At 42.0% G+C, this 50,863-nt stretch carries 41 protein-coding genes, 2 tRNA genes, 5 rRNA genes, 3 pseudogenes and 3 riboswitches (2 of these 54 running past the window's edge); of the genes and pseudogenes, 46 read left to right on the top strand and 5 right to left on the bottom strand.

Annotation, left to right across the window (positions count from 1 at the left end; all coding sequences use genetic code 11):
- The 8 genes from ACXAEO_RS19655 to tsaD all read left to right on the top strand — a co-directional run.
- Positions 1 to 226, top strand: a 23S ribosomal RNA gene (locus ACXAEO_RS19655) (it extends 2,706 nt beyond the left edge of the window).
- Positions 227 to 292: 66 nt separating this feature from the next.
- Positions 293 to 408: ribosomal RNA gene (gene rrf / locus ACXAEO_RS19650) — 5S ribosomal RNA — on the top strand.
- A gap of 11 nt (positions 409 to 419) precedes the next feature.
- Positions 420 to 496, top strand: a tRNA-Met gene (locus ACXAEO_RS19645).
- A gap of 17 nt (positions 497 to 513) precedes the next feature.
- A tRNA-Asp gene (locus ACXAEO_RS19640) sits at positions 514 to 589 on the top strand.
- Between the two features lie 276 nt (positions 590 to 865).
- The gene (gene tsaE / locus ACXAEO_RS19635) at positions 866 to 1,351 is read left to right on the top strand and encodes a tRNA (adenosine(37)-N6)-threonylcarbamoyltransferase complex ATPase subunit type 1 TsaE (protein WP_474883885.1); all 486 of its coding nucleotides are present in this window, start codon (positions 866 to 868) and stop codon (positions 1,349 to 1,351) included.
- Positions 1,332 to 2,033, top strand: coding sequence for a tRNA (adenosine(37)-N6)-threonylcarbamoyltransferase complex dimerization subunit type 1 TsaB (gene tsaB, locus ACXAEO_RS19630; RefSeq protein ID WP_474883884.1), 702 nt, complete (start codon positions 1,332 to 1,334; stop codon positions 2,031 to 2,033). Before tsaE ends, tsaB begins: the two co-directional genes overlap by 20 nt.
- Before the next feature lie 14 nt (positions 2,034 to 2,047).
- Positions 2,048 to 2,497 (top strand): ribosomal protein S18-alanine N-acetyltransferase, encoded by a 450-nt coding sequence (gene rimI / locus ACXAEO_RS19625; RefSeq protein ID WP_474883883.1) that lies wholly within the window; start codon positions 2,048 to 2,050, stop codon positions 2,495 to 2,497.
- The gene (gene tsaD / locus ACXAEO_RS19620) at positions 2,497 to 3,513 is read left to right on the top strand and encodes a tRNA (adenosine(37)-N6)-threonylcarbamoyltransferase complex transferase subunit TsaD (RefSeq protein ID WP_474884303.1); all 1,017 of its coding nucleotides are present in this window, start codon (positions 2,497 to 2,499) and stop codon (positions 3,511 to 3,513) included. The genes rimI and tsaD overlap by 1 nt, the downstream gene beginning before the upstream one ends.
- Before the next feature lie 50 nt (positions 3,514 to 3,563).
- Here tsaD and ACXAEO_RS19615 read toward each other — a convergent pair whose 3' ends face one another.
- Complete coding sequence (locus ACXAEO_RS19615) at positions 3,564 to 5,513, bottom strand: ABC transporter ATP-binding protein (RefSeq protein WP_474883880.1); 1,950 nt, start codon at positions 5,511 to 5,513, stop codon at positions 3,564 to 3,566.
- A gap of 204 nt (positions 5,514 to 5,717) precedes the next feature.
- Between ACXAEO_RS19615 and moaC the strand changes: the two genes are divergently transcribed.
- Genes moaC through tatC form a run of 4 tightly spaced genes read left to right on the top strand, consistent with a single transcriptional unit; the run spans position 5,718 to position 7,842 of the window.
- Positions 5,718 to 6,203: a cyclic pyranopterin monophosphate synthase MoaC gene (gene moaC / locus ACXAEO_RS19610; protein WP_474883878.1), complete on the top strand. Its 486-nt coding sequence runs from the start codon at positions 5,718 to 5,720 to the stop codon at positions 6,201 to 6,203.
- A gap of 33 nt (positions 6,204 to 6,236) precedes the next feature.
- The gene (locus ACXAEO_RS19605) at positions 6,237 to 6,878 is read left to right on the top strand and encodes a redox-sensing transcriptional repressor Rex (protein WP_474883876.1); all 642 of its coding nucleotides are present in this window, start codon (positions 6,237 to 6,239) and stop codon (positions 6,876 to 6,878) included.
- Between the two features lie 34 nt (positions 6,879 to 6,912).
- Positions 6,913 to 7,083 carry a twin-arginine translocase TatA/TatE family subunit gene (gene tatA, locus ACXAEO_RS19600; protein WP_474883875.1) on the top strand — a complete coding sequence of 57 codons (171 nt, stop codon included), beginning with the start codon at positions 6,913 to 6,915 and terminating at the stop codon, positions 7,081 to 7,083.
- Between the two features lie 12 nt (positions 7,084 to 7,095).
- Positions 7,096 to 7,842, top strand: coding sequence for a twin-arginine translocase subunit TatC (gene tatC / locus ACXAEO_RS19595; RefSeq protein ID WP_474883874.1), 747 nt, complete (start codon positions 7,096 to 7,098; stop codon positions 7,840 to 7,842).
- A gap of 61 nt (positions 7,843 to 7,903) precedes the next feature.
- Here the strand turns inward: tatC and ACXAEO_RS19590 are convergent, their stop codons facing one another.
- Both ACXAEO_RS19590 and ACXAEO_RS19585 read right to left on the bottom strand, forming a co-directional pair.
- On the bottom strand, positions 7,904 to 8,110 hold the full coding sequence (locus ACXAEO_RS19590) for a YdiK family protein (protein WP_474883872.1): 207 nt from the start codon (positions 8,108 to 8,110) through the stop codon (positions 7,904 to 7,906).
- Positions 8,104 to 8,832 (bottom strand): lysostaphin resistance A-like protein, encoded by a 729-nt coding sequence (locus ACXAEO_RS19585; RefSeq protein WP_474883871.1) that lies wholly within the window; start codon positions 8,830 to 8,832, stop codon positions 8,104 to 8,106. The genes ACXAEO_RS19590 and ACXAEO_RS19585 overlap by 7 nt, the downstream gene beginning before the upstream one ends.
- 306 nt (positions 8,833 to 9,138) lie before the next feature.
- On the opposite strand from ACXAEO_RS19585, the gene groES reads away from it, so the two are divergent.
- The 24 genes from groES to purD all read left to right on the top strand — a co-directional run bounded on the left by groES (position 9,139) and on the right by purD (position 39,437).
- Positions 9,139 to 9,423 carry a co-chaperone GroES gene (groES, locus tag ACXAEO_RS19580; RefSeq protein ID WP_474884302.1) on the top strand — a complete coding sequence of 95 codons (285 nt, stop codon included), beginning with the start codon at positions 9,139 to 9,141 and terminating at the stop codon, positions 9,421 to 9,423.
- A gap of 82 nt (positions 9,424 to 9,505) precedes the next feature.
- Positions 9,506 to 11,137 (top strand): chaperonin GroEL, encoded by a 1,632-nt coding sequence (groL, locus tag ACXAEO_RS19575; protein WP_474883870.1) that lies wholly within the window; start codon positions 9,506 to 9,508, stop codon positions 11,135 to 11,137.
- A gap of 225 nt (positions 11,138 to 11,362) precedes the next feature.
- Positions 11,363 to 12,394: a two-component system sensor histidine kinase NtrB gene (locus tag ACXAEO_RS19570; RefSeq protein ID WP_474883868.1), complete on the top strand. Its 1,032-nt coding sequence runs from the start codon at positions 11,363 to 11,365 to the stop codon at positions 12,392 to 12,394.
- Positions 12,395 to 12,754: 360 nt separating this feature from the next.
- On the top strand, positions 12,755 to 13,705 hold the full coding sequence (locus ACXAEO_RS19565) for an AAA family ATPase (RefSeq protein WP_474883866.1): 951 nt from the start codon (positions 12,755 to 12,757) through the stop codon (positions 13,703 to 13,705).
- Between the two features lie 15 nt (positions 13,706 to 13,720).
- Positions 13,721 to 14,905 (top strand): DUF58 domain-containing protein, encoded by a 1,185-nt coding sequence (locus ACXAEO_RS19560; protein WP_474883864.1) that lies wholly within the window; start codon positions 13,721 to 13,723, stop codon positions 14,903 to 14,905.
- A 31-nt stretch (positions 14,906 to 14,936) separates the two neighbouring features.
- Positions 14,937 to 17,117 (top strand): DUF4129 domain-containing transglutaminase family protein, encoded by a 2,181-nt coding sequence (locus ACXAEO_RS19555; protein WP_474883861.1) that lies wholly within the window; start codon positions 14,937 to 14,939, stop codon positions 17,115 to 17,117.
- A gap of 34 nt (positions 17,118 to 17,151) precedes the next feature.
- A riboswitch (purine riboswitch) is annotated at positions 17,152 to 17,253 on the top strand.
- Between the two features lie 120 nt (positions 17,254 to 17,373).
- Positions 17,374 to 18,909, top strand: coding sequence for a glutamine-hydrolyzing GMP synthase (gene guaA / locus ACXAEO_RS19550; protein ID WP_474883859.1), 1,536 nt, complete (start codon positions 17,374 to 17,376; stop codon positions 18,907 to 18,909).
- A 91-nt stretch (positions 18,910 to 19,000) separates the two neighbouring features.
- Positions 19,001 to 19,102: riboswitch (purine riboswitch) on the top strand.
- A gap of 147 nt (positions 19,103 to 19,249) precedes the next feature.
- Positions 19,250 to 20,575, top strand: coding sequence for an NCS2 family permease (locus ACXAEO_RS19545; RefSeq protein WP_474883858.1), 1,326 nt, complete (start codon positions 19,250 to 19,252; stop codon positions 20,573 to 20,575).
- Positions 20,576 to 20,979: 404 nt separating this feature from the next.
- Positions 20,980 to 22,529: ribosomal RNA gene (locus tag ACXAEO_RS19540) — 16S ribosomal RNA — on the top strand.
- A gap of 209 nt (positions 22,530 to 22,738) precedes the next feature.
- Positions 22,739 to 25,670: ribosomal RNA gene (locus ACXAEO_RS19535) — 23S ribosomal RNA — on the top strand.
- A gap of 181 nt (positions 25,671 to 25,851) precedes the next feature.
- Positions 25,852 to 25,967, top strand: a 5S ribosomal RNA gene (gene rrf / locus ACXAEO_RS19530).
- The 16S, 23S and 5S rRNA genes sit together here, the layout of an rRNA operon.
- Before the next feature lie 113 nt (positions 25,968 to 26,080).
- A complete protein-coding gene (locus ACXAEO_RS19525; protein ID WP_474883856.1) occupies positions 26,081 to 26,281 on the top strand; it encodes an NETI motif-containing protein in 201 nt (66 codons plus the stop codon).
- A 78-nt stretch (positions 26,282 to 26,359) separates the two neighbouring features.
- Positions 26,360 to 26,461: riboswitch (purine riboswitch) on the top strand.
- A 133-nt stretch (positions 26,462 to 26,594) separates the two neighbouring features.
- Positions 26,595 to 27,086, top strand: coding sequence for a 5-(carboxyamino)imidazole ribonucleotide mutase (purE, locus tag ACXAEO_RS19520; RefSeq protein WP_474883855.1), 492 nt, complete (start codon positions 26,595 to 26,597; stop codon positions 27,084 to 27,086).
- Positions 27,076 to 28,218, top strand: coding sequence for a 5-(carboxyamino)imidazole ribonucleotide synthase (gene purK, locus ACXAEO_RS19515; RefSeq protein WP_474883852.1), 1,143 nt, complete (start codon positions 27,076 to 27,078; stop codon positions 28,216 to 28,218). The genes purE and purK overlap by 11 nt, the downstream gene beginning before the upstream one ends.
- Positions 28,215 to 29,507, top strand: coding sequence for an adenylosuccinate lyase (gene purB / locus ACXAEO_RS19510; RefSeq protein WP_474883850.1), 1,293 nt, complete (start codon positions 28,215 to 28,217; stop codon positions 29,505 to 29,507). The genes purK and purB overlap by 4 nt, the downstream gene beginning before the upstream one ends.
- A gap of 86 nt (positions 29,508 to 29,593) precedes the next feature.
- Positions 29,594 to 30,301, top strand: a complete 708-nt coding sequence (purC, locus tag ACXAEO_RS19505; protein WP_474883848.1) for a phosphoribosylaminoimidazolesuccinocarboxamide synthase — start codon at positions 29,594 to 29,596, stop codon at positions 30,299 to 30,301.
- Between the two features lie 2 nt (positions 30,302 to 30,303).
- On the top strand, positions 30,304 to 30,555 hold the full coding sequence (purS, locus tag ACXAEO_RS19500; protein WP_474883847.1) for a phosphoribosylformylglycinamidine synthase subunit PurS: 252 nt from the start codon (positions 30,304 to 30,306) through the stop codon (positions 30,553 to 30,555).
- A complete protein-coding gene (gene purQ / locus ACXAEO_RS19495; RefSeq protein WP_474883845.1) occupies positions 30,552 to 31,238 on the top strand; it encodes a phosphoribosylformylglycinamidine synthase subunit PurQ in 687 nt (228 codons plus the stop codon). Before purS ends, purQ begins: the two co-directional genes overlap by 4 nt.
- Complete coding sequence (gene purL, locus ACXAEO_RS19490; protein ID WP_474883843.1) at positions 31,222 to 33,450, top strand: phosphoribosylformylglycinamidine synthase subunit PurL; 2,229 nt, start codon at positions 31,222 to 31,224, stop codon at positions 33,448 to 33,450. Before purQ ends, purL begins: the two co-directional genes overlap by 17 nt.
- The gene (gene purF / locus ACXAEO_RS19485) at positions 33,426 to 34,844 is read left to right on the top strand and encodes an amidophosphoribosyltransferase (RefSeq protein WP_474883841.1); all 1,419 of its coding nucleotides are present in this window, start codon (positions 33,426 to 33,428) and stop codon (positions 34,842 to 34,844) included. The genes purL and purF overlap by 25 nt, the downstream gene beginning before the upstream one ends.
- Before the next feature lie 49 nt (positions 34,845 to 34,893).
- On the top strand, positions 34,894 to 35,934 hold the full coding sequence (purM, locus tag ACXAEO_RS19480) for a phosphoribosylformylglycinamidine cyclo-ligase (protein WP_474883839.1): 1,041 nt from the start codon (positions 34,894 to 34,896) through the stop codon (positions 35,932 to 35,934).
- Positions 35,931 to 36,527 carry a phosphoribosylglycinamide formyltransferase gene (gene purN / locus ACXAEO_RS19475; protein ID WP_474883836.1) on the top strand — a complete coding sequence of 199 codons (597 nt, stop codon included), beginning with the start codon at positions 35,931 to 35,933 and terminating at the stop codon, positions 36,525 to 36,527. Before purM ends, purN begins: the two co-directional genes overlap by 4 nt.
- A 53-nt stretch (positions 36,528 to 36,580) precedes the next feature.
- The gene (gene purH / locus ACXAEO_RS19470) at positions 36,581 to 38,119 is read left to right on the top strand and encodes a bifunctional phosphoribosylaminoimidazolecarboxamide formyltransferase/IMP cyclohydrolase (RefSeq protein ID WP_474883834.1); all 1,539 of its coding nucleotides are present in this window, start codon (positions 36,581 to 36,583) and stop codon (positions 38,117 to 38,119) included.
- A 49-nt stretch (positions 38,120 to 38,168) separates the two neighbouring features.
- Complete coding sequence (purD, locus tag ACXAEO_RS19465) at positions 38,169 to 39,437, top strand: phosphoribosylamine--glycine ligase (protein WP_474883832.1); 1,269 nt, start codon at positions 38,169 to 38,171, stop codon at positions 39,435 to 39,437.
- A 91-nt stretch (positions 39,438 to 39,528) separates the two neighbouring features.
- On the opposite strand, the gene ACXAEO_RS19460 is transcribed toward purD, so the two are convergent.
- Positions 39,529 to 39,777: a YgaP family membrane protein gene (locus ACXAEO_RS19460; protein ID WP_474883830.1), complete on the bottom strand. Its 249-nt coding sequence runs from the start codon at positions 39,775 to 39,777 to the stop codon at positions 39,529 to 39,531.
- Positions 39,778 to 39,898: 121 nt separating this feature from the next.
- On the opposite strand from ACXAEO_RS19460, the gene ACXAEO_RS19455 reads away from it, so the two are divergent.
- From ACXAEO_RS19455 to ACXAEO_RS19440, 4 genes are all read left to right on the top strand, one after another.
- Positions 39,899 to 41,641, top strand: a complete 1,743-nt coding sequence (locus tag ACXAEO_RS19455) for an adenine deaminase C-terminal domain-containing protein (protein WP_474883828.1) — start codon at positions 39,899 to 39,901, stop codon at positions 41,639 to 41,641.
- 38 nt (positions 41,642 to 41,679) lie between these two features.
- Complete coding sequence (locus ACXAEO_RS19450) at positions 41,680 to 42,732, top strand: DUF3048 domain-containing protein (RefSeq protein ID WP_474883826.1); 1,053 nt, start codon at positions 41,680 to 41,682, stop codon at positions 42,730 to 42,732.
- Positions 42,733 to 42,736: 4 nt separating this feature from the next.
- A complete protein-coding gene (locus tag ACXAEO_RS19445; RefSeq protein ID WP_474883824.1) occupies positions 42,737 to 43,045 on the top strand; it encodes a YerC/YecD family TrpR-related protein in 309 nt (102 codons plus the stop codon).
- 139 nt (positions 43,046 to 43,184) lie between these two features.
- Entirely contained in the window at positions 43,185 to 43,322 is a 138-nt protein-coding gene (locus tag ACXAEO_RS19440; RefSeq protein WP_474883823.1) for a hypothetical protein, read from the top strand.
- A gap of 169 nt (positions 43,323 to 43,491) precedes the next feature.
- On the opposite strand, the gene ACXAEO_RS19435 is transcribed toward ACXAEO_RS19440, so the two are convergent.
- Positions 43,492 to 44,874 carry a glycine--tRNA ligase gene (locus ACXAEO_RS19435; protein WP_474883822.1) on the bottom strand — a complete coding sequence of 461 codons (1,383 nt, stop codon included), beginning with the start codon at positions 44,872 to 44,874 and terminating at the stop codon, positions 43,492 to 43,494.
- 490 nt (positions 44,875 to 45,364) lie between these two features.
- Here ACXAEO_RS19435 and pcrB point away from each other — a divergent pair, with 490 nt between their 5' ends.
- The 6 genes and pseudogenes from pcrB to ligA form a co-directional block, all read left to right on the top strand.
- Entirely contained in the window at positions 45,365 to 46,060 is a 696-nt protein-coding gene (gene pcrB, locus ACXAEO_RS19430; protein WP_474883820.1) for a heptaprenylglyceryl phosphate synthase, read from the top strand.
- Between the two features lie 34 nt (positions 46,061 to 46,094).
- Positions 46,095 to 46,778, top strand: a pseudogene (locus ACXAEO_RS19425) (UvrD-helicase domain-containing protein); the annotation flags it as partial.
- Positions 46,779 to 47,553: 775 nt separating this feature from the next.
- Positions 47,554 to 48,678: pseudogene (locus ACXAEO_RS19420) on the top strand (3'-5' exonuclease); the annotation flags it as partial.
- Between the two features lie 652 nt (positions 48,679 to 49,330).
- Complete coding sequence (locus tag ACXAEO_RS19415) at positions 49,331 to 49,627, top strand: hypothetical protein (RefSeq protein ID WP_474883818.1); 297 nt, start codon at positions 49,331 to 49,333, stop codon at positions 49,625 to 49,627.
- A gap of 187 nt (positions 49,628 to 49,814) precedes the next feature.
- A pseudogene (locus ACXAEO_RS19410) lies at positions 49,815 to 50,258 on the top strand (ATP-dependent DNA helicase PcrA); the annotation flags it as partial.
- Positions 50,259 to 50,282: 24 nt separating this feature from the next.
- On the top strand, positions 50,283 to 50,863 hold the beginning of the coding sequence (ligA, locus tag ACXAEO_RS19405) for an NAD-dependent DNA ligase LigA (RefSeq protein ID WP_474883816.1). Its footprint extends 1,426 nt past the window's final position; the window shows 581 of its 2,007 coding nt (coding positions 1–581); it begins with the start codon at positions 50,283 to 50,285; the stop codon falls past the right edge of the window.

Below are 50,863 nucleotides of genomic sequence, written 5' to 3'. Positions count from 1 at the left end.
ACGCACCGCTGGTGTACCAGTTGTCTTGCCAAAGGCATCGCTGGGTAGCTATGTGCGGACGGGATAAGTGCTGAAAGCATCTAAGCATGAAGCCCCCCTCAAGATGAGATTTCCCATAGCGTCAAGCTAGTAAGATCCCTGAAAGATGATCAGGTTGATAGGTCAGAGGTGGAAGCACGGCGACGTGTGGAGCTGACTGATACTAATCGATCGAGGACTTAACCAATTTTAAAGCACAACGTGCTTTTCTCAGCTGCAGTTATCTAGTTTTGAAGGAATAACCTTCATATTGTCTGGTGATGATGGCGAAGAGGTCACACCCGTTCCCATGCCGAACACGGAAGTTAAGCTCTTCAGCGCCGATGGTAGTTGGGGGTCTCCCCCTGTGAGAGTAGGACATTGCCAGGCTTTTATATTATCGCGGGGTGGAGCAGTCTGGTAGCTCGTCGGGCTCATAACCCGAAGGTCGCAGGTTCAAATCCTGTCCCCGCAACCAAATTATTTCACATGTGTGGTCCCGTGGTGTAGTGGTTAACATGCCTGCCTGTCACGCAGGAGATCGCGGGTTCGAGTCCCGTCGGGACCGCCATATTTAGTATAGTAATAACGAAACAATAAGTTTCGTTTTTTTATTTGTTCATCATTTTTGTTAAATCACTTTAACCGTTTTGCATCCTTAGGATTACTTGTCCTAGGGACTTTTTTTTATGCTGAGCATGAAAATATGCATTCCTTTATCAAATTGTGCTGTCCTCTTTACTTATAAAGTTAAGGCTTGTTATATTTGGATAGGATGATAAAAGGGAGTTTACAATAAAGTAAAGTTGTCATTGATAAAAAAGAAGTTTGAAATGAGGCGTATTATATGGGAGCACAACAATCATTTGTACGGTTTACATACTCTCCAGAAGAAACTATGGCAATTGCATCGAAACTGGCTCATTTACTACAACCAGGAGATGTCTTATTATTAGAGGGAGATTTAGGGGCAGGAAAAACGACTTTTACAAAAGGACTGGCGAAAGGACTTGGAATTACGAGAAACGTTAATAGTCCGACTTTCACGATTATAAAAGAATATAAAGGAGGACGCTTGCCTTTATATCATATGGATGTTTACCGACTTGATGATAGCTTTGAAGACTTAGGGTTTGATGAGTATTTTGAGGGAGATGGCGTCACTGTAGTTGAATGGGCCCATCTCATTCAAGAACAACTTCCAGAGCAATTATTGGAAATCAATCTTCATCATGAAGCAGCAGAAGCAAGACGCTTAACCTTAAAGGCTCATGGCCAAAAATATATTGATATTTGTAAGGAGCTTTTAAAAGATGAAAACTCTGGCAATTGATACCTCTAATTATGTAATGGGTGTCTCTATTTTAGATAGAGAAGAAGTAATAGGGGAAATGATTACAAACATGAAAAAGAATCATTCTGTCCGACTGATGCCTGCGATTCAGTCTTTAATGGAAGAATGCGCAGTGAAACCTGCTCAATTAGAACGAATTGTGGTAGCGGAAGGTCCTGGTTCGTATACAGGCGTAAGAATTGGCGTGACCATTGCTAAAACGTTAGCATGGACTTTGAATATTCCATTAGTAGGTGTCTCGAGTTTAGAAGCGCTTGCGACAAATGGGCGTTACTTTCACGGGTATATTTCGCCAGTTTTTGATGCGAGAAGAGGACAAGTTTATACAGGACTTTATCAATATGAAAATGGCCAATTAACAAATGTGCTTGAAGACCGGCTTGTCATGAATGATAAATGGGCAAAGCAATTAAAAGCATATGAATGTCCAATTCTTTTTGTTGGCAATGATGTATCACTCCATGAACCAGTATTCTCTGCTGGGTTAGGCGAGCTTGCGGTCTTTTCACGTGTAACTCAACAAAATCCGCGTCCAAGTGAGCTAGGGTTGATTGGAATGGAGAAGCAACCTATCGATAATGTGCATGATTTTGTTCCAAACTACATTCGAATGGCTGAAGCAGAAGCGAATTGGTTAGCTGCTCAGAAAGATAAGGGTTAAGGAGAAGTACAGGAATGAAGTCATTGATTACTTTTCGATTCATGGAGATGAAAGATATTGATCAAATTCTTGTTATTGAAAGGTTATCCTTTAGCATTCCATGGAGCCGAGAAGCCTTTAATAACGAATTAACTCATAATCAATATGCGCGCTATTTAGTAATGGAAGAAGACGAAAAAATTATTGGCTATTGTGGATTATGGATTGTCTTAGACGAAGCACATGTCACTAATATAGCTCTATTACCGGAATATCGAGGTAAAGGATTAGGGACAGATTTGCTTAATCAAGCAATGATAGAGGCTAGAAATTTAGGAGCTTGTACGATGACTCTTGAGGTAAGGGTGTCAAACTATGTAGCTCAATCTCTCTACAGAAAATTAGGTTTTGAAAATGGTGGAATTCGAAAAAATTATTATACGGATAATCAAGAGGATGCTTTAGTGATGTGGGTGAAATTATGATGGATAAAAAACAATTAATTTTAGCAATTGAAACAAGTTGTGATGAAACAGCTGCAGCCGTTATTCGAAATGGAGTGGACATTGTATCAAATGTAGTTGCTTCACAAATTGATAGCCATAAAAGATTCGGCGGAGTTGTGCCGGAAATTGCGTCTCGGCATCATGTGGAACAAATTACACTTGTCGTGGAAGAGGCTTTAAAGCAGGCCAACATTTCATTTGAAGACATTGATGCAGTCGCGGTCACGGAAGGGCCGGGATTGGTTGGAGCGCTACTCATTGGTGTGAATGCAGCCAAAGCAATGGCATTTGCTCATGGAAAACCTGTAGTAGGGGTTCATCATATCGCTGGTCATATTTATGCGAACCGTTTAGTCAAAGAAATGGAATTTCCTTTGTTATCTTTAGTCGTATCGGGTGGCCATACGGAACTCGTATACATGCCAGAGCATGGTCAGTTTGAAGTTATAGGCGAGACACGAGATGATGCAGCAGGTGAGGCTTATGATAAAGTGGCGAGAACGTTGAATCTTCCTTATCCAGGAGGGCCCCATATCGACCGTTTAGCTCATGAGGGAGAACCTTCCTATTCATTGCCACGAGCATGGTTGGAAGAAGGATCATATGATTTCAGCTTTAGTGGATTGAAGTCAGCTGTCATTAATACCGTTCATAATGCAAATCAAAAAGGTGAGGAAATCAAGCCGACGGACTTGGCTGCAAGCTTTCAGCAAAGCGTCATTGATGTACTAGTGGGAAAAACGATACGCGCTGCAAAAGAGTACAATGTGAAGCAAGTGTTACTAGCTGGAGGAGTAGCGGCGAATAAAGGGTTAAGAAGTGAATTGGAGAAGGCTTTTTCTTCCTTAGATCATGTTGAGCTTGTCATTCCCCCATTGTCTTTGTGTACTGATAATGCAGCTATGATTGGAGCTGCGGGAAGTGTCTTGTTTGAACAAGGGCGCTTATCGACAATGGCATTAAACGCCAATCCTGGTCTTGACTTAGAGAACTAAAAAGAAGCTGCCTGAAAAGAGGGGATGTTCCCCTGTTTCAGGCAGCTTTTTTATTCTTCAAGAAGAAGCTGAAGCTGTTCCCATTCTTCCATTAGTTCCGTTAGTTGTTGTTCATCTTGTTCTTTTTCTTTATTAATCCTTTGAACTTCCTCATGATTTTGATAAACAAGGGGATCACATAATCGTTCCTCATGTTTAGCAATGGCCGCTTCTAGCTCTTGAATACGTTCTTCAATTTCTTCGAGGCGGCGTTTTCGCTGACGAGCGAGTTTTTTGGCTTCTTTGTCTTGCGCATATGAGTTTTTTTCAAGAGCTGCTTCCTTGTTAGCTTTCGCTCCATTTTGCATCTCCTGTTCTTCTAGCTGCTGAATCTCTAAAAGCTCGGCTTTTTTCTCGACATAATAATCATAATCGCCTAAATACTCGTCAGCCTGATGAGCAGACAATTCCACAATCTTTGTAGCGATACGATTAATGAAATAACGATCATGGGATACAAATAAAAGAGTCCCAGGATAGTCAATTAAGGCATTTTCTAATACTTGCTTGCTGTCTAAATCAAGATGGTTAGTAGGCTCATCTAAAATTAAGAAATTGGCTTTTTGCATCATTAATTTAGCAAGAGCAAGACGGGCTTTCTCACCGCCGCTTAAAGTAGAAACGGGTTTAAGCACGTCTTCACCTGAAAAGAGGAAGTTTCCAAGTACTGTACGGATTTCTTTTTCGTTTTTTGTTGGATAATCATCCCATAGTTCTTGCAGGACCGTTTTATTGGATATTAAATTTGCTTGCTCTTGATCGTAGTAGCCAACGGTGACATTTGAACCGAAGTGAATAGCTCCACGTTGTGTAGGAAGCTGTTCGGTGATGGCTTTCAATAACGTCGATTTTCCGACTCCGTTTGGTCCCACTAAAGCAATGCTTTCTCCTCTTGTCATGCGAAGGCTAATGCCATTAATGACCGGAGCCTCTTCCTGACGATACGAAACCGCTACATCCTCTAGCTTCAACACTTCATTTCCGCTTTGACGTTCAATGTCAAACAGGAAAGAGGCTGATTTTTCATCACCTTGAGGTTTGGACAGCATTTCCATGCGATTCAGCTGTTTTCTTCTGCTTTGTGCTCGCTTCGTTGTTGAGGCTCTAGCAAGGTTGCGTTGAATGAAATCATTTAATTTGGCGATTTCATCTTGCTGTTTTTCGTACTGCTTTAAGTCGCGCTCATACTGTTCTGCTTTTTGAATTAAGTAGTTCGAATAGTTGCCAATATATTTTGTTACCGTTGTCCGAGAAACTTCATAAATTTGCGAAACCACTTTATCTAAGAAATAGCGGTCATGCGAGACGATTAAAATTGCGCCTGCATAATTTTGTAAAAATTGTTCAAGCCAAGATAGTGTTTCAATATCTAAATGGTTGGTAGGCTCATCGAGAATGAGTAAATCCGGTTTCGTGAGCAACAGCTTTGCCAGCGCTAATCGTGTTTTTTGTCCCCCGCTTAAAGTAGAAATCGGTGTTTCATAATCATAGTCGGAAAAACGAAAGCCGTGAAGGATTGATCGGGTATCCGCTTCATATTGATAACCGCCTTGATCTTTAAACGAGATTTGTAATTGGTCGTATTCACGGAGAAGTCTTTCATACTGTGCTTCATCGTTTAATAGGTCTGGATCTCCCATTTTCTGTTCCAATGTGCGAAGTTGATGTTCTAATTGTCGTAAAGGCTGGAAGACAGTCATCATTTCGTCCCAAATGGATAATTCCGACTCCAAAATGGTGCTTTGCCCCATGTAATCAATGGTAATGCCTTTTGGTTTGATGATTTCGCCTTGGTCATGGGAATGAAGACCAGCAATAATCTTTAACAATGTCGATTTTCCCGCTCCATTGCGGCCGACAAGTCCCACTCGATCTTTGGATTGGATCTCCATTTTTATATTTGTTAAAACAGGTTCAGCACCAAAATACTTGGCGATGTTATTTAATTGTAAAAGAATCATATGGTTCACCTCTATTAGTATAGGTTTAGTGTATCGTAATGTATGAATCCCGAGCAACTGTCCAATATTATTTATGCTGATATAATGGGAGAAGTAAGTCCATTTTTATCCAGATTGCTACCTATTAGTGTGTATGAAATGCAGGGAGCATAAGAGACAGATGGATGAAAATAGTGTATAGTCATAAATAGAGGAGGAGAAGATGTGAGTTTGACGCATTTTAACGATCAAGGTAGAGCGAAGATGGTTGACATCTCGGAAAAGCTTGAAACGTTCCGCACAGCTGTTGCGGTTTCCAGTGTAGAAGTGAATGAAGAAATCTATCAAAAAATAGAGAAGCGAGAGATTGGAAAAGGAGATGTGTTAGCGGTTTCACAAGTCGCTGGAATTATGGCGGCTAAGAAAACGGCTGATGTCATACCGATGTGTCACCCTATTGCCTTAAAAGGGGTAGACATTTCTTTTTCATGGAGTCAAAAAGGAGCAAATTATTTACTAAATATTCAAGTAGAGGTCAAAACTAAAGGAAGTACAGGAGTCGAGATGGAAGCGTTAACTGCTGCTTCTATATGTGCGCTGACGGTTTACGATATGTGCAAAGCGATTGATAAAGCCATGGTAATCGGACCTACATATTTAGTAGAAAAAACAGGTGGGAAGAACGGAGATTTTAAGAGAGAGAATTTATAATATATACAGGCTTTTGGATTGTGGGAGGGAACCATGAATACTGAGCAATTAAAAATACCACAAGCAACTGCGAAGCGATTGCCTCTTTATTATCGCTTTTTGAAAAACTTGCATTCTTCAGGAAAACAACGTGTTTCTTCAGCTGAATTAAGCGAGGCTGTTAAAGTGGACTCAGCAACCATTCGTAGAGATTTTTCTTATTTTGGAGCACTTGGCAAAAAAGGTTATGGCTATAATGTCAATTATTTGCTATCCTTTTTTAGGAAAACGTTAGATCAAGACGAAGTCACGAAAGTAGCCCTCATTGGAGTGGGAAACTTAGGAACCGCCTTTTTAAATTATAATTTCATTAAGAACAATAATACGAAAATTGAATTTGCTTTTGATGTTGAAAAAAATAAAGTAGGCACAAATGTAGGTGGAGTACCCATTTATCATCTAGATGATTTAGAGGAGAAAATTACGGGAGAGATTTCAGTTGCAATTTTAACGGTGCCAGCAAGTGCAGCGCAACAAATTACAGACCGCTTAGTTAAAAGTGGAATTAAAGGAATCTTGAATTTTACGCCAGCTCGTATTAGTGTACCAGACTCTATTCGCATCCATCACATTGATTTGGCAGTGGAACTTCAATCACTTGTGTATTTCTTAAAGAACTATCCGCAGGATCTTTAAACAGGTTAATTAAGATGAGAGGAGACAGGTATTTATGGGTTTAGGATTTGGTAGCTTTTTATTAATTGCCCTTGTCGCATTGCTTATTTTTGGACCAAAGAAATTACCTGAGCTTGGAAAAGCAGCAGGTCATACGCTAAAAGAATTTAAAGATGCAACTAAGGGATTAGCAGATGATGATGACGATAAGCGCAGCGAAAAGTAAGGAATGAGTGTTATGACGGAACAAGAAATGTCTGTGTATGATCATATTGGAGAGCTGCGAAAGCGGGTAATCATTACGATTGTCTTTTTTTTAGCGGCTACCATTGGATCATTTTTCTTAGTAAAGCCGATTATTTTATATTTGCAACAGGCAGATGAAGCGAAGGAATTAACGATGAATGCCTTTCGGCTGACTGATCCAATTAAAATCTATATGCAGTTTGCTTTTATCATCGGATGTATTTTATCTTCGCCCATTGCTTTGTATCAACTATGGGCCTTTATCAGTCCAGGTCTTTATGAAAAAGAACGAAAAGTGACTTTAAGCTATATTCCCGCTTCATTGTTTTTGTTTTTAGGGGGCATTTCATTTGCTTATTTTATCTTGTTTCCATTTGTCGTTCATTTCATGACAGGGCTGGCGAATGATTTAAACATTCAACAAGTTATTGGCATTAATGAATATTTTCAGTTTTTGCTGAAGCTGGTTCTGCCGTTCGGTTTATTGTTTCAGCTTCCTGTTATTGTTATGTTTTTAACAAGGCTAGGGATTGTGACACCGATGTTTTTAGCGAATGTGAGAAGGTATGCCTACTTTTTCCTATTGGTCATTGCTGCGTTCATTACGCCGCCTGACATTATTTCTCATCTAATGGTCACAGTGCCGTTACTGCTTCTTTATGAAATTAGTATTATCATCTCAAAATCTGCTTACCGTAAAGTATTGAAAGCTGAGCAGGAAGCTCAAGCTAACATGTAACGAAGCAAAAGGGCCCTTCGCCAATGTTCAATTGGTAAAGGGCCCTTTTACATAGATATTTTTATTTCTGCTGTTGAAGCTTTTTAATTTGATAATGAAGGTTGAAAATACGTAGAGCTGTGCCGAAATCAAAAGCCGCGACTGCCATCAGCAAAATGGTACCGAAGTCAAAAAGCCCTTTTTCTGCACTTCCGACGGCAAGGTACGTAAATAATGCCCCCATTAACACATAAATAAGCCCCATAAAGAGGGACGGATTTCTCACCATAAAAAGCCTCCCAAAATAATTTGCATTTGCTCTGCGTTGCGTTGCATCTCTTCCAGTTGATCCGCAAAAATGGTTTGACCTAATACGACAATCGTATTCATCATAACATGCGCCACAATCGGAACAAGAATTTGCTTCGTTTTGGAATATAAATAGGCAAAAACTAATCCCATGGCCGTATAAATTAAAAGATGGCTAAAATCGAGATGAACGAATGCAAAGACGATGGCACTTATAAGAGCTGATAAGAAAAAGCCGAGTTTAGGAACAAGTGTGCCGAAAATGATTTTACGAAAAATGATTTCCTCCAAAATAGGTCCAATAACGGACGTCACAATAATGAGGAGAGGCGTCATTTTCACTAAATCTACGATGAACTCCGTGTTTTGAGAACCGGGTTCAATTCCTAATACATTCATTTCAATCATAGCTGCAATGGATTGCGCAGCCAAAGCAAGAAATACGCCGAAAATAGACCAAAGGAATGTTTTCGAGACGGAAGTAGGTTGTCGCATGTTCATGTCGTTTCTTAATAAAAAAAGAACAATGATAAGAGCGATAGAGAAGCTAATAATGGTCCAATAGCTTGCAGCTAATGGTTGGGCAATCGTAAGAGGCTGATCAGATGCTACACCTAGAGAAAGCAGCAAATCAATGCCAATAACTCCAGAGAGCTGCATTACGACATATGTCAAAATGATAAGCCAATATTGTTTCTTCAATCTGCATACTCCTTTTCAGCAATCGTTTATATACACTATATTGTAACATAGTACGATAAATAACAAATGAGGTCATGTTTAAAGTCGCAATCATTTATCAAGTAAGGCAGGTTTAGAATACATGGAAAGAGAAATAATCTAATATAGACCGATGAAAGCGAAAGTTTCACAATTGAAAAATTTTTATATTTTTACTTGCAAAAAAAAGTCAGTTTATTTAATATAATAATTGTGTTAGCACTCAAAGATGATGAGTGCTAATAAGAAACTAATACGATGGATATATATTTGAGGAGGTTGTTTCACTTGTTAAAGCCATTAGGTGATCGCGTAGTAATTGAGCTTGTACAATCTGAAGAAAAAACGGCAAGCGGTATTGTATTACCGGATACTGCGAAAGAAAAGCCTCAAGAAGGTAAAGTAGTAGCAGCGGGAACTGGTCGTGTACTAGACAGCGGTGAGCGCGTTGCTCTTGAAGTAGCTGAAGGTGATCGCATTATCTTCTCAAAATACGCTGGTACAGAAGTGAAATTCGAAGGCAAAGAATACTTGATTTTGCGTGAGAGCGATATTTTAGCTGTTATTGGCTAATTTCATATTTTTACTTAATTGAACGATCCAAATATCATATGATTGTTAAAATATATTACTATTTCTGAGGAGGTCTACAAACATGGCAAAAGAGATTATGTTCAGTGAAGAAGCTCGTCGTGCGATGCTTCGCGGTGTGGATCAATTAGCGAATGCGGTAAAAGTAACTCTTGGACCAAAAGGACGCAACGTGGTTTTAGAGAAAAAATTCGGTTCTCCATTAATCACCAATGATGGTGTGACAATTGCGAAAGAAATCGAATTAGAAGATGCATTCGAAAACATGGGTGCGAAATTAGTAGCAGAAGTTGCAAGCAAAACAAACGATGTTGCTGGTGACGGTACAACAACTGCAACAGTTTTAGCACAAGCGATGATTCGTGAAGGCCTTAAAAACGTAACAGCTGGCGCTAACCCAATGGGTGTTCGTAAAGGAATGGAAAAAGCAGTAGCTGTAGCTGTAGAAGAATTAAAAGCAATTTCTAAGCCAATCGAAGGCAAAGCTTCTATCGCTCAAGTTGCGGCCATTTCTGCAGCTGACGAAGAAGTAGGCCAATTAATCGCAGAAGCAATGGAGCGTGTAGGTAACGACGGTGTTATTACACTTGAAGAATCTAAAGGCTTCACAACAGAATTAGAAGTGGTTGAAGGGATGCAATTTGACCGCGGCTACGCTTCTCCATACATGGTAACAGATTCTGATAAAATGGAAGCAGTTCTTGAAAATCCATATATCTTAATCACAGATAAAAAGATTTCAAACATTCAAGAAATCTTACCAGTATTAGAGCAAGTTGTACAACAAGGCAAGCCATTATTATTAATTGCTGAAGATGTAGAAGGGGAAGCGTTAGCTACGTTAGTAGTGAACAAACTTCGCGGTACATTCACAGCAGTTGCAGTTAAAGCTCCTGGATTCGGTGACCGTCGTAAAGCGATGCTTCAAGATATCGCCATTTTAACAGGCGGTGAAGTAATCACAGAAGAGTTAGGCTTAGACCTTAAGTCTGCAAACATCAACCAATTAGGTCGTGCGGCTAAAGTGGTTGTGACAAAAGAAAACACAACAGTTGTTAACGGTGCTGGCGATACAGCTAACATCGAAGCTCGTGTGAACCAAATTAAAGCACAGCTTGAAGAAACAACTTCAGAGTTCGATAAAGAAAAATTACAAGAGCGCTTAGCAAAATTATCTGGTGGCGTAGCGGTAATCAAAGTTGGTGCTGCGACAGAGACAGAATTAAAAGAGCGCAAATTACGTATTGAAGACGCATTAAACTCTACTCGTGCTGCAGTGGAAGAAGGTATTGTAGCTGGTGGTGGTACAGCGTTAGTGAACATCTACAATAAAGTAGCAGACATTCAAGCAGAAGGTGATGAAGCAACAGGTATCAACATCGTATTACGTGCGATGGAAGAGCCAGTTCGTCAAATCGCTCACAATGCTGGTTTAGAAGGCTCAGTTATTGTAGAACGCTTAAAAGGTGTAGAAGTAGGCACAGGCTTCAATGCAGCTACTGGCGAGTGGGTTAACATGATCGAAACGGGTATCGTAGACCCAACAAAAGTAACTCGTTCTGCACTTCAAAACGCAGCATCTGTTGCGGCTATGTTCTTAACAACTGAAGCAGTTGTAGCTGATAAGCCAGAAGAAAACAAAATGCCTGCAATGCCTGACATGGGCGGAATGGGTGGAATGGGCGGCATGATGTAATTCATGCTCCCGAAAGCCTTTATATAAGGTTTTTAAAGAAGCTTCTCATAAGTTGAGTAAACTTGTGAGGAGCTTCTTTTTTGTTTTTCTCGACAATGGTAACCTCTTTACCATCGTTTCTCGTAATGTATGGTGAATTGTTTCTTTAAGAGGGGAAGGAGTTATATCCTATTTATAGAATATTCTTGATATTGATATGTAAAAATATTCTAGAATATAAGAAAAGTGGTGATTATTATTGACACGGAAATATTTCACTCAAATATAAGTATGTTAGAAATTTTGGATAATATAAAAGAAGGCTGTTATTTCTTGAACTCAAGAATGGAATTCGAATTTATTAATCGAGCGGCTGAAAAAATAATCGAGAAACCAAAAGAAGAGTTGTTAGGGAAGTGTCTTTGGGATGTGTTACCTAATTATGTAGGGACAAAACTTTATTATCTCTACAATAAAGCGTTTGAAGAGCAGGAACTGCAATCGTTTGAAGTAGTAACATTGTATTCAAATCGAATTGTTGAAGTAAAAGTCTTTCCTAATAAAGAGGGTTTGTTATGTGTTTTTAGCGATATAACAAAAATCAAGGAAAGAGAAAGAGAAGAAAGATATTATGATAAGTTAAAAATTATTGGTGAAATGGCGGCAGGAGTGGCGCATGAAGTTAGAAATCCGATGACTACTGTTAAAGGATTTTTACAGATTATGTCCAAGGACGAAGATTTGGAGAACTATGACAGTCATGTCAAATTGATGATTGATGAAATAGACCGTGTGAATAATATAATTGCTGAGTTCTTGAATTTAGCTAGAAATAAAGCAAGGAACGAGAAAAATTCTTCTTTGAACCAAATTATCACATCGTTATATCCTTTACTTGAAACAAGGGCCTTAAAGGAAGGAAAACTTGTAAAGTTAGGATTAGGAAACATCTCCAATATAATGGTAGATCAAGATGAGATACGACAACTTTTATTAAATATGATTAATAATTCTTTAGACGCCATGGAAGAAGGAAATACCGTTTCGATTATTACATATAAAGAAACCGGAGCTGTTATTCTATGTATTAAAGATGAAGGTAGTGGGATTCCTGAACGTTTAATAAATGACATCCCCACTCCTTTTTTGACTGGGAAAGAGAATGGAACGGGCTTAGGTTTATCTATTTGTTATTCAATTGCACAAAGAAATAATGCTAAAATTGATTTTAAGACAAATCATAATGGCACTACTTTTAACATTCGTTTTGTACATTGATAATAATGCTTTCATGACAAAAAGCGAAATTAATATAGCTTTATGGACACATCCTTATTAAATTATTACAATATATGCTAAGAAAAAGAGGGGTTTTATAAAGCTGAAAATCCAAAAAACATAATAATGATTGTTAAGAAAACGATAATGGATGTATATCTTTCTAGTGGTTCATTCAAAGAATTAAGCAGCGAGTTTGGCGTTTGGGATATTATGATTGATAAGGAGGTTGAACACTGCACGCCAAAAGGTTTATGCTCATTAAGGAGCATAGGCCTTTTTTGCTTTGAAAACAGGAGATTGAAAGAGCGGTGAAGAAGAGAGTAAAGATAAAATTTCAGCTTAGAGGAGGTCACTTGCTTGCAAAGTTTAACATCGGTACAAGAAAAATTGCATAAGGTGATTGAAAATGTTGAAAAAGTCATGGTCGGCAAGCAAGAAGTGGTCGTCTTAAGTTTACTTGCTTTAATTGCGGAAGGCCATGTGTTGCTGGAAGATGTTCCTGGTGTCGGCAAAACGATGATGGTTAAAGCGCTAGCCAAATCCATCAATACAGACTTTAAACGTATTCAATTTACTCCTGACTTACTGCCGTCTGATGTAGTGGGAGTTTCGATATATAATCCGAAAGAAGCGGAATTTGAGTATCGACCGGGTCCCATCATGAGTCATCTTGTATTAGGGGATGAAATTAATCGTACTTCTCCTAGAACACAGTCCGCTTTATTAGAAGGGATGGAAGAAGGGAAAGTAACGGTAGACGGTGTGACAAGAAAATTACCAACTCCGTTTTTTGTCATGGCGACACAAAATCCAACAAACTTTGAAGGGACCCACACCCTCCCAGAAGCACAGCTGGATCGCTTTTTAATGAAATTGAGCATGGGATACCCATCAATGGAAGAGGAAATCGAAATTTTAAACCGTTTAGGAATGGATGATCCACTTGAAGCATTGGAGCCTGTCATGACTATTGATGAATTGGTGGAGATTCAGCAACAAGCGAAGCAAGTATATGTAGATGAAACAGTTAAACAGTACATCGTACACATTGTGCATCAAACGAGGGAGCATCAGGCGATTCAATTAGGAGTCAGCCCCCGTGGTTCAATCGCTTTAATGAGGAGCGTGCAGGCGCTTGCGTTATTACAAGGAAGAGACTACTGCCTTCCAGATGATGTGCAAAAACTATCGCCTCACGTTTTACCTCATCGCCTTATGTTGAAAGCAGAAGCCCGTTTTAGTGGAATTAACGCAGGAGACGTCGTCACACAAATTGTTGAGCAAGTGCGTGTTCCGATTAAAAGGTAAAGGATAATGAAACGTTTGAAGCGATTATTCATGAGAGCTATTCCTGTTATGACCGTGCTGTTTTTCCTTTGTGTAACGTTTGTGTATGCGATGTTTCAAGGTGGTTTTGTTAGTTGGTTTTTATTTTATAGCTTTGCACCGTTTGGATGCTATTCGTTGGCCGTTATGCTCTATCCATTGCAGGGGATGAACATTCAGCGAGCATTAAATCAGTCGTCCTACCGAGCGGGAGATGAGCTAAAGGCAACCATTACGATTACACGTAAAAGTAGGTTTCCGTTGCTTTATCTCCTAATAGAAGATGAACTGCCCCATCATTTAGTACAGCATTACGGGGGAAATGTATCTAAAATCATAGTGTTTCCCTTCTTTCGCAAAGAAATAGAGATTCAATATTCGTTGTTTCAGCTTCCGAGAGGGGAGTACATCTTTAACAATATGAAAATTCGAACGGGTGATTTTTTTGGCCTTGTAACAAAAGAAGCTTTTTATGTACAAGAAGAACATTATGTGGTTTATCCGAAGATTGCGCTGATAAAACCTGACATAATACAGAGGTTGTCTGAGGGAGGAGCCGATGCTTCTCGGAATTTCTTTCATCAAGCGAGTGAAGTCATCACAGGCATCCGTGAATATCAGGCAGGTGACCGCTTTGCATGGGTCGATTGGAAAGCGTTCGCGAAGAAAAATCAACTGGTATCAAAGGAATTTGAGCCGCAAAAAACAAGTGGTTTCACAGTTGTGATGGATGGAAGTGCCCGATGCGGCTTAGAAGCAAGAATTGTGTTTACGGCTTCCATTTTATCAGCCTTTGAAAAAAGAGCGGAGGATCTTCATTTTATATCGCTAGGAGATATCGTCTTTACAAAAACATTGAAGAATTCTTCGGTTGCGCTAAAGGATGTTTTTCGTCATTTAGCGGTGGTACAAGGAGAGAAAGACAATCGGTTTCCGGATAGGCTTTATTCATACTCGCTCAAACAACCGCCCGAAACGAATCTCATTTTAGTTGTAACAGAGGTAAATAAAGAGTTGGAAGCAGTCATAGAAATGATGGTTAAGCGAGGTCATCATGTAATGAGTATTATTGTGATACCGGAGGAATACTCACTGACGGAACCACAGCTAAATCCAAAGATTCAATGGAGGATTGTGAAGGAACGTGAATTTCTTGATTCAATGACGGAACAAACGGACTAATTCCTCATGGTGAAACGATAGGGGGGGAATAGTGAACGTGCAGAGACAAATGAGTGAGCAGCCATTGATGCTCTTTTTTTATGGAGCTTCTTTTCTCTTACTATATGAGTGGTTGAACCCGTTGAAATATATTACTGACACCGAAAGAAATGGCGTGTTTGTCCTTTTTGTAGCATTGAGCTTAGGGATTTATACGTTGAGGATAAGAGTGGTTGCCAGCGCCTTATTGAAGTGGATGTATATCGCCTTTTCTATTCATCTTTTATATATCGATACTCCGCTTATAAGCGGGAAATGGCTGGCTATTTTACTAAGAAAAATGATAGAAGATATTCAGCTATTTTGGGCATTGGACGTTTATCAATTATCATCCGAGTTTAGAAGTTTATTATTTTTTATTCTTCTATGGCTTTTATGCTACCTTGTGTATCATTGGGTGTTTATTCAAAAAAGAATTCTCTTATTTTTTTTCATGACACTTTGTTACATTACAATCATTGATACTTTTTTGCCGTATGATGCAACGGTTTCAATAATACGTACTGTGATTGTGGGTTTTCTTTTGATCTTTTTTCTTTCAATGGAAAGGATGAGAGCAAAGGTGTTTTCAGTTCAGGTGAAATTATTGCCAAGAACATTCATTGTAACCCTTTTTACAATAGTATTAGGCGTTGTAGCAACAGCTTACATCCTTCCCAAACCTGACCCACAGTGGCCAGATCCGGTCCCATTTATAAAAGGGTACGCTAAGGGGGAGGATTGGAGAGACGGATCTTCCCGTACTCAAAAAGTAGGGTATGGAACGAATGATTCCCAATTAGGGGGCCCTTTTGTTGGAGATAGCACAGTGGTTTTTTATGCTGAATCAGCGGAAAAGCATTACTGGCGTATTGAAACCAAGGATTTTTATTCTGGCAAGGGGTGGGAAGTATCGGAAAGTATGAACGCTATTCCTATCGACGAGGAAGAGTTTCGAGTTTTTCGATATGATGAAAAAGTCGAGACAACCTCACTTTCATCAACAATTCAATTTGTTGAACCATCTCTTCATTTGATGTATCCGTTGTCTACGACATCCATCCGATTAAACGAAGAGTTAAATTTGAAGGTTAACCCAATGACCGAAAAGCTTTATCCATATCGTGGGGAAGGCTTGAGAGAGGTATCCGGCTATGAGACTGTCTATGAATATCCGTCCTTTCAAGTAGAGATGCTGACACAAGATGCTAAGGATGAAAGAGAAGATGAACCTCAGTTTAATGAGAAGTATACGCAGCTTCCGTCATCGTTACCTGATCGAGTGAAAGGTTTGGCAAAGGATATTACAGAAGGGCTTTCGAATCGTTATGAACAAGCGAAAGCGATTGAACGATATTTCCAAGTTAATTCGTATATATATGATACGAAAAATGTAGCCACTCCAAGTGAAAGTGAAGATTATGTGGATCAGTTTTTATTTGATACAAAAAGAGGGTATTGCGATAATTTTTCAACGTCTATGGTCGTACTGCTGCGAACGCTTGATATACCAGCAAGATGGGTGAAAGGATATACATACGGAAAAGCGGTTAGTTCCATTAACGATGAGTACACACGATATGAAATTACTCAAAATAATGCCCATTCATGGGTAGAGGTTTATTTCCCAGGTGTAGGGTGGGTCCCATTTGAGCCAACAAAGAGCTTCAGCAATCCGTATAGCTTTACGGCTGATGTGTCACCAACGGCCCCGTCTCCAAGCGTGCCAGAACAAGAAGAAGCAGCTGCTTTGGAAGAAAAACCGGAACCGGTACAACAACAGAATGAACAAGTAAACCCAAAAACACAAAGTAATCAAGGCATTGCGAGCCAGAAAGTAGTTTTTCTATTGTTTGTATGTTTGGCAGGAATTGCTGCTCTTATATATACCACTAAAACAAAATGGGTGCCCTATTGGCTCATTCTTTTGTATAGAAGAAGAAAAGATGAGCGTGTATTTGAAGATGCCTATTTAAGTTTGTTGAAGCAATTGGGGAAAAGGGGCATGAAAAAGAAAGAAGGACAAACACTAAGGGAATATGGCCAATTTGTTGATGGTTGCTTTCAAACAAAAGAGATGAGTATGTTAACGGAAAGGTATGAACGGACGCTGTACCGAAGGGATGATTCCTATAGTGAGTGGACTAAATCGGTGGAATTGTGGGAAAATTTAATCAAAAAGACAAGACCTTGACCTGTAAATAACAGATTGATAGAATGATTTCAATAAATAGTTGTTATGATTCCTTCGTATATCCTCGATAATATGGTTCGAGAGTCTCTACCGGGTTACCGTAAATTTCCTGACTATGAAGGCAGTATGTTCTATTTGTATATCATTATGTACGACTAGAATTCTGCCTTTGTTATGTATTAGGGCGAATTCTAGTTTTTTTATTTTTAGGACATAATACTGTTTAGTATGCAAAGTTGATGAAGAGGTGAACAGAATGGAAGGCATGATTGTTGTATTAGATTTTGGTAGTCAGTATAACCAGTTAATTACCCGTCGTATCCGTGAGTTTGGTGTATATAGCGAGTTGCACCCTCATACTATTACAGCGGCAGAGATTAAAGCAATGAATGCAACCGGGGTTATCTTCTCCGGCGGTCCGAATAGTGTTTATGGTGAAAATGCGTTTACGTGTGATCCAGATATTTTCAACCTTAACATTCCAATCCTAGGGATTTGTTATGGAATGCAACTGATGACGCACCATTTAGGCGGAAAAGTAGAAGCGGCGAATCATCGCGAATACGGAAAAGCATCAATTGCTGTACAAAATGATTCAAAAATCTATCATGACCTTCCAAAAGAACAAGTGGTGTGGATGAGTCACGGCGATCTCGTTACTGAAACACCAGAAGGTTTTGAGGTGGATGCGACAAGTCCGTCTTGTCCAATTGCTGCAATGAGCAATTCGGAAAAACGAATGTACGGCGTACAGTTCCACCCGGAAGTTCGTCATTCTGTATATGGAAATGACATTCTGAAGAACTTTGTATTTGAAATTTGCCAAAGTAAAGCGGATTGGTCTATGGAAAACTTCATTGAAATGGAAATGAAAAAAATCCGCCAAACAGTAGGCGATAAAAAAGTATTATGTGCACTTAGCGGCGGGGTAGATTCTTCGGTTGTTGCAGCTTTAATTCATAAAGCAGTTGGTGATCAATTAATCTGTATGTTTGTTGATCACGGATTGCTTCGTAAAGGTGAAGCAGAAAGCGTTATGGAGACTTTCTCTCAAGGGTTCAATATGAATGTCGTGAAAATCGATGCGAAAGAACGTTTCTTAAGCAAACTACAAGGTGTATCAGACCCAGAACAAAAACGTAAGATTATCGGTAATGAGTTCATCTATGTATTTGATGAAGAAGCTTCTAAGTTCCAAGAACAAGGGATTGAGTTTTTAGCTCAAGGAACACTTTATACGGATATTATTGAGAGTGGTACAGCAACAGCTCAAACAATTAAATCTCATCACAATGTAGGCGGACTGCCAGAAGATATGCAGTTTAAACTCATTGAACCGTTAAACACACTCTTTAAGGATGAAGTACGTGCACTTGGAAAAGAACTCGGTCTTCCAGATGAAATTGTTTGGCGACAACCTTTTCCAGGTCCAGGACTTGGTATTCGTGTTTTAGGTGAAGTATCAGAGGAGAAACTGGAAATTGTTCGTGAATCCGATGCTATTTTACGTGAAGAAATTAAGAAGGCAGGATTAGAGCGTGATATTTGGCAGTACTTCACGGTTCTACCTGATATTAGAAGTGTAGGGGTCATGGGAGATGCGCGCACATATGATTATACAATCGGTATCCGTGCGGTAACATCTATTGACGGAATGACGTCAGATTGGGCTCGTATTCCTTGGGAAGTACTTGAAGTTATCTCCACTCGTATTGTGAACGAAGTGAATCATATTAATCGAGTGGTTTATGATATTACGAGTAAGCCACCTGCAACAATCGAATGGGAATAAGTAGAAAATCCGAACAAAAACGAACATTCTTCTATGAATGTTCGTTTTTTTTATTGACTCCTTTTTGTAACGGTGATACAATCATGTTGAAAAATGAATACGGAAAATACATCGTATAATGTTGGGGATATGGCCCAAGAGTTTCTACCGAGCTACCGTAAATGGCTTGACTACGAGGTATGATGAAAAGTGGCTTTTTTTAATATTTATTTGGCTACTTTTGCCATTATCCCTTAAGTCAAGACTTCCATTACGTAGATGGAAGTCTTTTTGTTTTATTTCTTGTAAATTAAGGGAGCGTTAAAGATAAAGAAAAAGGAAGCATTGAGGGAGGAAGAAGATGAAAAAGTATTTTGAGTTTGAGAAGTTAGGCACAAATTATAAACGAGAGTTTTTGGCAGGGTTAACAACGTTCCTGGCCATGGCGTATATTTTATTTGTGAACCCAGCAACCCTTTCGTTAAGTGTTATTCCGGATTTGCCTGATAGCATGAGAATGGATCAAGGAGCTGTGTTTACAGCGACAGCTATTGCGGCAGCGGTTGGTTCGTTAATTATGGGAATTGTAGCTAAATATCCGGTAGCATTAGCTCCAGGTATGGGATTGAATGCGTTCTTTGCATTTACTGTTGTATTAACGATGGGAATTCCTTGGCAAACTGCTTTAGCGGGTGTAATGGTTTCGGGTCTTGTCTTTATTGTTCTTTCTTTATCTGGGATTCGTGAAACAGTCATTAATGCTATTCCTTCAGAATTAAAGCATGCAGTCGGTGCGGGTATTGGTTTGTTTATTACCTTTATCGGGCTGCAAAGTGCTCAGATTATTGTCAATAATGATGCGGTATTAGTTGGAATCGGAGATTTAACAAACGGAAATACATTATTAGCGATTTTTGGTGTGGTCGTCACAGTAATTTTAATGGTGCTTCGTATTAATGGCGGTGTATTCATCGGGATGGTGATTACAGCCATTGCTGGGATGTTAACAGGGTTAATTACTCCTCCTTCATCTCTTATCGCTCCAATTCCAAGTTTAGAACCGACATTCGGTGCGGCGCTTATGAACTTCGATCAAGTGTTCTCTGTTCAAATGCTTGTCGTCATCTTAACGTTTTTATTCGTTGATTTCTTTGATACAGCAGGAACGCTTGTAGCGGTAGCGAACCAAGCGGGTCTGATGAAAGATAACAAACTTCCTAGAGCAGGAAAAGCGCTAATGGCTGATTCTGTAGCAACTGTTATTGGGGCTATTTTAGGAACGTCAACAACTACATCATATGTAGAGTCTACTGCAGGAGTAGCGGCGGGTGGAAGAAGTGGTTTTACTTCTGTCGTAACAGCAGGTTTCTTCCTACTTGCTTTGTTCTTCTCTCCATTATTAGCGGTAGTGACAGCTCCAGTTACGGCACCGGCTCTTATTATCGTTGGGGCGTTAATGGTAGCAAGTCTTGGTCAGATTGATTGGCAACGTTTTGAAGTGGCGGTGCCGGCTTTCTTAACAATCATTATGATGCCTTTAACGTATAGTATTGCAACAGGGATTGCCATCGGATTTATTTTTTATCCCGTGACGATGATCTGTAAAGGGAAAGCGAAAGAAATACATCCAATTATGTACGCCTTGTTCTTTGTCTTTATCTTATACTTTGTGTTCTTAGCAGAGTAAATGGAATGAAAAGATAATATGTGACGCGTATTATCAAACTGAATAAAGACAAACGCCCTTTACCTAATTGAAATGAGGTGAAGGGTGTTTGTCTTTATTCTTATAGAAAGAAGTCTTTAACATAATAGAGGAGCGAACTTCTCAGGATTCAAAACCGTTATAATAAGTATAGAGAATTTTTTTTGAAGTAAAGTATTGCTTTTAAAAAAAAGAGCTGGTATAGTATTAAACATTGACGCCAACAACTTCAAAACGTTCAAAAAACGTTCGAAAAAAGTTGTTGACAAAATGATTCAATATGATATGATATAAAAGTTGCTTCACAGCGACGATGAACTTTGAAAACTGAACAAAACAACAAAACGTCAACGTTTAATTTTTATTTTATGAGCAAGTCAAACATTTCTTCGGAGAGTTTGATCCTGGCTCAGGACGAACGCTGGCGGCGTGCCTAATACATGCAAGTCGAGCGGACAGATGGGAGCTTGCTCCCTGAAGTCAGCGGCGGACGGGTGAGTAACACGTGGGCAACCTGCCTGTAAGACTGGGATAACTTCGGGAAACCGGAGCTAATACCGGATAACACCGAGGACCACATGGTCCTTGGTTGAAAGATGGTTTCGGCTATCACTTACAGATGGGCCCGCGGCGCATTAGCTAGTTGGTGAGGTAACGGCTCACCAAGGCGACGATGCGTAGCCGACCTGAGAGGGTGATCGGCCACACTGGGACTGAGACACGGCCCAGACTCCTACGGGAGGCAGCAGTAGGGAATCTTCCGCAATGGACGAAAGTCTGACGGAGCAACGCCGCGTGAGCGATGAAGGCCTTCGGGTCGTAAAGCTCTGTTGTTAGGGAAGAACAAGTACCAGAGTAACTGCTGGTACCTTGACGGTACCTAACCAGAAAGCCACGGCTAACTACGTGCCAGCAGCCGCGGTAATACGTAGGTGGCAAGCGTTGTCCGGAATTATTGGGCGTAAAGCGCGCGCAGGCGGTTCCTTAAGTCTGATGTGAAAGCCCACGGCTCAACCGTGGAGGGTCATTGGAAACTGGGGAACTTGAGTGCAGAAGAGGAAAGCGGAATTCCACGTGTAGCGGTGAAATGCGTAGAGATGTGGAGGAACACCAGTGGCGAAGGCGGCTTTCTGGTCTGTAACTGACGCTGAGGCGCGAAAGCGTGGGGAGCAAACAGGATTAGATACCCTGGTAGTCCACGCCGTAAACGATGAGTGCTAAGTGTTAGGGGGTTTCCGCCCCTTAGTGCTGCAGCTAACGCATTAAGCACTCCGCCTGGGGAGTACGGCCGCAAGGCTGAAACTCAAAGGAATTGACGGGGGCCCGCACAAGCGGTGGAGCATGTGGTTTAATTCGAAGCAACGCGAAGAACCTTACCAGGTCTTGACATCCTCTGACAACTCTAGAGATAGAGCGTTCCCCTTCGGGGGACAGAGTGACAGGTGGTGCATGGTTGTCGTCAGCTCGTGTCGTGAGATGTTGGGTTAAGTCCCGCAACGAGCGCAACCCTTGATCTTAGTTGCCAGCATTCAGTTGGGCACTCTAAGGTGACTGCCGGTGACAAACCGGAGGAAGGTGGGGATGACGTCAAATCATCATGCCCCTTATGACCTGGGCTACACACGTGCTACAATGGACGGTACAAAGAGTCGCGAGACCGCGAGGTGGAGCTAATCTCATAAAACCGTTCTCAGTTCGGATTGCAGGCTGCAACTCGCCTGCATGAAGCCGGAATCGCTAGTAATCGCGGATCAGCATGCCGCGGTGAATACGTTCCCGGGCCTTGTACACACCGCCCGTCACACCACGAGAGTTTGCAACACCCGAAGTCGGTGAGGTAACCGTAAGGAGCCAGCCGCCTAAGGTGGGGTAGATGATTGGGGTGAAGTCGTAACAAGGTAGCCGTATCGGAAGGTGCGGCTGGATCACCTCCTTTCTAAGGATTACTAAGAAAAGCGAAGGCGTATGCCGTAGCTAGACAGTAAGAATCGTTGACGAAAACGTTTTGTTCAGTTTTGAAGGTTCATCCTTCAATATCAAATGCACCAAGTGGTGCATGGTTGTTCTTTGAAAACTAGATAACAGTAATAGCTGAGGAAAGTGAAAGCTTTTCTAATGTAAGAAACATGTAGCCGTAAGGCGAATGGTTAAGTTAGAAAGGGCGCACGGTGAATGCCTTGGCACTAGGAGCCGATGAAGGACGGGACTAACACCGATATGCTTCGGGGAGCTGTAAGTGAGCTTTGATCCGGAGATTTCCGAATGGGGAAACCCACTGTTCGTAATGGAACAGTATCTTTACCTGAATACATAGGGTATGGAAGGCAGACCCGGGGAACTGAAACATCTAAGTACCCGGAGGAAGAGAAAGCAATTGCGATTTCCTGAGTAGCGGCGAGCGAAACGGAATTAGCCCAAACCAAGAGGCTTGCCTCTTGGGGTTGTAGGACACTCTATACGGAGTTACAAAGGAACGGAGTAGATGAAGAGGCCTGGAAAGGCCCGTCGAAGAAGGTAACAACCCTGTAGTTGAAACTTCGTTCCCTCTTGAGTGGATCCTGAGTACGGCGGGACACGAGAAATCCCGTCGGAAGCTGGGAGGACCATCTCCCAAGGCTAAATACTCCCTAGTGACCGATAGTGAACCAGTACCGTGAGGGAAAGGTGAAAAGCACCCCGGAAGGGGAGTGAAAGAGATCCTGAAACCGTGTGCCTACAAGTAGTCAGAGCCCGTTAACGGGTGATGGCGTGCCTTTTGTAGAATGAACCGGCGAGTTACGATCCCATGCAAGGTTAAGTTGAAGAGACGGAGCCGCAGCGAAAGCGAGTCTGAATAGGGCGAATGAGTATGTGGTCGTAGACCCGAAACCAGGTGATCTACCCATGTCCAGGGTGAAGTTCAGGTAACACTGAATGGAGGCCCGAACCCACGCACGTTGAAAAGTGCGGGGATGAGGTGTGGGTAGCGGAGAAATTCCAATCGAACCTGGAGATAGCTGGTTCTCTCCGAAATAGCTTTAGGGCTAGCCTCAAGATAAGAGTCTCGGAGGTAGAGCACTGATTGGACTAGGGGCCCCCAACGGGTTACCGAATTCAGTCAAACTCCGAATGCCGAAGACTTATTCTTGGGAGTCAGACTGCGAGTGATAAGATCCGTAGTCAAGAGGGAAACAGCCCAGACCACCAGCTAAGGTCCCAAAGTATACGTTAAGTGGAAAAGGATGTGGAGTTGCTTAGACAACCAGGATGTTGGCTTAGAAGCAGCCACCATTTAAAGAGTGCGTAATAGCTCACTGGTCGAGTGACTCTGCGCCGAAAATGTACCGGGGCTAAACGTATCACCGAAGCTGTGGATGGACATCTACGATGTCCGTGGTAGGAGAGCGTTCTAAGGGCGGTGAAGTCAGACCGGAAGGACTGGTGGAGCGCTTAGAAGTGAGAATGCCGGTATGAGTAGCGAAAGATGGGTGAGAATCCCATCCACCGTATGCCTAAGGTTTCCTGAGGAAGGCTCGTCCGCTCAGGGTTAGTCGGGACCTAAGCCGAGGCCGAAAGGCGTAGGCGATGGATAACAGGTTGATATTCCTGTACTACCTCCCCACCGTTTGAGCAATGGGGGGACGCAGAAGGATAGGGTAAGCGCGCTGTTGGATATGCGCGTCCAAGCAGTAAGGCTGAGAAGTAGGCAAATCCGCTTCTCGTAAGGTTGAGCTGTGATGGCGAGGGAAATAAAGTACCGAAGTTCCTGATTTCACGCTGCCAAGAAAAGCCTCTAGCGAGGTGGGAGGTACCCGTACCGCAAACCGACACAGGTAGGCGAGGAGAGAATCCTAAGGTGTTCGAGAGAACTCTCGTTAAGGAACTCGGCAAAATGACCCCGTAACTTCGGGAGAAGGGGTGCTCTGATAGGGTGCAAGCCCGAGAGAGCCGCAGTGAATAGGCCCAGGCGACTGTTTAGCAAAAACACAGGTCTCTGCGAAGCCGTAAGGCGAAGTATAGGGGCTGACACCTGCCCGGTGCTGGAAGGTTAAGGGGAGAGGTTAGCGCAAGCGAAGCTTTGAACCGAAGCCCCAGTAAACGGCGGCCGTAACTATAACGGTCCTAAGGTAGCGAAATTCCTTGTCGGGTAAGTTCCGACCCGCACGAAAGGTGTAACGATCTGGGCACTGTCTCAACGAGAGACTCGGTGAAATTATAGTACCTGTGAAGATGCAGGTTACCCGCGACAGGACGGAAAGACCCCGTGGAGCTTTACTGTAGCCTGATATTGCATTTTGGTACAGCTTGTACAGGATAGGTAGGAGCCTTGGAAGCCGGAGCGCCAGCTTCGGTGGAGGCATCGGTGGGATACTACCCTGGCTGTATTGAAATTCTAACCCGCACCCCTCATCGGGGTGGGAGACAGTGTCAGGTGGGCAGTTTGACTGGGGCGGTCGCCTCCTAAAATGTAACGGAGGCGCCCAAAGGTTCCCTCAGAATGGTTGGAAATCATTCGTAGAGTGTAAAGGCATAAGGGAGCTTGACTGCGAGACCTACAAGTCGAGCAGGGACGAAAGTCGGGCTTAGTGATCCGGTGGTTCCGCATGGAAGGGCCATCGCTCAACGGATAAAAGCTACCCCGGGGATAACAGGCTTATCTCCCCCAAGAGTCCACATCGACGGGGAGGTTTGGCACCTCGATGTCGGCTCATCGCATCCTGGGGCTGTAGTCGGTCCCAAGGGTTGGGCTGTTCGCCCATTAAAGCGGTACGCGAGCTGGGTTCAGAACGTCGTGAGACAGTTCGGTCCCTATCCGTCGCGGGCGCAGGAAATTTGAGAGGAGCTGTCCTTAGTACGAGAGGACCGGGATGGACGCACCGCTGGTGTACCAGTTGTCTTGCCAAAGGCATCGCTGGGTAGCTATGTGCGGACGGGATAAGTGCTGAAAGCATCTAAGCATGAAGCCCCCCTCAAGATGAGATTTCCCATAGCGTCAAGCTAGTAAGATCCCTGAAAGATGATCAGGTTGATAGGTCAGAGGTGGAAGCACGGCGACGTGTGGAGCTGACTGATACTAATCGATCGAGGACTTAACCTAAACGAAAAGCGGAGAAAGCCCGTTTAAATCGATAGGATGTTGGAGATTCTGGCGGAAGAGACGTTAGTCTCAGACAGAAGAAGCGAAACAGCCGTACGATTTGGCTTTCATAGCTGGACAATTAAGTAAAGCAAGTACTCAGCTGCAGTTATCTAGTTTTGAAGGAATAACCTTCATATTGTCTGGTGATGATGGCGAAGAGGTCACACCCGTTCCCATGCCGAACACGGAAGTTAAGCTCTTCAGCGCCGATGGTAGTTGGGGGTCTCCCCCTGTGAGAGTAGGACATTGCCAGGCATATTAAAAAGATTAGTCATTTGACTAATCTTTTTTTGTTTTATAATGAATTTTATGATGTAAACTAGTATATGAAACTAGTTTTAAACATGGTTAGTAAAGGAGTTCATATAATGAAAAAAGGAAATCAAAAACGTGAATATGAAGTGGAAGAACATGAAACGATTGATCAATGTCTAGAACGAATTAAAACAGATGGTTTTGTTCCCGTTAAAAGAATTGAAAAACCGATTTTTAAAGAAGAAATGATCAATGGTGCTCAAGTTATCACCCCAATGGGAAGAACAATCGTTTTTGAAGCTAAACAACTGTAAAAGCCGAACATTATAAAAGATTTATTGTTAAATAGTTCGAATTGTGGTTGACACACTTGAATATTTATTGCTAAAATGAGAGTAACTTAATAAGAACCTCATATAATAGTGGGAATAAGGCCCACGAGTTTCTACCTAGCAACCGTAAATTGCTGGACTATGGGGGAAAGTATATCTGGATGATTCTGCTGTATCGAAAAAAGCAGATAGTGAACCTAGGTAGATATATGCTTTCTTTCATAAGAGGAGTATATATTTACCTGGGTTTTTTATGTTCAAAAAAATAGTTCATTCATATATAGGAGAGATTAAAATGAAGCCAATGGTAGCCGTTATTATGGGGAGCACCTCTGATTGGGAAACAATGAAGAACGCTTGCGAAGTACTCGAAGAGCTGAATATTCCGTATGAAAAGAAAGTCGTATCTGCCCACCGGACACCAGATTATATGTTTGAATACGCAGAAACGGCCAAGCAACGTGGTATTCAAGTTATTATTGCAGGAGCTGGAGGCGCTGCGCACTTACCAGGTATGGTTGCTGCGAAAACGGTATTACCGGTCATTGGTGTACCTGTTCAATCGAAAGCACTCAATGGCTTAGATTCCTTATTGTCAATCGTTCAGATGCCTGGTGGTGTCCCTGTCGCAACAGTAGCCATTGGCAAAGCTGGTGCTGTCAATGCAGGTCTTTTAGCAGCTCAAATCGTCGGCATTCAACAATCGTCTATTGCAGACAAACTTGAAGAGCGACGCATTGCTACAAGAAACGAAGTGTTGGAAGGCAGTGATCAACTTGAATTATAAATTTATCTCTCCGGGAAAAACAATTGGCATTGTTGGCGGCGGACAACTTGGAAGAATGATGGCTTTATCGGCAAGAGAAATGGGCTATCATATTGCAGTGGTTGACCCAACAAAGTCGTCTCCTTGTGGCCAAATTGCAGATATTGAAATTGTCGGGCATTATGATGATCCTGAAGCGATTCAAAAATTAGCCAATGTGTCTGATGTCATCACCTATGAATTCGAAAATGTGGATGCAAGCATGCTGAAATGGTTAGAAGAAAATGCTTACGTCCCACAAGGAAGCCAGCTACTTACCGTTACTCAAAACCGTGCATTTGAAAAAGCCAGTATTGAAGAAGCTGGTTTACGTGTGGCTCCTTATCAAACTGCTTCATCTCCACTGGAATTAGAACAGGCTATTGAAACAATTGGCTACCCTTGTGTTGTTAAAACGTGCCGAGGTGGTTACGACGGGAAAGGACAGATTCTCATCAAAAGCAATACGGATATTCCGAAGTCCTTTTCATTGTTAGAGCAAGGGCAATGCATCGTAGAAAAATGGATGGAAATTGAAAAAGAAGTGTCTGTTATCGTCTTCCGAAATGGAAAAGGAGAAACAGCTTGCTTACCTATCGGGGAAAACATCCATAAAGACCATATTTTGCATCAAACGATTGTGCCTGCCCGAATTACGGAGGAACAAGCAGCCTTAGCAGAGGAATATGCGGTGAAAATCGCTAACAATCTCCAAATGATTGGAACATTAGCAGTGGAAATGTTTTTAACAAAAGATGGGGAACTTTACATCAATGAATTAGCACCGCGCCCTCATAACTCTGGTCACTATTCGATGAACGCTTGCTTCACATCACAGTTCCAACAGCATGTTAGAGCCATCTGTAATTGGCCGTTAGGAAAATCAACACTTTTAAAACCAGCTGTAATGGTCAACATATTAGGAGAGCATGTTGAAAGTGTTATTGAAAAAATCGAACATTTTTCAGATTGTGATTTGCATTTGTACGGAAAAAAAGAAGCAAAAATGAAAAGAAAAATGGGACATTTAACAATTGTAGCTGATAAGATAGAAGATGCGTTACAAAAAGTTGACGCCTTAGAAATTTGGAACCAGATGGAGGAAGTAAAATGATTGAACGTTATAGCCGTCCTGAAATGACAGCAATTTGGTCTGAGCAAAACCGTTTTGAGGCTTGGCTGGAAGTAGAAATTTTGGCATGTGAAGCATGGGCAGAGCTAGGAGCTATTCCGAAAGAAGATGTCGTTCTTCTTCGTCAAAATGCTTCGTTTGACATTAACCGTATTAAAGAAATTGAAGAAGAAACACGTCATGATGTCGTTGCGTTTACACGTGCAGTGTCTGAGACATTAGGAGAAGAGCGTAAATGGGTTCATTATGGCCTAACATCAACGGACGTAGTAGATACAGCATTGTCTTATTTGTTAAAACAAGCAAATGAGATTTTATTAGCAGATTTAGAGCGTTTTGTTAGCATTTTAAAAGAAAAAGCACAAGAACATAAATATACGGTGATGATGGGTCGTACACATGGAGTGCATGCAGAGCCGACAACATTTGGATTAAAGCTTGGTCTTTGGTATGAAGAAATGAAGCGAAATGTAGAGCGCTTCAAGCGTGCAGCAGAGGAAGTTCAATTCGGGAAAATATCTGGTGCGGTTGGAACGTTTGCGAACATTGATCCATTCGTTGAGAAATATGTTTGTGAAAAGCTTGGAATTACACCAGCACCGATTTCGACACAAACTCTTCAGCGTGATCGTCATGCTCATTACATGTCTGTCCTTGCACTGATTGCAACGTCTATCGAAAAATTTGCGGTTGAGGTTCGTGGTTTGCAAAAGAGTGAAACACGTGAAGTAGAAGAATTTTTTGCAAAAGGTCAAAAAGGCTCTTCTGCGATGCCGCATAAACGCAATCCAATTGGTTCAGAAAACATGACAGGTTTAGCACGCGTCATTCGTGGTTACATGGCGACGGCGTATGATAATGTTCCACTTTGGCATGAGCGTGATATTTCACATTCTTCAGCAGAACGTATTATCTTACCGGATGCGACCATCTTATTAAACTACATGTTAAATCGCTTTGGAAATATCGTGAAAAACTTAACGGTATTCCCTGAAAACATGAAGCAGAACATGGAAAGAACATTTGGTCTAATTTATTCTCAGCGCGTATTGCTTGCTTTAATCGACAAAGGAATGGCTCGTGAAGAAGCATACGATACGGTTCAGCCAAAAGCAATGGAGGCTTGGGAAAAGCAAGTTCCATTCCGTTCATTGGTAGAAGTGGAAGAACGTATTACGAGTCGCTTAACTAAAGAAGAAATTGATGATTGCTTTGACTATACATATCATCTGAAAAGTGTTGATATGATTTTTGAACGTCTAGGTCTTTAATCAACAAGGAAGGTAAAGAAACTGCTTTACTTTACCTTCTTTCATTTGCACTGGTCTGAATATTCCGTCTATAGGGGGCTGAAAGCGTGGAAAAGCAAGAGTTGCTGTACGAAGGCAAAGCGAAAAAGATTTATAAAACAAATGAAGAAAACGTTTTATGGATTGAGTATAAAGATGAAGCAACGGCATTTAATGGTCAAAAGAAAGCCGCAATTGAAGGAAAAGCCATTTTAAACAACAAGATTAGCAGTTTACTATTTGCACAGCTACATGAAGCCGGGGTTCAAACCCATTTTATTCAACAGCTTTCTGATCAAGAGCAGCTCGTTCGTAAAGTGTCCATTATTCCAATTGAAGTCGTCATTCGTAATGTGGCAGCTGGAAGCATCTCGAAGCGCCTTGGCTTTGAAGAAGGGCAGTCATTTGCTAAGCCCCTTGTGGAGTTTTACTACAAAAATGATGATTTAGGTGATCCGCTCATTACAGATGATCATGCTTTATTACTAGAGTTAGCTGAAACAGCTGAGTTAGAAGAAATCAAGCAGCATGCATTAGCTGTCAATGAAGTGTTAATTCCTTATTTCAAAGGAAAGAATATTAGATTAGTTGATTTTAAATTAGAGTTTGGCAGAACAACAGATGGCACAATCATTTTGGCGGATGAAATCTCACCAGATACATGTCGCTTCTGGGATCTCACGACAAACGAAAAGCTAGATAAAGATGTATTCAGAAGAGATTTAGGTACATTAACAGATGCATATAACGAAATCTTAACGAGAATCGGAGGATAATCATGTATAAAGTAAAGGTATTTGTCACATTAAGAGAGAGCGTATTAGATCCACAAGGGACAGCGGTGAAAGGTTCTTTACACAGCTTATCATTCGAGGCCGTAAAAGATGTACGCATCGGTAAGTATATGGAGTTAACCGTTGAAAAAGTTGAAAACATCGACGACATGGTGAAAGAAATGTGTGAAAAATTACTCGCCAACGTAGTAATTGAAGACTACCGTTACGAAATCGAGGAGGTAGTAGCACAGTGAAATTTGCTGTAATTGTATTCCCAGGATCAAACTGTGATGTTGATATGTATCATGCAATTAAAGATGAGCTTGGTGCTGAAGTAGAGTATGTTTGGCATGATGCATCTAATTTAGATGGGTTTGACGGCATTTTATTGCCTGGAGGATTCTCATATGGCGACTACCTTCGCTGTGGTGCTATCTCCCGCTTCTCTAATGTGATGAACGCTGTGAAGAAAGCCGCTGAACAAGGCAAGCCAGTTTTAGGTGTTTGCAACGGATTTCAGATTTTAGTAGAAGCAGGCCTTTTACCAGGTGTGTTGATTCGTAACAAAAACATTAAGTTTATGTGCCGAACAGTTGAACTGCAAGTCGTAAACAATGACACGATGTTTACAGCAGAGTATGAGAAAGATGAGATTATTCGTATCCCTATTGCGCATGGTGAAGGGAACTACTACTGTGACGAAGAAACATTACAGCAGCTAACAGAGCATAATCAAATTGTCTTCCGTTATCACGGTGAAAATCCAAATGGAAGTCTTTCAGATATTGCCGGTATTACGAACAAACAAGGAAATGTACTGGGAATGATGCCGCATCCAGAGCGTGCGGTTGATGAATTATTAGGCGGCGCTGACGGATTAAAATTATTTAAATCGATTTTGAAGCAATGGAGGGAAACACATGTCGTTACTGCTTGAGCCAAATCCACAACAAATTGAAGATGAGAAAATCTACCATGAAATGGGTGTAACGGACGAAGAGTTTGGTATGATTAAAAACATTCTAAACCGTCTTCCTAATTATACAGAGTTAGGTCTCTTCTCCGTTATGTGGTCAGAGCATTGCAGTTATAAAAATTCCAAGCCTGTATTACGAAAATTTCCAACAAGCGGCGAACATGTGTTACAAGGACCTGGTGAAGGTGCCGGAATCGTCGACATCGGTGATAATCAAGCAGTTGTTTTCAAAATTGAGAGTCATAATCACCCTTCAGCTATTGAACCTTATCAAGGGGCTGCAACAGGTGTAGGCGGCATCATTCGCGATGTTTTCTCAATGGGAGCACGTCCGGTTGCGTTATTAAACTCCCTTCGTTTTGGGGAATTAAAAACACCACGTGTGAAATATTTATTTGAAGAAGTAGTAGCTGGTATCGCTGGATACGGCAACTGTATTGGAATTCCGACAGTAGGAGGAGAAATTCAGTTTGATCCTTGCTATGAAGGAAATCCACTTGTTAACGCGATGTGTGTAGGCTTAATCGACCATAAAGATATTAAAAAAGGTCAGGCACACGGAGTTGGGAACACCGTTATGTACGTAGGGGCAAAAACGGGTCGTGACGGTATTCACGGTGCTACATTCGCCTCTGAGGAATTATCAGAAGCATCTGAAGAAAAGCGTCCAGCTGTTCAAGTAGGCGATCCTTTCATGGAGAAGCTTCTTTTAGAGGCATGCTTAGAACTAGTTCAGTCTGATGCGCTTGTTGGAATTCAAGACATGGGAGCAGCAGGCTTAACATCCTCATCAGCGGAAATGGCAAGTAAAGCGGGTATGGGAATTGAAATGTATTTAGATGATGTGCCTCAACGTGAAACAGGGATGACAGCATATGAAATGATGCTCTCAGAATCACAAGAGCGCATGTTAATTGTTGTGAAAAAAGGTCGTGAACAAGAGATTGTCGACCTGTTCCATAAATATGATTTAGAAGCGGTAGCGATTGGAAAGGTAACGGACGACAAAATGCTTCGTCTTATCCATAAAGGTGAAGTAGTGGCAAACGTACCAGCTGATGCATTAGCAGAAGATGCACCGGTGTACCATAAGCCATCAAAAGAACCAGCGTACTATGCAGAATTCCAAGCGATGGAAGCGCAAATTCCAGAAGTCACAGACTATAACGAAACGCTCATGGCTCTATTACAGCAGCCAACCATTGCAAGTAAAGAGTGGGTGTATGATCAATATGATTACCAAGTTCGTACAAATACAATCGTAACGCCAGGATCAGATGCGGCTGTTGTACGTATTCGTGGGACAAAGAAAGCATTGGCGATGACAACAGATTGTAACTCCCGTTATATCTATCTTGATCCGGAAACAGGCGGGAAAATTGCGGTGGCAGAAGCAGCTCGTAATATCATCTGTTCAGGGGCAACACCGTTAGCTATTACGGATAACTTAAATTATGGCAATCCAGAAAAGCCTGAAATCTTTTGGCAAATCGAAAAATCAGTCGATGGTATTAGTGAAGCGTGCCGTGTATTAAGCACACCTGTTATTGGCGGAAACGTATCGTTATACAATGAGCGCAGTGGCGAAGCGATTTATCCAACACCAACGATTGGGATGGTTGGGTTAGTAGAAGATTTAGCGCATGTGACGACACAGGAATTTAAGCAAGTAGGCGATCTTGTTTACGTGATTGGTGAGACAGCAGCTGAATTTGGCGGAAGTGAGCTTCAAAAGCTTCAATATGGAAAAATCTTCGGAAAATCTCCGGCTATTGATTTAACAGTGGAAGCAGCGCGCCAAGAGCAATTATTAGCAGCAATTAAAGCAGGACTTGTCCAATCAGCGCACGATGTCGCAGAAGGTGGCTTAGCGGTTGCTCTGGCAGAAAGCGCGATGGGAGCAGCTGGACTTGGGGCTACAGTAACGGTAACAGGTGAAAACGTGACAGCTTTATTTGCGGAAACACAATCTCGTTTCCTTGTGTCTGTAAAGCGTGAACATAAAGAGGCATTTGAAAAAGCGATTGAAGCGGTTCTTTTAGGCGAAGTAACCGAAACAAACGAGCTTATAATCCGTAATGAAGAAAATGAATCGTTGATTCATATAAACGTAGATGAAATGAGAACAGCTTGGAAAGGAGCTATTCCATGCTTGCTGAAATCAAAGGCTTAAACGAAGAGTGCGGTGTTTTTGGGGTTTGGGGACATGAGAATGCGGCTCAAATCACGTATTATGGACTGCACAGCTTGCAGCATCGCGGTCAAGAAGGAGCAGGAATTGCGGTTTCAAACGGTGAAAAAGTGAATGTTGCTAAAGGTCTTGGTCTGGTGACGGAAGTATTTGGTCAAGGGGAAATTAACGATTTGCACGGAAAAGCAGCAATCGGTCATGTTCGGTATGCAACAGCAGGAGGAGGCGGCTATCAAAATGTTCAGCCGCTTCACTTCCAATCGCACAGTGGCAGCCTTGCTTTAGCGCATAACGGGAATTTAGTGAATGCCACATCATTAAAGCACCAGCTTGAAAACCAAGGAAGTATTTTTCAAACTACTTCGGACACAGAGGTGCTCGCTCATTTAATTAAACGAAGCGGCTATGTAACTTTAAAAGATAAAGTGAAGAACGCATTAACGATGCTAAAAGGCGCGTATGCGTTCTTGATTTTGACGGAAACAGAAATGCTAGTAGCACTTGATCCGAATGGATTGCGTCCTTTGTCCATCGGGCGTTTAGGTGATGCGTATGTAGTCGTATCAGAGACATGTGCTCTTGATGTTATCGGTGCCTCTTATGTGAGAGATGTAGAGCCGGGAGAACTTGTTATCATTAACGATCAAGGTTTGACATCAGAACGATTTACTTTAAATGTAAACCGCGCGATTTGCAGCATGGAATATATTTATTTTTCAAGACCAGATAGCAATATTGACGGAATTAATATTCATTCAGCCCGCAAAAATTTAGGGCGTCAAATGGCGATGGAAGCACCAGTTGAAGCAGATGTTGTGACAGGTGTTCCAGATTCAAGTATTTCGGCAGCAATTGGCTTTGCTGAACAATCTGGTATTCCGTACGAATTAGGGTTAATTAAAAATCGTTACGTTGGGCGCACATTTATCCAGCCATCACAAGAACTTCGCGAACAAGGGGTCAAAATGAAGCTTTCACCTGTTCGGAAAATTGTTGAAGGAAAACGTGTCGTTATGGTCGATGACTCCATTGTCAGGGGGACGACAAGCAGACGAATTGTGAACATGCTTCGTGAAGCAGGTGCAATAGAGGTACATGTGCGCATCAGCTCCCCGCCGATTAAAAATCCATGTTTTTATGGAATTGATACGTCTACGACTGAAGAGCTCATTGCAGCAAATAACACAGTGGAAGAAATTCGCGAAATGATTGGCGCTGATTCCCTTGTCTTTTTAAGTGAAGACGGACTTGTAGAAGCGATTGGAAGACCGTATGAGGGCGAGTATCGGGGACAATGCATGGCTTGTTTTACTGGAAAATATCCGACGGAAATTTATCCAGATACCCTTCACCCACATGAAAAGGTTACGTGTTAATAAGTATGTTGTTGTTTCCAAGTAGGAAGGTATAAAAAGGAGGACCCATATGTCTCAGTCATATAAGCAAGCAGGAGTCGATATACATGCCGGATATGAAGCGGTAGAGCGGATGAAAAAGCACATTAAACGTACGGAACGATCCGGCGTTTTAGGGGCAGTAGGCGGATTTGGCGGAATGTTTGATTTATCTCGTCTAAATGTGAAAGAACCCGTGTTAGTTTCCGGTACAGATGGTGTGGGAACGAAATTGATGCTCGCTTTCTTAATGGATAAACACGATACGATTGGCATTGATGCGGTAGCCATGTGTGTGAATGATATTGTGGTACAGGGAGCAGAACCACTCTATTTCCTTGATTACATTGCGTGTGGAAAAGCCGTGCCGGAAAAAATCGAACATATTGTAAAAGGTATTGCAGACGGATGTGAGCAAGCAGGCTGTGCGCTAATTGGCGGAGAAACGGCTGAAATGCCTGGTTTATATAGTGAAGAGGAGTATGATCTTGCCGGCTTCTCCGTAGGAGTAGCCGAGAAGTCTCAGCTTGTTACAGGTGAAAGCATTGCCGAAGGGGATGTTTTAATTGGTATTTCGTCAAGCGGCATCCATAGTAACGGTTATTCTCTTGTGAGAAAAGTACTGCTTGAAGATGCGAAGCTGGAGTTACATGAAGTGTATGAAGGCCTTGAAGCTACTTTAGGTGAGGAACTGTTGAAGCCAACTAAAATCTATGTCAAAGCGGTCCTAAACGCAATAAAGGCAGGCAACATAAAAGGAATGGCTCACATTACAGGCGGCGGCTTTTATGAAAATGTTCCTCGCATGCTTCCAGCTGGTTTAGGTGCTGAAATTGATTACGGCTCATGGCCCATTCCTGCTATTTTTGATTTTATCCAAGAAAAAGGTGCGCTAGAGCGTAAGGAAATGTTTGAAGTTTTTAATATGGGTATCGGTTTTATGCTTGCTGTTTCCCCAGAGGACTTGCATAAGGTCATTCAGGCAATTGAAGCAGAAGGGGAAAAAGCGTACATTATCGGACGTGTTGTGGACGAAGAAGGAGTCCGATTTGGCGGAGGGGCTCTTGCATGATGAACATTGCCGTATTCGCTTCGGGAAGCGGAAGCAATTTTCAAGCGATTTATGATGCGATCGAACGAGGTGCGCTTCAGGCGCGCCTGTCGCTGCTCGTATGTGACCGGCCAAATGCGAAAGTGGTTGAACGTGCGGAGAAAGCAGGCGTCCAAACTTTCGTCTGTTCCCCGAAAGATTTTGACAGTAAAGAAAAATATGAGACAGAAGTGTATAAACACCTTTTGGAGCAGGGTGTTGATTTTCTTGTCTTAGCGGGCTATATGCGCCTCATAGGTTCGGTATTGCTAGAGAAGTTTGAAGGAAGAATTGTGAACATCCATCCATCGCTATTGCCGTCTTTTCCTGGAAAAGATGCTGTTGGCCAAGCCGTTGAAGCGGGTGTGAAAGTGACAGGTGTGACCATTCATTATGTGGATGCAGGGTTGGATACGGGCCCTATTATTGCCCAGCGAGCTGTGTCTATTAACGAGCGTGATACAAAAGCGGACATTGAACGAAATATTCATCAAGTGGAACATCAGTTTTATCCCGAGACTTTGGAAAAATTATTTCAACAGATGGAAAAAATGGAAAACTCCTTGATAAAATAATTTTAATGCTTTACCATGATAATGAATCAAAGTGAACTTGGAGGAGAAAGTGCATGACAACGAAGCGAGCCCTCATTAGCGTATCAGATAAAAATGGAATTCTTGAATTTGCTCAAAATTTAGTGAAGCTTGGATATGAGATTATTTCGACAGGTGGAACGAAAAAAGTATTACAGGAAAACAATGTGCCAGTCATTGGAATTTCTGAAATTACAGGTTTTCCGGAAATTTTAGATGGCAGAGTGAAAACTCTTCATCCGAAAATTCATGGAGGCTTATTAGCGCTCCGAGCAAATGAAGATCATCAAAAACAAACGGCAGAGCATGAGATTGCCCCGATTGACTTAGTGGCTGTTAATTTATATCCGTTCCAGCAAACGATTGAAAAACCGGATGTAACCTTAGCTGAGGCGATTGAAAACATTGATATTGGCGGTCCTTCTATGCTTCGTTCAGCAGCTAAAAACTATCAATCTGTCACGGTTGCAGTAGATCCAGCGGATTACGGGGTTATTGTGGAAGAATTGAGCGAGAACGGAAGCGTGTCTTTTGAAACGAACCAGCGTCTAGCAGCGAAAGTATTCCGCCATACAGCTGCGTATGATGCTTTAATTGCAGAATACTTAACGAACATTACGGGTGAAACAAGCACAGAAAAAATGACGGTAACGTTTGAAAAGGTTCAAGATTTACGTTATGGGGAAAATCCGCATCAACAGGCCGCTTTTTATAAAAAACCATTAACGCAAAAAGGATCGATTGCGACGGCCACTCAATTGCACGGAAAAGAGCTTTCTTATAATAATATTAATGATGCAAACGCGGCTCTTCAAATCGTAAAAGAGTTTGCCGGTCCTGCAGCGGTAGCGGTGAAACATATGAACCCATGTGGAGTCGGAGTTGGTGAAACGATGGCAGAGGCGTATGCGAAAGCATATGAAGCAGATCCAACATCTATCTTTGGTGGCATTGTTGCGGCGAATCGTGAAATTGACGCAAAAACAGCAGCGCAAATGCATGAAATCTTTCTAGAAATCATTATTGCGCCGTCCTTTACAGAAGAAGCGCTACAAATTTTGACGGCTAAAAAGAACTTACGTCTTCTCACGATCGATTTTGATCAACAAGAGAAAAAAGAAATGCAGTTAACAACAATTAAAGGCGGATTGCTTGTTCAAGAAGAAGATGCATTAGGCTTTGAGGAAGCAGAAATTACGATTCCGACAAAACGTCAGCCGACGGAGCAAGAATGGGCTGATTTGAAGCTTGCTTGGACTGTGGTGAAGCATGTGAAATCAAATGCCATCGTTTTGGCGAAAGATGATATGACGGTGGGTGTGGGGGCAGGCCAAATGAATCGTGTCGGTGCTGCGCAAATCGCTATTCATCAAGCAGGTGAAAAAGCAAAAGGTGCTGCATTAGGATCGGATGCGTTCTTCCCGATGAGCGATACAGTTGAAGCGGCAGCGAAAGCGGGGATTACAGCGATTATCCAGCCTGGCGGTTCCATTCGTGATGAAGAGTCTATTCAAAAGGCAGACGAGTACGGCATTACGATGGTCTTCACAGGAGTGAGACATTTTAAACATTAAGTATGGAAGCAACCAAGCTCGACAACAACAAACGAACGAGGTGAGCGGTGTGAACGTTTTAATTATCGGTAAAGGCGGCAGGGAGCATACGATTGCTTGGAAAGTATCGCAAAGTCCACTTGTAGAAAAGGTATTTGTTGCACCTGGAAATGACGGGATGACAGATGTTGCCGAGCTTGTTCCCATTCAAGAGGATGCTCAGGAGCAATTAGTAGTTTTTGCGAAGGAAAACGGTGTAGGACTGACAATTGTCGGTCCAGAAGTACCTCTTTTAGGGGGAATTGTAGATACCTTCGAGCGAGAAGGATTAAAAATCTTCGGTCCAAGGAAAAAAGCGGCGATGCTGGAAGGAAGCAAAGATTTTGCGAAACGTCTAATGGAGAAATATGAGATTCCAACAGCTGCGTATGAAACGTTTACGGACTATGAAGCAGCGCGGGCTTATGTAGAAGAAAAAGGTGCTCCAATTGTTATTAAAGCGGACGGTTTAGCAGCAGGCAAAGGGGTAACGGTTGCCATGACTATGGACGAAGCGATTCAAACGCTTCATGATATGCTCGTAGAAGAAAAGTTCCAAGAAGCGAGCCGAAAAGTCGTCATCGAAGAATATTTAGAAGGTCAAGAATTTTCTTTAATGGCGTTTGTGAATGGTTCACATGTTTACCCTATGGTAATTGCTCAAGACCATAAACGAGCGTATGATGGGGATGAAGGACCGAACACAGGTGGAATGGGTGCTTATTCTCCAGTGCCTCAAATTAGTGAAAACATCGTACAAACAGCGGTTGAGACGGTTCTTCATCCGATGGCAGAAGCGATGATTAAAGAGGGATGCCCATATACAGGCGTGTTATATGCCGGTTTAATGGCAACGACAGATGGGCCAAAAGTAATTGAATTTAATGCTCGCTTTGGTGATCCAGAAACACAAGTAGTGCTTCCAAGAATGGACAGCGACCTTGTTGAGGTACTTCTCGATTTATTGGAAGGGGAGGAAGTAGCGATTCAGTGGTCAGAGGAAGCGGTCATTGGGGTTGTAGTGGCAGCGGAAGGATATCCGAATGAATACAAGAAACATGCGCCTATTTACGGTTTAGACGACATTAGCGATTCGTCCCTTGTATTTCATGCTGGAACCAAGCTTCAGGATGATACGTATGTGACGAACGGAGGACGTGTTCTGCTTGTAGCGGAAAAGGCTCCTTCCTTAGAGGCTGCTCAAATACGTGTATATGAAGAACTAAAGAAGCTATCTTCTGAAGGGTTGTTTTACCGCCGTGATATCGCGGATAAAGCATTGAAAACTCCTCTAGTATAAAAATGGCATTTCCCTAACATTTGATAGGGACCAATAAGACCCGTCATCGGATATCCGGAAAACTCACGGATGACCTGACGGGTCTTGTTGATTAAGAGGGATTAAAGGTTGTTTGTTCTTGCTGTTCAACATGTTGGTCATCTTGATACTTGTCATATAAAAAGGTTAAAGGACAAAATCGGGTAATGCCTTCCGCTACTTTCATGGCTCCCACCATTGTGACTAGTAAATATGATTCACGATACGGTCTTTTCACTAGCCTCGCGGTTGACCATGTTAAAACCGTTAATCCGAATGTAATGCGGACGAGCGCATTCACAAGGCCGATATTTGGTCTCATGTTATCACCTATACTTATATAGTTTTTTGTAAAATTTTCACATATTCTTTAGTGCTTTAACTTATAGAATGTGATACGATTAACATAACAACTACATACATTGAACGAAGGAGGAATGTACATGCTCGATCAACGCTATCGTTGGAAAAATAAAAAATTACGTGAGCATGTAGCGGTCTTGAATGGGCAAAAGTCCCCTACACTGGTGCTAAAAAATGCCGTGTATTTAAATCAAGCTGTAAGAAGCTGGCTGACAGCAAACATTTGGATTTATGAGGATCGGATTGTTTATGTGGGACATGAATTGCCTAAGAAATTAACAGACACAGAAATCATTGACTGCCAAGGCTTTTACCTGGTACCTGGATACATCGAACCACATGTTCATCCTTTTCAGTTATATAATCCCCATTCATTTGCTCAATATGCATCCCAGCACGGAACGACCACACTGATTAATGACAATATGATACTTGCTTTACACTTAGAAAAAAAGAAAGCGTTTTCTTTTTTGCGAGAGATGAGAACGATGCCAGCTACGATGTATTGGTGGTGCCGCTTTGATCCACAGACAGAAATTGGACATGAAGAAAGCATTTTTTCTCATGCAAACGTGAAATCATGGCTGGAACATGATGCTGTTCTTCAAGGAGGGGAGCTTACAGGGTGGCCGAAACTTTTGTCAGGCGATGACTTGATGCTTCATTGGATTCAAGAAGCGAAACGAATGCGTAAACAAATTGAAGGTCATTTTCCAGGGGCATCGGAAATGACGCTGGCGAAGCTGATGTTGTTGGGGGCAGATTGTGACCATGAAGCGATGACGGGAGAAGACGTCGTTAAACGGCTTGTTCAAGGGTATTACGTGTCTTTACGCTATTCTTCCATTAGGCCAGATTTACCTCAACTGCTTCAAGAAGTACAAAAGCTTGGCATTCATTATTACGATAAATTTATGATGACAACGGACGGTTCTCCTCCTTCCTTTTATGAACAAGGGGTATCGGACCGACTTATTAAAATTGCCATTGACGAAGGGATTCCGCTTATTGATGCGTACAATATGGCGACAATTAACATTGCACGTTACTATAACATCGAATACTTGCATGGCAATATTGCGACAGGGCGTGTGGCGAATATCAACTTTTTAGAATCAAAAGAAAACCCGACTCCGGTGTCTGTTTTGGCGAAAGGAGAGTGGGTGTTGAAAGAGAAACAAAATCAACCTTCGTTCTCTCCGTTTCAGTGGGAAGAATTGGGATTTGCTCCCTTGCAGTTAGATTGGGAGTTAACGATGGAAGATATGCAATTTTCAATGCCGCTCGGAATGCTAATGGAAAATGCTGTGATTATTAAACCGTACTCCATTGGGATTGATGTGTCTGTTGATGAAATTCCTCCCTCGTATGACGAGAGCTTTATGATGTTAATTGACCGTCATGGCAAGTGGCGAATTAACACGATTATTAAAGGATTTGCCACACATGTATCAGGGTTTGCCAGCTCTTTTTCTAACACCGGAGACATTGTACTCATCGGGAAAAATAAACAGGATATGATGAATGCATTTGACCGAATGAAAGAAATCGGAGGAGGCCTTGTGTTGGCCGAGCACGGGGAAATTGTTTATGAAGTGCCGCTCACTTTAAATGGCATTATGTCTGATAAACCAGTAGCCGAATTAATGAAAGAAGAACAACAGCTGAGTCACCTTTTACGAGAAAGAGGTTATTGTTATAGTGATCCAATTTATTCGCTGCTGTTTTTCTCATCGACTCATCTGCCGTATATACGCATCACACCAAATGGAATCTACGATGTCATGAACAAAGTAGTACTGTTTCCGTCAATAATGCGTTAAAATATAAAAGTGAAAACGAAAAAAAGGTTGTGCCGATTGTGAAAAAACATTGGATTTTCTTAAGCTTGCTGGGCTTATTAGCGGGCTGTCAAGCGGAGGAAAAGCTTGTTGGAACAGAAGAACAAGTGACAACAAATATGGGAATGCCAGAAGAGGCGTTACAAGAAAGCGTTGAAAAACCTCGTTTTCCTTTGACAGGAGTAGAAGCAGCGGAAGTGAATGCCGAGCGTCCATTTGCTGTCATGATTAATAATCATCCGAGCGCAAGACCGCAAGCTGGTCTAGGCGAGGCGGATATCGTGTATGAAGTGCTCGCAGAAGGGGACATTACAAGATTTTTAGCCATTTTCCACAGTGAAAAACCGTCTTTTATCGGTCCGGTTCGAAGTGCGAGAGACTATTATATTGACTTGAGCAACGGTTATGATGCACTGTATATACATCACGGCTGGAGCCCTGATGCGAAAGAAATGCTGGAAGAAGGAATAGCTGACCATTTGAATGGCTTGTTTCATGATGGAACGCTTTTTGAACGAGTGGCATTCAAAAAAGCCCCTCATAATTCATACATTTCCTATGAGAATATTCTCAAAGGAGCTGAACTGAAAGGGTATGACTTGGATGGTGAAGTAGAACCTTTACTGTTTCATGAAGCAGAACCTGTCATCGAAGGAGAGTCTGCCAAGCAAGTTAGCATCGCTTACTCAAAAGGGGCGATTTCGAAAGTCGACTACGTCTATAACGACGAGGATGAACGCTATGATCGCTTCACAAGTGATGAGCAGTTAGTGGATTACAATACGAAACAGCCTGTGCAGGTAGACAATCTGTTCATCGTAGAAGCCGATCATCGGATTGTCGATCAAGCTGGCAGACGAGACATTGATTTAACATCAGGGGGAGAAGGCTACTTGATTCAAAAAGGCAAAGTCCGTGTGGTTCAGTGGGAAAATAGGGATGGAAAAATCCTTCCGTATCAAGACGGAAAAGCTGTTCCACTGGTAGAGGGCAGTACGTGGATCAACATTGTACCTGCATCGTCCGGTTTAAGTAACATAGTTTCTATTCAAAGTGATGAAAAAGGAGCTTGAGTTTATGCAGATTGATAAACTTCGTGGAAAAGAATTAGACCAGTTATGTAAAGCGGTATTATCGCTAAAAGATATGGAAGAGTGCTATCGTTTTTTTGATGATTTATGCACAGTCAATGAAATTCAATCATTGGCACAAAGACTTGAAGTTGCACGTATGCTGCGAGAAGGAAACACGTATCATAAAATTGAGACGGAAACTGGGGCAAGTACAGCTACTATTTCTCGTGTTAAGCGCTGCTTGAATTATGGAAGCGATGCATATGAAATGGTACTAGAGCGAGTCGGCGCAGGCGACGAGGAAAAAAAATAAGAGGGAAAAAAGGAACCTTGGATAGGAAAAGGTTCCTTTTTTATTTATGGACCGTCAAAAGGGACATTGACGATTCGGTTCATCTGTTATATAATATAAATAAATAATTAAATCTGTTATAAAACAGGAGGGGCATCTCATGGAAATGTATACGATAGCTTATCAGAAATATGTAGAAAAATGTGAGGTGTTTGGCATTAAAGGGATTGATTTTATTGAATTCATTCGAAATACGACCAATGAACAAATTCAGCATATGCTAAGCGATTTTTACTAAGGAGTGGGGCAATTGAATAGTGATGTGGAAGCTGTACGATAAAGCCGTCTGTTCATCTTAACGTGAAACAGGCGGTTTTTTGTATGCATAAATTGAGGGACGATGATAGTGAACGATTGAAGGTTAATGAAGAGGAGGTGGCATAAACATACCACCTCCTCTTCATTGATTAAAATTGTGTTGCTTCTTCAATTAATGCTTTTAATTCGCTGATTGGCACACGTTTTTGTTCCATCGTATCACGGTTACGGATAGTTACTTGTTGATCTTCTAATGAATCGAAATCGAACGTGATACAGAACGGCGTTCCGATTTCATCATGACGGCGATAACGTTTCCCGATTGAACCCGCTTCGTCGAAGTCCACCATGAAGTGTTTCGCTAAATCTTCAAACACCACTCTCGCTTCGTCAGAAAGCTTTTTAGAAAGTGGAAGAACAGCTGCTTTGAACGGAGCCAATGCCGGGTGAAGGTGCATAACTGTACGAGATGTACCATCTTCTAATGCTTCTTCTTCATAAGCATCCAGTAAGAAAGCTAATGTCACGCGGTCCGCACCTAGAGACGGCTCGATGCAGTATGGCACATAGCGCTCATTTGTTTCTTGGTCAATGTATTGGAAGTCTTCACCAGAATGTTCCATATGTTGTTTTAAATCGTAATCTGTACGAGACGCCACGCCCCATAGTTCTCCCCAGCCGAATGGGAATTTGTATTCAAAGTCTGTTGTAGCATTACTGTAGTGAGATAACTCATCATCTGAATGGTCACGAAGACGAATGTTTTCATCTGTTAATCCAAGAGATAACAACCAGTTATGGCAATATTCTTTCCAATAGTTGAACCATTCAATTTCTTGACCAGGTTTACAGAAGAATTCCAACTCCATTTGCTCAAACTCACGCGTTCTGAATGTGAAGTTACCTGGTGTAATCTCGTTACGGAAGCTTTTCCCGATTTGAGCAATTCCGAATGGAAGTTTTTTACGCATAGAGCGCTGAACGTTTTTAAAGTTCACGAAAATCCCTTGTGCTGTTTCAGGGCGAAGGTAGATTTCGTTTGCAGACGTTTCCGTTACCCCTTGGTGTGTTTTGAACATTAAGTTGAATTGACGGATTTCTGTAAAGTTATCAGACCCGCACTCTGGGCACGTAATGTCATGTTCTTTAATTAAATCCATCATTTGATCAAATGAAAGTCCGTCGACAATCATTTCGATGTCTTTTTCTTGTAATTTTTCTTCGATTAACTTGTCTGCACGGTGACGAGCTTTACAGTTTTTGCAGTCAATCATTGGGTCGTTGAAGTTTCCTAAGTGACCGGAAGCTTCCCAAGCTTTTGGGTTCATTAAAATAGCAGCATCCAAGCCGACATTATAAGGAGATTCTTGAATGAATTTTTTCCACCAAGCTTTTTTGACGTTGTTTTTTAATTCTACACCAAGCGGGCCGTAATCCCACGTGTTAGCAAGACCTCCGTAGATTTCAGAGCCTTGAAAAATAAATCCGCGATGTTTCGCGTGAGAGACGATTTGTTCCATTGAAACTGACATGTTTTTTCCTCCTTTAATGAATCATTTCATAGTGGGTGGGAGACACAACAAAAAAATCCCCCATCCCACAGGCATTACATTGCCCAGGGACGAGAGATTGGTTCCCGCGGTTCCACCCTGTTTGATACATGCATTACACGTATCCTCTTTTCAGAAGCATACTCCAGACTGCCTTTTCTTTAAATCTTTCTCTGGGCTTTCACCATCCCCAGATCGCTACATGTTGAAGAGGATTTAAATACTATTGGTCTTTCACTGTATGATAAGGTATCAATTTTTGTCTTTATATTAGCACATCCATTTTAACTAAACAAGCGCTGCTGGATAAATTCGCTGAGCGGCGTTGGAAGGTATCGGTTTTAGCCATCATGGAGAATGGTAAGGGGCGATGAAGAACCGCTTGAAGAGGGTTTCATGAATGGATTGCTTTCGTATATGAAAGGCAGTTTTGCTATAATGTTGAGTGGAGCAACGAATGGAGGTTAACTATATGTATGATATTAAAGAGTGGAGACACGTTTTTAAATTAGATCCGAACAAAGAAATTTCTGATGAAGCATTAGAGCGCGTTTGTGAATCTGGCACGGATGCCGTCATAGTAGGAGGAACGGACGGGGTAACGTTAGATAACGTGCTGAACTTACTTATGCGTATCCGACGTTACACAGTTCCATGCATTTTGGAAGTGTCGACGATTGAATCGGTTACGCCAGGGTTCGATTTATATTTCATTCCAACGGTTTTAAATAGTGGAAAGAGAGAGTGGATTGTCGGCCTTCATCATGAAGCGATGAAAGAGTACGGCGACATTATGAACTGGGAAGAAATCATGGTTGAAGGGTATTGCATCTTAAATGAAGACTGCAAAGCTGCTAAAGTAACGGAAGCGGCTACCGGCTTAACCGAAGAAGATGTATTGGCATATGCTCAAATGGCTGAGCGCATGTTCCGTCTTCCAATTTTTTATTTGGAATACAGCGGTACATATGGAAATCCAGGGCTGGTCAAACAGGTAAAGGAAAGTCTCGAACAAACAAGGTTATTTTACGGCGGTGGAATTGAGACGGTGGAACAAGCCGCTGAAATGGCAGAGGCATCTCATACAGTAGTCGTAGGAAACATTGTGTATCAAGACTTGAAGGCGGCTTTACGAACTGTACAAGCAGTCAAAAATGCGGTACGATAAACAAGAACAAACGTTTGGTTTAGGGGTGAGATGATTGCAATTTTTAAGTGAAAAATTATTGTCAGGTTTAAATCCACAACAACAAGAGGCGGTCAAGGCTACGGACGGCCCTTTACTTATTATGGCAGGTGCGGGAAGTGGAAAAACACGCGTGCTTACACACCGCATTGCTTATTTGATGGCAGAAAAGCAAGTGGCTCCTTGGAACATTTTAGCGATCACGTTTACGAATAAGGCGGCCCGCGAGATGCGGGATCGGATCACCGGTTTATTGGGTGGAGCGGCGGATGATATTTGGATTTCCACCTTCCACTCGATGTGTGTGCGTATTTTAAGAAGGGACATTGACCGCATCGGGTACAATCGGAACTTCACCATTTTGGATACGACCGATCAGCTTTCCGTCATTAAGACGATTTTAAAAGAAAAAAACATTGACCCGAAAAAGTTTGATCCTCGATCATTCCTTGGCATTATCAGCTCCGCGAAAAATGAATTAACAACGCCAGAGCAGTTTGCCAAAACGGTCGGAAATCCACATGAGGAAATGGTCAGCGGTGTTTATACCGAATACCAGAAGCGTCTGCGGAAAAATCAGGCCCTCGATTTTGACGACCTCATAATGATTACCATTCAATTATTCGAGCGAGTGCCGGAAGTGCTGGAATATTACCAACGGAAGTTTCAGTATATTCATGTTGATGAGTACCAGGATAGTGCGACACGTTGCTAATTGAAAAGATTAGCCACTAGAGTAATCTAGGAGAACTAAGAATCCGAAGAGTCGAATGATGGGGTAACGCCCTGAAAGGCTCGCCTAATCCTCCGAATAGCGTTCGGGTGGTGCAAAACACCTGAGGGTTATAAGCTCGGTGAAGTCGGTTGAAGGTCATCCTAACGTAAAGTCGAGGAAAACTCTCTGGAGGCAGAGGGTGTGGCTGATAGACCGGGGTTCTATAAGATACCTATGGTGAGAAATTAGATGAAACAACCATCTATTGACGAAATTCCGAATGTACGGCTCTAGAGGTATAACTATTCGAAATGGATAGTCCTTCGTGTAAGGGTTAGTGAGGTAGAGTAAAATTTGTCTTTATGAAATACCTTATGATGTTACAGGCATCATCCAGCTAACAGGGCTAGAGGAATCACCTACGGGTATGTATGTACAGATAGGATTCTTGGAACGTGGTAAGCCGATAACGTGGAGGGTTTGCACCCATAGAAGCGGTGGAAGGGAAAGCATATAACGAAAGGGTATATGTATAACCTCCTTTATATTGGTGAAGGTGATGGCGCAGTACCGTTGAAACTGTGATAAGAAACAGTGGAGGGATAGCCATTAGTCAGCTATTGGAAGACGGTATTATCTTATTCAGATAATGCAAAGAAGCCTGTAGCTGATGGGGCGCCGTATGAGGTGAAAGTCTCACGTACGGTGCTAAGCGGGGGAAAAGACGGAGATCATTTCAAACTCTTACCTATCGCAACCTAACCATGCCCAATACAAACTAGTAAAGTTAATGGCACAGCGCTTTGAAAATATTTGTGTTGTGGGGGATTCTGATCAGAGTATTTATCGTTGGCGCGGAGCGGATATTGCCAATATTTTATCGTTTGAAAAGGATTATCCACAAGCAACGGTGATTTTGTTAGAACAAAACTATCGTTCAACAAAAAACATTCTGGACGCTGCGAACAAGGTCATCGGAAACAATATGAACCGTAAGGCAAAAAATTTATGGACAGAAAATGATGAAGGAACGAAAATTTTCCATTATCAAGCAATGAGCGAGCATGCAGAAGCTCAATTTGTCGCCGGAAAGATTAAGGAAGCGGTAGAAAGCGGTAAAAGAAAGTATGCTGATTTTGCCATTTTATATCGTACAAATGCGCAATCCCGTGTGATGGAGGAAGTATTACTAAAATCCAACATTAATTATACGATTGTAGGAGGCATCAAGTTCTACGATCGGAAAGAGATTAAAGATATGCTTGCCTACTTGCGCTTAATTGCGAATCCAGACGATGACATCAGCTTAGTGCGGGTCGTGAACGTACCGAAGCGGGGAATTGGAGCGACATCGGTTGATAAACTGGCTAACTATGCGATTCAGCATGATATCTCCATTTTTAAAGCGTTAGGAGAAGTGGATTTTATCGGTTTAAGCGCAAAAGCAACGAATGCGCTAATTGAATTCAGGGATATGATTGCCCATTTGGCGAACATGCAGGATTATTTATCGGTCACGGAATTGGTAGAAGAAGTGCTAGAAAAAACCGGCTACCGTGACATGCTTAAGGCAGAAAAAACGATTGAATCTCAAAGCCGTTTAGAAAATATTGACGAGTTTTTATCGGTCACGCAAAGCTTTGAGAAGGGCAGTGAAGATAAAAGCCTTGTTGCCTTTTTAACGGACCTTGCCCTTGTCGCAGATATCGACCAACTAGAAAACGATGAAGATGAAAGTGATGCGGTCATTTTAATGACGCTGCATTCTGCAAAAGGACTTGAATTTCCAGTCGTCTTTTTAATCGGTCTGGAAGAAGGTGTGTTTCCACATAGCCGCTCTCTTCAAGATGAGGAAGAGATGGAAGAGGAGAGACGGTTAGCCTATGGTGCGTGACGTTAGACAGAAATCGAGATAACTCGAAGGATTGTCTGGACTAACTTTGGTTAGTAACAACTGAAACTGTGAGACCACGGCGGGATACCCAAATAAATCTCGTGACTAGATGGCTGTTAATACTCCCCCATGCGTATTTGGTAACAAATGCGTGTGAAGCGGGGTGAAGTCGCGTCGAGTAGTCCTAACAGGTCAAGCTGAGGAAAGGCTAAACACGCTGCGAAAGTGATGCGGACAGGGAGCTATATATGGTCAGAATTTGAATAATCAATGACGAACTGCTGAATGTACGCCTCGTAGAGCGGTCTTTAGAAATGAAGGCTAATTAATTACTTTCCAAAATAGATATCGTAAGGTCTATGATGGATGAAGCTGATGGGTTGCTTCACTCTATAGAGAGGTAATCGGGGTAAAGGCAGGACCTAAGTATAGTTATATACCTAGCAGTTTCGGAACGTCAGAAGTCCCTAACGATTAAGTAATAACTTGGGGATCAGCAAGCCTAAGCTGTGAAAGAGTTATGAATAGGGATGGCAGTAGGGGTGTAGTACCGATGAAGCTCTCATAATAAGGAGTGGAGGAAAGGCCCCAAGTCTAATGAACAGGTTAATCGCTATCCGTAATGGAAAGAAGGCGATGCCAGTTGAAAATCAAAGATAAGGATATATTTCGGTATGGTATTAACGATATTGAAATCAATCTCTTTGAAAAAGCGTTAGAAAACAAAAGGCACAATCATTTATGGAGATTAGTTATTGAGGAAAGAAATATTCTGTGTTCCATCAAGATTATTAGTGGAAATAAGGGGAGTAAAACACCGGGACCTGATGGAATGGTCATGAAGGATGTACTAAAAACTGATATTGAGGAAGTCATTAGACAGATAAAATATCGGCTCTTTGGGAGAATCCACGGAAAAGCCAGACAAGTCATAAACTAGTTCATGACGAAACCCTTACATTAGAGCGACTTCCCGCTTATATTAATTTAAGGGAACTCAATAAACTAAGAAAATTAAGTGGTTTGGCTAAAGTTTAACGAAATTCAATTAGGTCTAGTAAGATAACCTGTTTATTTAGATGGAACGCCGTGTGCGGTGAAAGTCGCACGCACGGTGTGGGGTGGGGGAAAAGCTGGAGATTACTTCAAAAGTTTACCTATCACCATTCGGCATTACACGAGCGGAAGAAGTGCTGTATCTTTTGAATGCCCAGATGCGGACGCTATTTGGGAAAACGAACGTGAACGCTATGTCCCGATTTATTAATGAGATTCCAGAAGAATTGCTGGAATCATTGAATGAGCGTTCAAAATCCTTCTCACCTTCGACGTCGGCGTCGAGCAACCGTCCAGTGAAACGGTCCATGGTTACACGCTCTGCGCTTTCTTCTACAGGCGGTGATACGATTGCATGGCAAGTTGGCGATAAAGCAGAACATAAAAAATGGGGAATTGGTACGGTCGTGAGTGTCAAAGGAGAAGGCGATTCAAAAGAGCTAGACATCGCATTTCCAAGTCCGACAGGAGTAAAACGACTGTTAGCCAAGTTTGCGCCGGTAACAAAGGTGTAAAGATGGTATAAAGGAGAAAAGTGAATGAATGTAGAATTGGCAAAAGTTCGTGTTCAAGAATTACATGAGCAATTGAACCGTTACAATTACGAATATTATGTGCTAGATCATCCGAGTGTTCCGGATGCTGAATATGATCAGCTAATGAAAGAACTCATCGATTTGGAAACTCAATTTCCGGAATTGCAGACGCCGGACTCTCCTTCACAGCGTGTGGGCGGACAAGTGTTGGAGGCATTTGAAAAAGTAGAACATCGAGCGCCGATGCTTAGCTTAGGGAATGCCTTTAACGAGCAAGATTTACGTGATTTTGACCGTCGTGTCCGTCAAGCGGTAGGGGACGACGTGGCGTATGTTTGTGAGCTGAAAATCGATGGATTGGCAGTATCATTACGCTATGAGAACGGGTACTTTGTTCAAGGAGCGACGCGCGGGGACGGAACGATTGGGGAAGATATTACAGCAAATTTAAAAACGATTCGCTCAATCCCTCTTCGCCTGCCGGAGCCTTTATCTTTAGAGGTTCGCGGGGAAGCATATATGCCGAAGAAATCGTTTGAGAAGTTAAATGACGTGAAAGCAGAGCAAGGCGAAACGCCCTTTGC

This window comes from Bacillus sp. ABA4_010 (assembly GCF_056159105.1).
The sequence above is the reverse complement of the archived record's forward strand: the minus strand, read 5'-3'. Positions and strand labels throughout refer to the sequence as shown.

Coding starts and splice junctions, on each gene's coding strand:
- tsaE (WP_474883885.1), top strand. CDS start 866: ATGGGAGCACAACAATCATTTGTACGGTTTACATACTCTCCAGAAGAA.
- ACXAEO_RS19445 (WP_474883824.1), top strand. CDS start 42,737: ATGCAGATTGATAAACTTCGTGGAAAAGAATTAGACCAGTTATGTAAA.
- purB (WP_474883850.1), top strand. CDS start 28,215: ATGATTGAACGTTATAGCCGTCCTGAAATGACAGCAATTTGGTCTGAG.
- ACXAEO_RS19460 (WP_474883830.1), bottom strand. CDS start 39,777: ATGAGACCAAATATCGGCCTTGTGAATGCGCTCGTCCGCATTACATTC.
- tatC (WP_474883874.1), top strand. CDS start 7,096: ATGACGGAACAAGAAATGTCTGTGTATGATCATATTGGAGAGCTGCGA.
- ACXAEO_RS19590 (WP_474883872.1), bottom strand. CDS start 8,110: ATGGTGAGAAATCCGTCCCTCTTTATGGGGCTTATTTATGTGTTAATG.
- tsaB (WP_474883884.1), top strand. CDS start 1,332: ATGAAAACTCTGGCAATTGATACCTCTAATTATGTAATGGGTGTCTCT.
- purF (WP_474883841.1), top strand. CDS start 33,426: ATGCTTGCTGAAATCAAAGGCTTAAACGAAGAGTGCGGTGTTTTTGGG.
- rimI (WP_474883883.1), top strand. CDS start 2,048: ATGAAGTCATTGATTACTTTTCGATTCATGGAGATGAAAGATATTGAT.
- groL (WP_474883870.1), top strand. CDS start 9,506: ATGGCAAAAGAGATTATGTTCAGTGAAGAAGCTCGTCGTGCGATGCTT.
- purN (WP_474883836.1), top strand. CDS start 35,931: ATGATGAACATTGCCGTATTCGCTTCGGGAAGCGGAAGCAATTTTCAA.
- ACXAEO_RS19545 (WP_474883858.1), top strand. CDS start 19,250: ATGAAAAAGTATTTTGAGTTTGAGAAGTTAGGCACAAATTATAAACGA.
- tsaD (WP_474884303.1), top strand. CDS start 2,497: ATGGATAAAAAACAATTAATTTTAGCAATTGAAACAAGTTGTGATGAA.
- ACXAEO_RS19615 (WP_474883880.1), bottom strand. CDS start 5,513: ATGATTCTTTTACAATTAAATAACATCGCCAAGTATTTTGGTGCTGAA.
- purE (WP_474883855.1), top strand. CDS start 26,595: ATGAAGCCAATGGTAGCCGTTATTATGGGGAGCACCTCTGATTGGGAA.
- pcrB (WP_474883820.1), top strand. CDS start 45,365: ATGTATGATATTAAAGAGTGGAGACACGTTTTTAAATTAGATCCGAAC.
- ACXAEO_RS19435 (WP_474883822.1), bottom strand. CDS start 44,874: ATGTCAGTTTCAATGGAACAAATCGTCTCTCACGCGAAACATCGCGGA.
- guaA (WP_474883859.1), top strand. CDS start 17,374: ATGGAAGGCATGATTGTTGTATTAGATTTTGGTAGTCAGTATAACCAG.
- tatA (WP_474883875.1), top strand. CDS start 6,913: ATGGGTTTAGGATTTGGTAGCTTTTTATTAATTGCCCTTGTCGCATTG.
- purM (WP_474883839.1), top strand. CDS start 34,894: ATGTCTCAGTCATATAAGCAAGCAGGAGTCGATATACATGCCGGATAT.
- purS (WP_474883847.1), top strand. CDS start 30,304: ATGTATAAAGTAAAGGTATTTGTCACATTAAGAGAGAGCGTATTAGAT.
- ACXAEO_RS19455 (WP_474883828.1), top strand. CDS start 39,899: ATGCTCGATCAACGCTATCGTTGGAAAAATAAAAAATTACGTGAGCAT.
- ACXAEO_RS19525 (WP_474883856.1), top strand. CDS start 26,081: ATGAAAAAAGGAAATCAAAAACGTGAATATGAAGTGGAAGAACATGAA.
- ACXAEO_RS19605 (WP_474883876.1), top strand. CDS start 6,237: ATGAATACTGAGCAATTAAAAATACCACAAGCAACTGCGAAGCGATTG.
- purH (WP_474883834.1), top strand. CDS start 36,581: ATGACAACGAAGCGAGCCCTCATTAGCGTATCAGATAAAAATGGAATT.
- purL (WP_474883843.1), top strand. CDS start 31,222: ATGTCGTTACTGCTTGAGCCAAATCCACAACAAATTGAAGATGAGAAA.
- ACXAEO_RS19440 (WP_474883823.1), top strand. CDS start 43,185: ATGGAAATGTATACGATAGCTTATCAGAAATATGTAGAAAAATGTGAG.